Origin of the sequence: Streptomyces sp. NPDC051684 (genome assembly GCF_044453445.1) — a bacterium.
GTDB lineage: Bacteria > Actinomycetota > Actinomycetes > Streptomycetales > Streptomycetaceae > Streptomyces.
This window is the reverse complement of the sequence record NZ_JBITCS010000027.1, coordinates 1-57671: the sequence shown is the minus strand read 5'-3', so window position 1 is coordinate 57671 and position 57671 is coordinate 1. Positions and strand designations below refer to the sequence as shown.

The following is a 57671-nucleotide window of genomic DNA, read 5'->3' as shown; positions in this document are numbered from 1 at the left end:
GAAAGACCACGGTCGCCGCCGCGCTCGCGCTCGCCCTCGCGACCGAGGGCAAGCGCACTCTCCTCGTGGAGGTCGAGGGCAGACAGGGCATCGCACAGCTCTTCGAGACAGAAGCGCTCCCCTACGAGGAGCGCAAGATCGCCGTCGCGCCAGATGGAGGGGAGGTGTTCGCCCTCGCCATCGATCCCGAACTGGCGCTGCTCGACTACCTCCAGATGTTCTACAAGCTGGGCGGCGCGGGCCGCGCCCTGAAGAAGCTGGGCGCGATCGACTTCGCGACCACCATCGCGCCCGGCCTGCGGGACGTGCTCCTGACCGGCAAGGCCTGCGAGGCCGTCCGCCGCAAGGACAAGCAGGGGCGGTACATCTACGACTACGTGGTGATGGACGCCCCGCCCACCGGCCGCATCACCCGGTTCCTGAACGTGAACGACGAGGTGGCCGGGCTCGCCAAGATGGGCCCGATACACAATCAGGCGCAGGCCGTGATGCGGGTCCTCAAGTCCCGCGAGACGGCGGTGCACCTGGTGACCCTCCTGGAGGAGATGCCGGTGCAGGAGACCCTCGACGGGGTCGCCGAACTGCGCGCCGCGAAGCTCCCGGTGGGACGGATCATGGTGAACATGGTGCGACCCGCGCTTCTCGGGGAACCCGCCTTGGCGCTGACCTCCGACGGCGAGGTCCGTCCCGCGGTCACCGAGGCACTGGCGGCCGCCGGGCTCGGCAGCGCCAAGCGGCTCGTCGGCCCGCTGCTCGCGCAGGCCGGGGAGTACGCCGAGCGCTACGCCCTGGAGCGCGCCCAGCGCGACCAGCTCGCCGCGGCGGGCCTGTCGCTGCACGAACTGCCGTTGCTCACCGAGGGCCTCGACCTCTCCGGGCTGTACACGCTCGCCGAGGAACTGCGACAGCAAGGGATTTAGGGGACCGTTTCGATGACGCTGGATCCGCGCGCCTCGCTCGATGTCGACCCGCTGCTCGACGACCCGTCGACCCGCATCGTGGTGTGCTGCGGCAGCGGCGGGGTCGGCAAGACCACGACCGCCGCGGCCCTCGGCCTGCGTGCCGCCGAGCGCGGCCGCAAGGTCGTCGTCCTCACCATCGACCCGGCCCGCAGGCTCGCGCAGTCCATGGGCATCGACTCGCTGGACAACACCCCGCGCCGGGTGAAGGACATCGACAACGGTTCGGGCGGCGAGCTGCACGCGATGATGCTCGACATGAAGCGCACGTTCGACGAGATCGTCGAGGCGCACGCGGACGAGGAGCGCGCGAAGGCGATCCTCTCCAACCCCTTCTACCAGTCACTCTCGGCGGGCTTCGCGGGCACGCAGGAGTACATGGCGATGGAGAAGCTGGGCCAGCTGCGCTCGCGCGACGAGTGGGACCTGATCGTCGTCGACACCCCGCCCTCGCGCTCGGCACTGGACTTCCTGGACGCGCCGACGCGGCTCGGCTCCTTCCTCGACGGGAAGCTGATCCGGCTGCTCATGGCGCCCGCGAAGGTCGGCGGCCGGGCGGGCATGAAGTTCCTGAACGTCGGGATGTCGATGATGACCGGCACGCTCGGCAAGCTGCTCGGCGGTCAACTCCTGCGCGACGTGCAGACGTTCGTGGCCGCGATGGACACGACGTTCGGCGGCTTCCGCACCCGCGCGGACGCCACGTACAAGCTGCTTCAGGCGCCCGGCACCGCGTTCCTCGTGGTCGCCGCACCCGAGCGGGACGCGCTGCGCGAGGCCGCGTACTTCGTGGAGCGCCTGGCCGCCGAGAAGATGCCGCTGGCCGGTCTCGTACTGAACCGGGTGCACGGCAGCGGCGCGGGCCGGCTGTCGGCCGAGCGTGCCCTCGCCGCCGCGGAAAATCTTGACGAGTGCCGCATTGTGGATCAGACGGGCGGGAAGGAAGAGGGTCGTGCCACTCCCGAGGCACTCCCCGAGGCATCCTCCGAAGCGCCCATCGAGGCTTCCCCCGAGACATCAGGGTCCGACTCCACGGCCGGGTCCGACTCCACGGCCGGGTCCGACCCCACGGCCGAGCCCAGCATCGAACAACTGACCGCGGGACTGCTGCGGTTGCACGCGGAGCGCATGCAGGTGGTCGCGCGCGAACAGCGCACGCGTGACCGCTTCACCGCGCTGCATCCCGAGGTCGCCGTGACCGAGGTCGCGGCCCTGCCCGGCGATGTGCACGACCTGGCAGGCCTCAGGGACATCGGAGAACGGCTCGCGGCCGGTGGCACTCCGGCCGGAGCGTGAGCCGTACATCCGTGGTCCGACGGATGGTGGTGGTGCGCGCGCCGGCTATCCGACGGCCGCGTACCTCTCGTACGTCTCGTCGTTCTCCAGCTCCACGGGCAGCAGGCCCGCGCCGCGCTCGTACTCCGTACGCGCCGTCTCGAGCAACCTGCGCCACGAGGTGACCGTCGGACGCCTGCGCAGCAACGCGCGGCGCTCCCGTTCCGTCATGCCACCCCACACGCCGAACTCGACGCGATTGTCCAGCGCGTCCGCCAGGCACTCGGTCCGCACGGGACATCCCGTGCACACCGCCTTCGCCCGGTTCTGCGCTGCTCCTTGAACGAACAGTTCGTCCGGATCGGTAGTGCGGCAGGCCGCCTGCGCACTCCAGTCGACTACCCAGCCCATACCGGCGCCGTCCTCTCCCGAATCGAGGCTCCCCCACGGCGGCAGCGGCATATTCACCGCCGCCAGTTGAGGACGTTACGGAAGGTGGGCACAGCGCAACACCCCCTTCGGGCCCAATCTTGAATGGCCCGAACGGACTATGCGTGAGCGGCAGATCACCCGACGGAGTGACCGAAGGACATGCGTAATAACCCCGGCAAAGCGGGACAGTCCACTTGAGTCACAACGGGCGTCGAGTGACACACAAGGCGGATTCGGACACCCCCTGAGCCCTACGCGAAGCTCCGCGAAAGGGTCCGGGAATGACTACAAGAGGCACTTCATACGTACCGGGAACGATTCGGGGTCGTCCCGCATCTTGATACGAGACCGCACTGCTGTGACAGTTGAGTGCAGCTTAGGCCAAGGCATATACGCCTGTCCGGAGAATCGACACGTAGGCTGCCCCGTATGGGAAAGAAGCGCTCGGGCGGTGGCGGCGGCATGTCGCCGGCCCAACAGGCCGCCAAGTTCCTCGGAGTCAGCGTGCTCGCCGGAGCCGTGCTGGCAGGTATCGCCCTGCCCGCGGCAGGCGCGCTCGGCCTCGCGGCCAAGGGCTCGGTCGAGGGATTCGACGAGATCCCGGCGACGTTGAAGACCCCGCCGCTGAGCCAGCGCACCACGATCCTGGACAACCAGGGCGGGAAGATCGCGACCACGTACTCGCGCGACCGCACCGTCGTGAAGCTCGACGACATCTCGCCGTACATGCAGAAGGCGATCGTCGCGATCGAGGACTCGCGGTTCTACGAGCACGGCGCCGTCGACGCCAAGGGCATCCTGCGCGCGATCAACGCCAACGCGCAGAACGGCGGCGTCTCGCAGGGCGCTTCCACCCTCACGCAGCAGTACGTGAAGAACGTCTTCATGGAAGAGGCGGGCGACGACCCGACCAAGCTGGCGCAGGCGACTCAGCAGACCATCGGCCGCAAGGTCAAGGAGCTGAAGTACGCGATCCAGGTGGAGAACGAGGTCGGCAAGAAGAAGATCCTCAACAACTACCTGAACATCACGTACTTCGGGCAGCAGGCCTACGGCGTCGAGGCCGCGGCCCAGCGCTACTTCTCCAAGCCGGCCAAGGACCTGAACATCCAGGAGTCCGCGATGCTCGCCGGCATCGTGCAGTCGCCGAGCCGCTACGACCCCGTCAACGACGAGGCCGAGGCGAAGAAGCGGCGCAACATCGTGCTCCAGCGGATGGCCGAGACGCACGACATCACGCAGGCCGAGGCCGAGACGGCCAAGAAGACGCCGATCGGCCTCAAGGTCAGCAGGCCGCAGAACGGCTGCATCACCGCGGAGCACGGTGCGGCGTTCTTCTGCGACTACGTCAGGAACGCCTTCCTCAACAACTCGGCCTTCGGCAAGACGCCCGAGGACCGCGCCAAGGTCTGGAACCGCGGCGGCCTGACGGTGAAGACGACGCTCGACCCGCAGGCGCAGGAGTCCGTGCAGGCGGCGATCAAGCGGGGCGTCTACCAGTCGGACAAGGTCGACGCGGCGGGCGCGTTCGTCGAGCCGGGCACCGGCAAGGTCCTCGCCATGGGCCAGTCGAAGCCGTACGGCTCGGACGCCAGCAAGAACGAGTCGGAGATGAACTACTCCGTCAACTACCGGGACGGCGGCTCCAACCTCGGCTTCCCGACCGGTTCGACGTTCAAGCCGTTCGTGGCGGCCGCGGCCCTGGAGAAGGGCACGTCGGTCACGAAGCGGTACCCGGCCCCGTACCAGATGCCGTACCCGAGCCGCGTCCAGACGTGCAGCGGCAAGCCGTGGGTCAACGACGGCGGCTACAAGCTGGAGAACGAGAACGAGTCGGAGGTCGGCCCGTATCGCCTCAAGGAGGCGATGGCCAAGTCCATCAACACGTACTTCGTGCAGATGATCGGCGACATCGGCATGTGCCCGGTCGTGAAGATGACCGACAAGCTGGGCGTGGTCCAGGGCAACGGCAAGAAGGTCGACGAGGTCCCCTCGTCGATGACCCTCGGCTCGACGGGCCTGTCGCCGCTGACGATGGCCTCCGCGTACGCGGCGTTCGCGAACCGCGGCACCTACTGCACGCCCGTCGCCATCGAGTCGATCACCGACCCCAACGGCAAGGCGCTCGACGTGCCGAAGTCGAAGTGCTCGCGCGCGATGTCGGAGTCGACCGCCGACAAGATCAATACGCTGCTCAGCGGCGTGATCGACTCCGGTACGGGCAAGACGGCCGGACTCTCCGGCCGGGACAACGCGGGCAAGACCGGTACCACCGACGGCCGCAAGAACGCCTGGTTCTCCGGCTACACGCCGAACCTGTCCGGCGCCGTCTGGGTCGGCAGCGCCTCGCAGGCCGTCGAGATGACCGACATCACCATCGGCGGCCAGTACCACGACAAGGTCTTCGGCGCCGACACCCCGGGCCCGATCTGGCGCGACGCGATGACCGGCGCGCTGTCCGGCAAGGAAGCGCCCACCTTCAACAAGGTGAACATCCCGGACCCGGACAAGAAGAAGGGCAAGGGCAGGGACAAGGGGCACAAGCCCGAGCCCGGTGACGACGGGGGCAACGGCGACACCGACCCGCTGCCCGACATCTCGATCCCGCCGGACCTGATCGGCGGCAACGGGAACGGGGGCGGCTGGGGCCGCCACTGACCACCCGCCTCGCGAACGACCACGCGAACGACGAAGAGGGCGCACCCTGCGCGGGGTGCGCCCTCTTCGTCGTCTCGTCCTTCGCGGTCGCGGTCAGCCCGCCAGGAGCCGCTTGACCGTGGCGGCCACCCGGCCGCCCTCGGCGCGGTCCGCGACCTCCGGCTTCACGATCTTCATGACCTGGCCCATGGCCTTCGGCCCCTCGGCGCCGGCCGCCTTCGCCTCCTCGACCGCCTGCGCGACGATCTGCTCGAGCTCGGCGTCGGACAGCTGCTGCGGCAGGTACTGGGCGAGCAGCTCGCCCTCCGCCACCTCACGGGTGGCGGACTCGGTGCGGCCCGCCTTCTCGAAGGCCTCGGCCGCCTCGCGGCGCTTCTTGGCCTCCTTGGCGATCACCTTCTGCACCTCGTCGTCCGACAGCTCACGCTTCTCGGTGCCCGCGACTTCCTGGTTGGTGATCGCGGAGAGGGTCAGCCGGAGCGTCGAGGAGCGCAGCTCATCGCGCTCCCTGATGGCGGCATTGAGGTCGTCCTGCAGCTTCGACTTGAGCGTGGTCATGACTTGATTGTCGCAGGTGCCCGAGCGTCAACGCCCGCCGATTTCCGCTGCGGTGCGGGTCTGACACGATGGGACTCATGCGCGCTCGATACGGGAATCCCCTGAAGACCTCCCTGAAGGTGACGGCCGGCATCGCGGCGGCGGGCGCCGCCGGGCTGATCTACTCGGCGGGCTTCGAGGCCCGCTCCTTCCGCCTGCGACGGGTCACGATCCCCGTACTGCCTGCGGGAATGCGCCCCATGCGGGTGCTCCAGGTCTCCGACATCCACATGGTCGGCGGCCAGAACAAGAAGCGCCGCTGGCTGCAGTCCCTCGCGGGCCTGCGCCCCGACTTCGTCATCAACACGGGCGACAACCTCTCCGACACGGAGGGCGTCCCCGAGGTCCTCGACGCGCTCGGCCCGCTGATGGAGTTCCCCGGCGCGTACGTCTTCGGGTCCAACGACTACTACGGCCCCAAGCTCCTCAACCCGGCCCGCTACCTGAAGCAGCAGATCTCGGGCCGGCACGGGCTGAACGGCAACGCCCCCGTCGTCGGCGCCATCCACAACCCGTGGGAGGACCTGCGCGACGGCTTCGACGCGGCGGGCTGGCTGAACCTCACGAACACGCGGGGCTCCCTGAAGGTCGCGGGCGTGGAGATCGGCCTCACCGGCCTGGACGACCCGCACATCAAGCGCGACCGGTACACGGAGGTGGCCGGCGGCCCGCTCTCCGGCCCCGACTTCTCGATGGGCGTCGTGCACGCCCCGTACCTGCGCGCCCTGGACGCCTTCACCGCGGACGGCTACCCGCTGGTCCTCGCCGGCCACACACACGGCGGCCAGCTCTGCATCCCCTTCTACGGCGCCCTGGTCACCAATTGCGACCTGGACACGGACCGCGTGAAGGGCCTGTCCACGCACGAGGCGGCGGGCAACACGTCCTACCTCCACGTCTCGGCGGGCTGCGGCACCAACCGCTACACCCCCGTCCGCTTCGCCTGCCCGCCCGAGGCGACCCTGCTGACGCTGGCTCCGAAGGCGGCCTGAGGGCGCCGCCGAAAACCGGATTTCGTCTCAGGCCGACAGTCCGCTAAAGTAAACGACGTCGCCGCGACCTGCAGAACAGCAGAGACCGGAACAACGACATCGGGGTGTGGCGCAGCTTGGCAGCGCGCTTCGTTCGGGACGAAGAGGTCGTGGGTTCAAATCCCGCCACCCCGACAGCTGAAACACCAGGTCAGGGGCCTGATCCGCGAGAGCGGGTCGGGCCCCTGATTCGTTTTCTGGCTCTCTTGGGAGACATTGGGGAGCCAACATCGGAATCCGGCTCACGGCCGAGCTGCCGACGCTCCGCCAGGTATGCAGCCCCGAGCAGCGGCCACTCCATGCGTCTCGCACCGCGCCAAGGCACACGAGAAGGCTGTCCAGGACAACCCCGTAGCCCAGGACACCCTCGGCGCCCGCACCGAAGTCGCGAGGAACAGCTTCCTGCCCGGCTCCGTCCAGCGCGTCCTGCTGCGCACCGCCGTGGGCAACAACCCACTGCTCAAGGTGCAGGACCGGGACCAGCTCGTCCATGTCGGTCGCCGAACGCACCCGGGAGATCGGCCCGTTGCGGGCCTGGGGAACGCTGCTCCTCGTCTTCCTGCTCTCCCCCACGGTCGGCGCCTCGCGGTCGCGCTCAGCCCGCTGGAGGCCGTCGCGGACGCCTGAGGGGCGTCAGCCCCTGGCCTGTCCCGCGACGCGGTTGCCGTCCGCGTCGCAGGGCGGTTCCGCGTCCCTGTCGTGAGCACGCAGGTCGCGGGTGGCCTGCTTCTCGACGTCGGCGATGGCCGTGGGCTGTACGTCGACGATGCCGCCGAAGGGGCGGTCGACGTCGCGGATGATGCACAGGGTCGCCGTCAGCAGTGCCGTGATGAGGGTGAGCGCGATCAGCTGCCCGCGGTTGTGCTTGCGCGGCAGGCAGATCCCGAGCGAGACCACCGTCACGGCGAGGACGGCCAGCAGGAACCAGAAGATGGCGCTGGGGATGCTGGCGGTCGACTGGGTGAGGCGTTCCGAGCGCTCCTCGGAGCGCTTGGTGTCGGCGCCGACCAGCATGCCGAAGGCCGGTTCGCCCTCCAGGGGGCGGAAGTTGTGGCGCATGTCGGTGGACCACACGCTGGGCGCCTTGGAGCCGCTCCCGTTCCCGTCGGCCATCGCCGGCCATTCCTGGGCGCGGACGGCGCGGGCGTAACAGACGGCGTCGGACTGGATGGCCGCCCGCTGCTTGCCATTGGCGTACTCGGCGATCTCGACGAGCTGGTCCAGGGCGCGCGCCTCACCGCGCGCGGCCACCTCGGCCTTCCCGTACGAGCCGTTGGCCGTGACCAGGACGAAGGCCAGCAGCAGGACGGTCAGGGTGAGCAGTGGGCCCACGAGGTCCTTGACGGCCATCCCGCTGTCGTCGTCCTCGGTCAGCAGCCTCGGCCGCAGGAATTTATTGGCCGCGAGCCCCGCGATCAGGGCGAGCGCGGCGACGACGATGGCGATGGCCACGAGCGAGTACCTCCGGAAGACAGGAAAACGGTGCCCCTGTCGTGGCACACCGTGATCTTGTCCTGACCGTCGCCGCCCTCCGAGTACGGCGGACGGGCCCACTCACCCTCTATCGAGCGACAGGCCTTCCCCCGGAAAGCGGGGGGGCGGTGCAACGCACGGTGCCCGGAACGGCCGAAGCCGTCCCGGGCACCGTTGGTCCGGCGATGCCGGATGCCTAGCCGTTGACGCAGGTGTTGCCGCCCGCCGGGTTGAGCCCGGCGATCAGGTTCAGCGAGTTGCCGCACGCGTTGATCGGGACGTCGATCGGAATCTGGATGACGTTCCCCGACAACACGCCAGGGCTGTTCTGGGCCACGCCGGTGGCACTGGCGCCATCGGGGCCGTCCACGGCGGAGGCCATGGCGGCGGATCCCATGACAGCGGTCCCGGCCAGCACGGCCGCGGCCGCGAAGGTGCGAAGACGCATCGTTGCTCCCTAGAGAGGTGAGGGAATATGACGTGCCAATCACACCGTCGAAATGCCCGAGAACGGGGGAATTGAGCCAACGGGGGCGTGTCCGTCAGCCCATCCGGAACTCCCGCCGGCGGGTCAGGCACGCACGCGCCGGATGGGCAGCAGGCAGTGCGCGGAGGCCAGCAGGGTCTCCTCGGAGCCCACGAACTCCTCCAGCTCCTTCTCGGTGACCGGCGAACCCGGCGTCGCGTCGGGCCACACGCGCGTGGTGAACAGGAAGTACGCGCTCTTACGGGCCTCCGCCGCCGCCAGCCACTCGGGCGGCACGGAGCACTGGGCGTTCAGGAGCGGCATGGTGACGACGGCCTGGCCCGCCTCGACCAGCAGGGACACGGGGAACCGGGGCCGGCCCGCCGCGTCGTGGACGGTGGTGCCCACCGTGAGGCCGTTGGTCTCCAGGAGACCCCGCACGGCCGCTTCCGCGGCCTCGGGTCCCGCCGGGGAATCACCCATGGAATACGCCAGGAGAAAAGGAACGTCGCCATTTCCGTCGGGACCTTCGCCACTCCAGGCGATGACCGCCAGAGTTCCCAGATCGGCTGCTCGAAATGCGGGTCCACTGCTCACTGTTGAAGTCACCCGAGGAGCCTAGCCAGCCGCGCCCGGCGCACCGGCCGCCGTTCACTCGCTTGGGGGAACGCATTCCGTGGATGAAATACCGAAGGCTGATCCGGGAACCAGAAGTCCCGAACCAGCCTTCGACGCATGGCCCGCCGTACGAACCTACTGACCGGCGGGGAGCCCACCGAGCAGGCTGCCGGCGCCCGAGCCGCTCTCGTTCAGCCCGTTGACGGCGCCCGAGACGGTGCTGACGGCGCCCCCGTCGTTCTTCGGGTCGAGAAGGTTGCTGTCCACCGGCGCGACATCGAGCGTCCGCTGGCTGGTGATCGTGTTCACCGCACCGTTCAGGCTCATCGGAGTGAGGTCCGAGGCAAATGCCGGAGCGGCGGCACCGACAATCGCCATGGATCCGGCGACAACGGCAGCGGTCTTCAGAACCTTCATTGTTTATGCCTTCCCTCGACGACCTGCGTCGTCGGTTGGAAAATTCGCTTCTGTTTGTTCAACGAGCGTCTCGACCAGGGGGTGTGCCGCAATCGGGCCAAAAGCAGAAGGGGCCGCACAACGGAACAGCCGCCCCTCGATGAGGGGCGGCTGCGGAAGAGTCGGGCTGTACCCGTCAGTCGTTGGCGCAGGTGTTGCCGAACGCCGGGTTCAGCAGGCCGATGACGTCGACGGTGTTGCCGCAGGCGTTGACCGGCACGTGGACCGGAACCTGGACGTTGTTGCCCGAGACCACGCCGGGGGAGTTGGTGGCAGCGCCCTGCGCGCCGGAGTCGGCGGCGGCGACGCCGGCCGAGCCGGCCATGGCAGCGGCGGCCATTGCGGAAAAGACGACTGCCTTCGCGGTACGCGACATGAAGCATGCTCCTTGGGGGTCGTTCTGTTCGGCCAGCGCGGGTGCCTGGCACGTGGTGCAACGGGACGGCCGCGCACGGGGTTGCGGCTCCGAACGGGTGACTGAACCCCACGACGGCCCCTTTGGGGTGACGTCACGAGCGAACGGGTGAACCGGTTCTTCCAGGGCAGGGGGCCGGTGGTCCACTGGGGGCCGTCATGAGATCGGCCGCGCCGTCTTCCTGTCAGCCGTCGGCTCCACGCCGTTGGGAGGGCGGACCCCGCCCCGGGCGCCCCGTGACTCCTCCGGCCCGGCGCCCCATGACAGAGCTCGGGCCGCCGGCGATGAGGAAAGCCGGCGGCCCGAGCCATGGGTGCGTTCGACCGATCAGCCGTTGTGCACACCGTTGCCGGCGAGCACCGGGATGTCCTCCAGGACGTGCGACAGCGGCTCGTCACCCTTGGCCTGGGTGGAGTTCTCGGTGCACTGCTGGTTCTGCGGCGCCGAGAGGATCGGCACGTCCTGGACGGCGACCGGCACGACACCGACCAGCGAACCGACGTTGCCCTTGACGGGCAGCGCGACGCAGGGCTTGTTCAGGGAGCCCTGAACGAGGCCCAGCTGCGGGCTGAGGTCGCCCTTGGTCGCGGAGTTGCCGTACGTCTGCGACGAGCCGTTGCCGCTCGTCGAGGTCGTGCCCTGGTCGTCGCCGATGGCGAGCGCCGGCGAGGCGGCCGCTGCGGAGACACCGACGACGGAGACGGCGACCGCAGCTGCGGCCATGGCCTTCTTGAGCATGGTTCTGTTTCCTTTTTCTGACGGGCACCGGTTACTGCACTGAGCGCAACTCCAAAAGCCGGAAATGGTTCCGCAAAAACACCCGATCGGACAGGGGTCGAAAATCGCTCGATCACCCGTGCCCCCGCCATGCAGTCCGCCCCGGCGAGATTTTCATTTCATCGAACCCGGGCCGGAAGCGGAATCGATCGGGGCCCCGTCCGAGTGAACGTGAGCAACCGATGGCGAGCTGGGGAGTTGATACAAGTGCTCCCAGACGGAAAAAGAAGGGGAATTTCCTCATGCTGAAGAAGGCCATGGCTGCCGCGGCGGCCACCGCTTCCCTCGTCGGTATCGCGGCCGCCGCCGCCCCGCAGGCCCTGGCCGTCGGCAACGACGGTGGGACCACGTCCGAGAGCGGCAACAACGCCTCGCAGACGTACGGCAACTCGGCCACGTACGGCAACATGAGCCCGCAGATGGCGCTGATCCAGGGCTCCCTGAACAAGCCCTGCATCGGCCTGCCGGCCAAGGCCAACGTCGGCTCCCTCGTGGGCGTCGTGCCGGTCTCCGTCCAGGACATCCCGGTCCTGTCGGCCCCGCAGAACCAGCAGTGCACCGAGAACTCCACCCAGGCCAAGGGTGACGAGCCGCTCTCGCACATCCTCAGCGACATCCCGGTCCTCGCCGGCAACGGCGTCGGCAACAACTGAGGACCCGTTGAGTGATTCGGGCCGCCATGCCGGCGGCCCGGTCCGCTGTTCCGGTCCCGGCCGGGAATTCAGGTAGCTGTACGAGCCTTTTGATCCGCTGCGTCCGGATGTTCGGGAGGTCGCGCACAGTGCCGAATTTCCTGCGATTGGCTCGCGCGGGAATGGTCCGAACGGGTTTCGGTCCGCAACTGCCCGGAATGCAATCCAGTTGACCACACGTAGCTCCGTATCCGGAGCGCGCGTATCGAAAGGGAACCACCCCATGAAGAAGCTCTTCGCAGCCGCCACGATCGCTGCCTCCGTCGCCGGTCTGTCGGCCGTCGCCGCCCCGTCCGCGCTCGCCATCGGCGACGACCAGGGCACGACGTCCACCAGCGGCAACGGCTCGTCGCAGACGTACGGCAACTCCGCCACCGCCGGTGACATGAGCCCGCAGCTCGGTCTCGTCCAGGGCTCGCTCAACAAGCCCTGCGTCGGCCTGCCGGCCAAGGCCAACGTCGGCTCCCTCGTGGGTGTCGTGCCGGTCTCCGTCCAGGACATCCCGGTCCTGTCGGCCCCGCAGAACCAGCAGTGCACCGAGAACTCCACCCAGGCCAAGGGTGACGAGCCGCTCTCGCACATCCTGAGCGACATCCCGGTTCTCGCCGGGAACGGCACCGCGAACCACTGAACGGGCTGAGGGGCGGCCGCCGGGACGTGCGGCCGCCCCTCCCCGTACGGGATTCCGTACGCCAGGCACGACGAAGGCGGTGGACCGGACCGGTCCACCGCCTTCGTGCTGTGCGCTCGCGCTACTGGATCGCGGGGAGCAGGCCGGTGACCGGGGCCACGAGGTCGGTGGCCTGGTGCAGCTCGTTCAGCTTGTTGAGGTCGTTGAGCCCTGAGAGCTGCTCGGCGGTGCTGGGCAGCTCTCCCTGCTGGTCTTCCGGGAGCGCCATCGTGGAGAGCGAGTCGATGGTGCCGGTGGGGGAGATGGGTTCCACGGCCTGGGCCGCGGGGGTGGCGGCTGCGGCGGCGCCGACGGCGAGCAGGACGGTGGTGAGGGCGCGACGAGTTGAGATCATGTCGGGTTAACGGTGGGTGGGTGGGGGCGGATACGGGGGGTGCGGGGCGCCCACCCGTGAGGGCCAATTGTTCGATCGGGCGTCGTTCCGGTGCGGGTGGTCGTTGCCTGCGTCTCGGGGCTCTGCCCCGGACCCCGCGCCTCAATCGCCGGCGGGGCTTCAAAAGATCGGGGCTCTGCCCCGGACCCCGCTGCTCAATCGCCGCAGGGGCTTGGTGTGCTCACCCGACCGGGGGGCCTGAGGTGCGGAGTTGTTCGGCTGTTCGGAGGCCTGCGGGGTAGGGGAGTTCGCGTGCCAGGTGGGTCGCGTGGGTCAGGGTGGGGGCGGCGGCCTCGGGGGATGCCACGTGGGACAGGGATGCCGCTCGGGCCAGGAGGGCTTCGACCTCGGCCAGGCGTTCGCCGGTCCGTTCGGCTCGGGTGGCCTCCGCTGTCGCGAGGTCCAGGGCGAGGCGGGGGCGGCCCGCGGCGAGCTGGGCCCAGGCGGTCAGGGACGGCGCGGCGTCGGGGCAGTCCGCGAGGGCGCGCAGGGCCGCCTCGGGACGGCCGGTGCGCAGGGCGAGTTCGGCGCGGGCGGCGCCGACCTCGTGGCGCGCCTGCCGGTCTCCGAGGTGGTCGGCGGCGGGGGCGGCCCGGTCCAGGAGATCCGCGGCCGCCGAGGTGTCCCCGGTGCGCAGCCGGACCAGCGCCAGCGTCGCGAGCGCGTACGGCAGGCACCAGGCGCCGTCGCCCTCCGCGAGTGTCACGGAGGCCTCGGCGAGGGTGGTGGCCTCGTCGAACTCCTCCAGCAGGAGGTGCAGTTCGGCCAGGTTCAGGCGTTCGAAGGAGGCCGCCGTCGGGTTGCCCGAGCGGTCGGCGAGGTCGAGGGCGCGTTCGCCGCTCTCGACCGCCGCGCGCAGCCGGCCGTGGCGCCGCGCGTTCTCCCGCCGGGTGGACAGGACCGTGCCGAGCAGCGTCGGGTCGCCGTACGCCTCGGCCGGTGCGAGCGCCAGGTCGCCCGCCTCGCGGGCCTCGGTGAGCCGGCCCGACAGGCCCAGGTTGGTGGCCTGGAGGGCGTAGGAGCGGGCGAGCAGGCCCTGGCCGCGCACTCCGGGCACGTGGCGCGCGGCGTCCAGGGCCCCGCGGGCGGCCGCGTACCCGTCGTCGTACGCGCCCCTGACGCTGTGCAGCATGGCGCGGGCCAGGTGGTGCACGGCGAGGGGTTCGGGAGCGGTTTCCGGGGAGGTCCGGTGGGCGCGGAGCGCCTCGGCGGCGGCGTCGAGGGCGCCGGTGCGGACGAGGGACTCGGCGAGCCGGGCCGCCGTGAGCACCGCGTCGTCGTGGGCGCCGCGCCGGACGAACTCGGCGAGGGCCTGGCGCAGCGCTGCGGCCGCCGCCTCGAAGTGGCCCATTCTGGCGAGCACTTGGCTGTGGGCCAGGCGGGCGCGGGCCGCGTCGACGTCGAGGCGGGCGACGAGGTCGCGGTAGTAGCGGTCGGCGGTGTCGTTGGCGTAGAGGGCGGCGGCGCGTTCGGCGGCGCGGCGCAGGTACTCGGCGGCGCGCGGGTCGTCGGCGCGGGCGAAGTGCGAGGCCAGCGCGTCGACCGCGTCGGGGCGGCGGGCGAGGACGGCCTGCGCGAACGCGCCGTGCAGCTGCCTGCGGCGGACCGCGGTCAGCCGCTCGTAGCAGGTGAGCCGGACCAGCGGATGCCGGAAGGCGAGCCCCGGTTCGGGACGCCCGGCGACCACGACCTGCCGCTCCTCCACCAGCGCGGCCCCGATGGCGCGTTCGACCCCGTCGGCGGCCGCGGCGCCGGTCACCGGCGGGTTGAGGCCCCGTTCGGCGACGTCGAGGAGTTCGGACAGGGCCGCCTCTCCCCCGGCCACGGACAGCGCCTCGACCAGGCGCCGCGCGTCGGGGTCGAGGCGTACGAGGCGGTCCGCCACCAGCTCCCGCACGCCCTGGGGTGTCCGCGCGCCCGCCGAGCCCTCGGCGAGGTCGCGGGCGAGTTCGAGGGCGAACAGCGGGTTGCCGAGGGAGAGTTCCCACACGCGCTCGGCCTGCGCGGACCCCGGCTCCGCGCCGCCCCGCCCGGCTCCGCACCGTCCGCCCCCGGCCGGTCCGGGGCCCGCCGCGTCCCGCGCCACCGCGAGGCACGCCTCCCGGTCCAGAGGGCCCAACACCTCCCGCACGGCGAGCCGTCGACGTACCAGGAAGCTCAGGATCGAGCGCCGCGCGTCGTCCTCGGGAAGCTCCTCCTCCCGGTGCGTCACCAGGAACCGCAGCCTGCTCCCGCGGTCCGCGGCCCGCCGGGCCAGGTGGCTCATGAGCTGGTACGAGCCCGTGTCGGCGGTGTGCAGATCGTCGAGGACCACGAGCACCGGCCGTACGGTGGCCAGATCGCCGAGCAGGGCGGCACCGGCCCGGAACAGCCGGTCGCGCTCCTCCTCGGGGCTGCGCTCGCCCGGCATGCGCACCTGACCCAAGGAGGGCAGGAACGCCGCGAGTTCGGGGTACTCGGTGCCGATCCGGGCACGCTGCTCCGCGTCGTGCTCGGCCAGCCATCCGTCCAGCGCCTCGGCGAACGCCCCGTACGGCGTGTGCCCCTCGGCGTCCTGCCCGCGCCCCCACAGCACGACCGTGCCCAGGGCCGCGGCCCGCCGCGCCACCTCGCCCACCAGGCGCGTCTTGCCCACGCCCGCCTCGCCGGCGAGCAGGGTGACCGGGGGCCCCTCCGCGCGCTCCCGGTCGGGCCCCGGCTCCCCGCCCCGGTCGGGCGGGGCGGACCCCGCCGCCGCGAGCAGCCGTTCGAGCACCGCGTCGCGGCCGTGCAGCAGGGTGAGGGGCCGGGTCCTGAGCAGGGAAGGCAACGTTGTCGTGACCGGGACGGGCGCGGGCCGCGCCGCCAGCGCCGCCCGGTGCAGCCGCTCGGTCTCCGGTCCGGGGCGCACCCCCAGTTCGGCGTCGAGGACCTCGCGGCACACGTGGTACTGGTGCACCGCGCGCCGCCGCAGGCCCTGCCGGAGCGAGGCGTCGATGAGGACGCGGTGGGCCAGTTCCTCGGCGGGGCTGGTGGCCAGGACCTCCTCGGCCGCGGCCGCCGCTTCGGCCACCGCGCCCCGCTCCAGGTGGGCCTGCGCGAGGGCGAGCAGCAGCCGCTCCCGCAGCGCCGAGACCCGCCCGCGGCGGTCGTCGGCCCACGGTGCGTAGCGGTCCCCCGGCAGCAGTTCCCCGGTGAACCGGCCCAGCGCGTCGGCCAGTTCGTCGACGTCGTCGGTGGCGAGCGCCGCCTCGGCGACGGCCTCCGCGTCGTCGACGTCGATCCACACCGTGTGCGGGTCGAGGTACAGCAGCGAGCCGTCCGAGACGAGGTAGGAGGAGGCGGCGCGCGGCGCGAGTTCGGGTTCCAGGGCGTGGCGGGCGGCGTGCAGGGCGACGCGCAGACTGCGCAGCGCGGCCTGCGGGTCGGCGTCGGGCCAGCAGACGTCCAGGACCTGTTCCCGGTGGAGGCGGTGTCCGGGGGTGACGGCGAGCAGCTTCACCAGGGTCTGGGCGCTGGGGCGGGGCCAGCGGTCGGCGGGCCCGGGGCCGCCGTCCCGAGTGGCCCGAAACCCTCCAAATAGGCGCAGAAGCAGCCGTGGTGCGGCCGTGTCCGGACCGTCCGAGCGTCGCGCGTTCATGAGGGCGACACTGTAGCCGAGCGCGCCGAGGACCCCCGGGCGCGGCCCGGGGGTCCTCGGCGGTCCGGGTCAGGACAGCTTGTACGTCGTCACCTGGTGGATGCCCCTGTCGGTCAGGTAGTGCCCCCCGCCGAACATGCCGACTTCACGGTTGTAGCCATAGTCGTCGCTGTTGAGCGACAGCACCTCGTCGACACCGTCCCCGTCGAGGTCGCCCGCGAAGTAGTTGCGGGCGCCGTTGAGGGCGGGGATGGAGCCGACGGAATCAGCCCAGGTGTCCTCCGACTCGAAGATGCTCGGGTCCCAGAGGTCCAGGCCGGCCTCCGAGCCGGCGACCAGCAGCGAGCGTCCGCCCGGTCCGGTCAGGAAGCCGCCGCCGTACGACTGCGGATCGACGCCCTGCTGGGTGTCGACACCGTTCGCGGCGAACCGCCGGAACGACGACGTGCCTCCCTCGTACAGCAGTCCGTCCTTCGCGAAGTAGCTGTAGTGCGTCCACAGACCGCCGGAGACCCAGGTGTGCAGCACCTTGCCGGTACGGCCGTCACGGATCTCGAAGAGGTTCTGCGGGCCGGAGATGTCCGGGTTGAAGTCGTACGGTGCCTGGATCGCCCAGGTGTAGATCACCGCGTGACCGTCGGCGTACGGGATCTCCTTGGAGGCGAAGACCCCCTCGGTCGGAACGACCGTACGGATGCCGCCGATGGCGTTGGCCGGGGCCTCCGGGGCGATCGACCAACGGGCCTTGCCGGTCTTGGCGTTCAGCGCGACCGCGTTCGCCGCCGGTGAGTCGATGTCGAAGGAGTGGAGGCTGGAGTACGAGGCGTAGACCTTGCCGTCGTTGGTCGACGGGTCGGCGAAGCGCACGTCGCCCGCGTCCGCGGGGGCGTGGTACGTCCACAGGGCGTGGCCGTCGCCGTAGTACGCGTGCAGTGCGTCGGTCGGGACGAGGATGTCCTGCACGCCGTCGCCGTCGAGGTCGGTCAGCTGGGCCGTGTGGACGTACTGGCCGTCGCCGTCGATCGTGGCGAGCGTCTTGCCGGTCCTGCCGTTGAGGACGACTGTGGCGGTGTCGGCCGCGACGACGATCTCCGGCTTGCCGTCCCCGTTGACGTCACCGAGCTCGATGTCGTGGACCGCTCCGGGCAGGGTGGCCTGCCACAGCTTCTCGGGCTTGGCACCGTCCACGAGGGACGGGCCCGAGTAGGCCCACACGCCGTTGGACTGGCCACCCATGACCAGGTCCTTCTTGCCGTCCTTGTTGAGGTCGGCGCTCTGGGCGAAGGCGATGTCGGCCCGCAGCGGCGTGACGTCCTCCGCCTTGCCGTTCGTGAGCTTGAAGGTGCGGATGTTCTGCGACTGGTCGATCAGACGGATGTGCGTGCCCGCCGCGTCGCTGTAGATGTCCTGGTACATCGGCGCGGCGGCGGCGCCCTTGGACTGCCACGCGATGGTGCCCTTGCCGGAGAACACGGTCAGTGCCCCGAAGCGGCTGCCGCCGACGTTCTCGGCGTCGACCCACTTGTCGTTGTTCTGGGCGGACGTGATCAGCTTGCCGCCGGAGACGTCCATGCCGAAGACGCTGGGCCCGCTGTCGCCGTCGTCGGCGTCCCGCTTCACCGAGTTCGACCACTGGAGCTTGTCCGGGGTGTCGCCGTTCACGACGCGGACGGTGCTGGCGTTGACGAAGAAGTCCTCGTCGAACGAGGACTCGGCGACCGCGTACTCGTCGCCCGCCTTTCCACCGAGGTCACCGACCGTCAGCGAGGTGGGGACCACATTGTCCCGGCCCTGCAGGGTGGTGCGGTGACCGGTCTTCAGATCGTAGGCGGCGACCTCGTAGTGCACCGCGTCCGCGGCGTCCGACTGCTCGATCGCGACGATCCGCTTGCGGCCCGCGTCCAGGCGCATCTTGCGGTTGTACAGGACGCTGTCGGTCGTCCAGGTGACGGAGCCGTCGCCGGAGTCGAGGACCGCGGTGCGGCCGCGCGCGTCGACCCCGTCGGCCTTCTCCAGGTTCCAGGAGACGGCGATCTTTCCCTTGCCGAGGTCCTGGATGTCGCCCCAGTTCGCGTACCGGGCTTCCTTGGTGTCGTACGTCCAGGTCTGCGCCGGGGTCAGCTTGCCGTCCGCACCCGCCGAGAAGCGCATTCCGGTCAGGGTCGCCGTCGCGGCGGCCGGGACCTTCGCGTCGCCGCTCATCCGGGGCGCGTCGGCGATCAGCAGGGTGCCGTCGACGATCTTGACCATGGAGGCGTAGTTGTACAGCTTCGACCAGACAGTGGTGCCGGTTTTGCCGTCGAGGACGGTCACGAACGTGCCGGTGGTGAGGTCCGAGCCCGGGGACGTGAACGCCCGCGGGTACGGAGTGGCGCCGACCTGCGCGGAGAACACCAGGTCGGGGACGCCGTCGCCGGTCAGGTCGCCCGTCGAGTAGCCGGAGTCCGAGTTGGGCGTGAACGGCGAGACCGCGTTGTAGCCCATGAGGATCTGCGGCGGGTACGGCTCGACGCGCCACGGCTGGATCGGCTTGACCTGCCAGTCCGTGTAGTACGAGGTGGCGGTGCGGGCCCAGGTCTCACTGCCGTCGGCGGCATGGCGCTGGACATTGCCCATGCTGCTGACAGAGAAGTAGTCGCCCTTCTTGCCGATGGGCACCGTGGCGCCCATGCCGCGCACGCCTTCCAGCGTGGACTTCGCGGTCATGGTGACCTTGGTGGACGGGTCGACGGCGGAGTCCGACGCGGAAGATCCGTCGTCGGAAGCGCCGGCCTCGCTCTTCTTCGCAGCGGCGTCGTCCTTCTTCGTACCCGTGGTGTCCTCGGCCTTCACGTACGGGTCGAGGGTCACGTGGGCGGCGAGTTTCTTCGCCTCGGCGCTGGTCAGCTTCATCGCCGAGCCGCTGTCGCCGTCGGCGGCCAGGGCCTGCGGGACGGCCGTCAGGCACAGGCCCGCCGCGACCAGACCGGAGGCGAGCGCCAGGGCGCGCCGCGAGTGGTGGGCTCTCATCACTTGGCTCCCTGCGCGAAGCGGACGGCGGTGCCGTCGGCGAGCACGGACTGGTTGTAGGAGTACTGGAGGGCGTCGGTGCCGGACTGGTCGGCGATGCCGACGGTGGCGCCCGCGCCCTTGTCCGCGACGGACTTGTACTGGAGGGTCACGGCGCCGGTGGCCTCGTCGAAGACGACCTCGAAGGTGGCGCGGCCCGACGTGCCGTTCCCGTAGGCCGCGTTGTTCCACACGATGGCGAAGGTGCGGCTGCCCTTGGTGCCGGTCGTGGCCGTCTGCACGGACGACTTCTTGTCCAGGGTCAGGTCGTCCCACAGCGGGGCGACGATGCCCTTGACCCCATTGACGCCGGTGGTCGGCAGCGCGGTGTTGCTGTAGTCACCGACGCGTGCGGACAGGAAGTTGACCAGACCGTCGGTGGTGACCGAGGCGGAGGAGTACGAGACGCCGTACAGCTTCACCGAGAAGGGCAGCGCGACCTTGGCGGAGTCCTCGTCGCCGGACAGGGCGACCTTCTTGGAGCCGGCGATCCACGCGTAGGCGGCCGGGGCGCAGGAGTTGCCGGAGTTGTCCGTGCGGTTCGGGACCTGGACGTTCTTCGTCAGGTCCGCGGAGCCGACGGCGGTGGTGCCGGTGTAGACGCCGTTGCACAGGACGGGGGCGGCGGGCTTCACCGTCAGGCTGTAGGAGCCCTCGGCGACCTTGGCGAAGGAGTACGCGCCCTTGGCGTCGGTGGTGACGGCGTCGAGCGGCGAGCCGTTCATCTCGACCGTCGCGCCCGCCAGCGCCTTGCCGGCGACGTCGTGGACGGTGCCGGAGACCTTGTGCGAGGCGACCGCGGTCAGCGCGACGTCCTGCGTGGCGGCCTGGCCCGCGGCGAGGGTGACACCGGTGACCGAGCCGTTCGCGTAGCCGTAGCCGCTGAAGTCGAAGGAGTACGTGCCCGGGGTCAGCGGCAGCCGGTAGGTGCCGTCGCCGTCGGTCTTGACGGTGCGGACCGAGCCGGCGGCGTCGGTGGCCTTCACGGTGATGTTCGGCAGGGCCGCGCCGGTCGCCTTGTCGGTGGCCTTGCCGGTGACGGTGGCCGCGGTGTGCGGGGACTTGTCGACGGACGCGAGGATGTCGAGCTTGCCCTCGCCCCACACGTTGTTCATGCCAGCGGTGCCGCCGCAGTGCGTGTCGTCGACGTCCCGGGCGCCCTCGTCGAGGAGCTTGCGCGTCGCGTCGATGTCGCCGATCAGCGAGGGGGCCGCCGACCAGAGCAGGGCCACGGCGCCCGCGACGTGCGGCGTCGCCATCGACGTACCGCTGATGGTGTTGTACTGCGAACCCGGCCAGGTGGAGGGCACGTCGACGCCCGGCGCCGCGATGTTCGGCTTCGCCGAGCCGTCGACCGGGGAGGGGCCGAAGCCGGAGAACGGGGCGATCTTGCCGGGCGCGTCGTAGGCGCCGACGCCGTAGGTCGCGGACTGTGCGCCGGGCGCGGCCGTGGTGGAACACGTCGTGCCGTCGCCGTCGTTGCCCGCGGCGAACGCCTCGAAGATGCCCGCGGAGTTCCACGCCTCGACGATGTCCCCGTAGAACGCGGTGTCGCCGCCGCCCCACGAGTTGTTGACGATGTTCGGGGCGAGGTCGGGGCGCGGGTTCTGCCCGTTGTGGTCGGTCGGCGCGAGGATCCACTGCCCGGCCGCGAGGAGGGCGTCGTCCGTGCAGAGCTCGTCGGTCGCGCAGCCCTTGGCGGCGATCCACTTGGCGTTCGGCGCGACACCGAGGCCGTTCTTGGCGACCATCGTGCCCATGGTGTGGGTGCCGTGGCCGGCGTTGTCGCACGGGGTGGTGCTGGTGGCGCACGTACCCGTCGCGTCGTAGAAGTTGTAGTCGTTGGTGAAGGTGCCGTCGCCGTTGTTGCCGCGGTAGTTGGCGACGAGGTCCGGGTGGTCGTACTGCACGCCCGAGTCGACGCCGGCGACGACGATGCCCTCGCCGCGGTCCTTGTACTGGTCCCAGACCTGGTCGGCCTTGATGTCGGTGACGCCCCACTCGGGGGTGGCGTCGCCGTCGGCGGACGAGGCCGACTTCGCCGACGTGGGGCGCGACGCGGTGACGTTCTTGTCGGAGGTCTCGATGTCGTCGAGCTTGAACGTGCGCCGCTTGACGATCGACGCCACGTCCGAGCGCTCGGCCAGCTCGTCGACGAGGGCCTTGTCGCCGGTGACCCGGACCGTGTTGGCGATCCAGAAGTCCTTGTGGCCGACCTTCTTCTTGTCGAGGAAGGAGTTCAGCGACTTCTGGCTGGACGTGGCGTGCGCGCGCAACTCTTTGTAGGCGGCCTTGGCCTGCTTCGCGTGCGTCTTCTGCCGCTTGGCGACGGACAGGTCCGCCCGGCTCTTGAGCACGACGAAGAAGGTGGCGTCCTTGCCGTCCCGCACGGCGCTCGTGAGCGCGGAGTCGACCCTGGCCGACGTGGCCGCGGACGGGGAGCTGTCGGCGAGGGCGGGTATCGGAGCGGTCAGCAGGGCGGTCGCCGCGGTCAGCGACGCCGCCGCCCACACAGCGCGTCTGCGCCTGGGCGGTCGGGGCAGGGGCATCGGGGCACTCCTCCGGGAAGCTACGGGGTGCCCCGACGCTAGGAAGACGCCGTTACTGAGCCATTACTGCGCCGGTGAGCCGTTGTTCGCCCTGCCGTCACACACGGATCCCCCGCGCCCGCAGCCACGGCAGCGGATCGATGCCCGAGCCGAACTGCGGCGTGAGGCGCACCTCGAAGTGCAGGTGCGGCCCGCTGACGTTGCCGGTGGCGCCGGACAGGCCGAGCACCTGCCCCGCCTTCAGCCGGTCCCCGGCCCCGACGCCGATCAGCGACAGATGGGCGTACTGCGTGAAGTAGCCGTCGGCGTGCCGGACGATCACCTGGTTCCCGAAGCCGTCGCCGCAGCCGGTGGACTGCACCGTCCCGGCGCCGACCGCGTGCACCGGCGTCCCCGTGCCGACCGCGAAGTCCTGCCCGGTGTGCTGATGGGCCCAGCGGTTGCCGCCCTGCCCGAACCCGGCCGACAGCGGCGCCGGGTGGACCGGCGCGACCCAGGTACGCCCGTCGGCGTCCGCGTCGCCCTCGCCGTCGACGGCGCCGCGGGCGCAGCCGCCCCGGCTCGACGGCATGGCGCCCGCCGCCGTCGTCGCCCGCGACGCGAGCAGGGCCGCCGCCCGCTCCCGCTCCTGGCGCAGCTCCTCCTGCACCCGGTCCAGCTTGGTCTCGATCTCCTTACGGGCGGCGGCCCTGCGGTCGGCCTGTGCGCGCAGATCGTCGACCAGGCGTTCCGACGCGGCGCGGTCGGCCGCCACCCGGTCGCGGGAGTCACGGACCCGCGTGGCGAGCTGGCCGACCGCCCGGTCCCCGCGCCGGGCTAGGACGGCGGTGTCCAGGGCCTGTTGCGGCGACGGCGCGGTGACCACCCGCACCATGGGCCCGAGCCCCGCTCCGCCGCGGTACTCGCTGCGCGCCTGTGCGCCGAGCGCGGCCCGCAGCCGGTCGAGGCGGTCCTGCTCCGTGGCCTGGTGCCGCTCGATCCGGGCGAGCCGCCGCTCGCCCCGCTGGACGGCGCCGCGCGCCTTCTCGTGCGCGTCGACCGCGCGGGACGCCTCGTGCATCAGGCGCTCGGCGCGGGCCGACAGGGCTCCGGCGGCCGGGCCGTCGTCCGCGGCCGCCGGGTGGACCGCGCCGAGCGCCGTCGCCAGCAGCACCGCGGCGACCGCCGCCGCCCGTCCCGCGCCGGCTCGTCGTACACATCGCATCAAGCGACTGTCGCAACTAAGGGGGGTCGGGCCGGTGTACAGGGCCGTGGCACGGCCCGAGGGTCCATCGAATGCACTATCGGGTGAGGGTGTCCGCGCCAGAGCGAAGCACAACGGCCGTGGGGCCGGTCCCTGTCCGGGACCGGCCCCACGGCCGTCTTCTGTGATGGGTGGACGGTGGTCAGTTGCCGCGGCGCCGCCGGACGGCCATGGTCACCAGCAGGCCGAGGCCGAGGGCGAGGGCGGAGGCGATGCCGAGGTACAGCGCGGTGTCCGAGGATCCGGTGTCCGAGAGGTGGCCATCGTGGCCGTCGGGGTCACCGGGCTTGGCCGGGGGCGTCATGGGCGGGTTGCTGGGATTCTCGGGGTTGCCGGGAGTCGGGGTCGGGGTGGGCTCGGGGCCGCCGGGGGCCGGCGGGACCTTCGCCGTGGTGGTGCAGGCGGTCTCGCAGGTGGAGCCGGGCGGCCCGGTGACGGCGTTGGTCAGGGTGCGGTCGCCCTTGACCGGCTTGTCGACGGTGACGGAGTAGGTGACGGTCGCCCTCTCCCCGGCCGCGAGGTCCCCGTGCCAGGTCAGCTTCGGCTTGTCGTAGGTGACGTCACCGACACTGGCCGCGGCGTCGTCGTTGTACGCGGCGTCGTCCAGGACCTCGCTGAGGTCGTCGGTGAACGTCGCGCCCACGTACTCCTCCGGGCCGCTGCCGGCGACGGTGACCGTGTACGTCACCCTGTCCCCGGGCTTCGGCTCATCGGCCGAGGCGGACTTGGCGATCTCCAGGTGGGTCGGCTCGACGCGGACGCCGTGGTCCTCGACCTCACCGGGGCCGCCGAAGCCGGTCGGCTCGGCATCGCGCACGACGGCACGGGTGCCGGCCCGCTTGGCCGCGGCGACGTCCTCGTCACCGAACAACCGCAGGCGCGCGAACGTGTCGGCCGGCTTCATGGTCTGCAGGCCGTCCCAGGTGAGCGTGGCCTCGGTGGCGTCGTTCGGCACGTCGGCGCGCACCATCTCGTCCCGCTCGAACGACCCGTCCTCGTTGATGTCGATCCAGCCCGCCAGCATGGCGTCCCTGCCGGTGGTGTTGGTGACCGGGACCTTCGCCGTGAAGCGCTCCTGGTGCTGGTAGAGCGTCACGGTCTGCGGGATGCCGTCGTCGTCCTTGGAGTGGCCGGCCTTCGCGTGCGGCACGCCGTCCCGCTCCGCGTCGACCTCGCGGCCGATCCGCAGCCCGTCCACGATCTCGTGGAAGGCACCGCCACTGACCCGGCGCGTCTTGTACGTGTCCGGGGCGTCGCCGAAGTCGTAGTCCGGCGCGGGAAGCACCGTCGTACAGTGCGGGTCGGTGCCGCCCTCGGGGCAGTTGGAACCGGGCGGGCCGACCACGCCGTTGACGAACTTGCCGTCGCCCGCGTCGGTGACGGAGAACGTGTAGGTGACGGTCGCCGTGGCGCTCTTGGCCAGGTCGCCGGTCCAGGTCAGCTTCGGCTCCGCGTAGGAGACGGAGCCGATGTCGGCCTTCGCGTCCTGGTTGTACGTCGCGTCGTCGAGGACCTTGGTGAGGTCGTCGGTGAACGTGGCGTCCTTGTAGGCCGCCGCACCATCGTTGGTGACGGTCACTTTGTAGGTGAGGGTGTCCCCGGCCTTCGGGGACTTCGGGGCGGCCGTCTTCTTGAACTTCAGGGTGGGGATGCCGACGTCGGTGGTGCAGTCCGGGTCGTCGGAACCTTCCTGGCAGTTGGTGCCCGGAACCTGCGAGACGACCGTGTTGGTCAGCTTCTTGTCACCGGCGGGAGGTGTGCCGACGGTCACGGAGTACGTGAGCGTGACGGTCCGCCCGGCGGGCACGTCGCCCTTCCACGTCAGCTTCGGCTTCTCGTAGGACACCGTGCCCGAGGTGGCGGTGGCGTCCTTGTTGTACGTGGCGTCGTCGATCAGGCCCGACAGGTCGTCGGTGAACGCGGCGCCCTCGTAGGCGGAGGTGGCGCTGTTGTTGGTGACGGTGACCCGATAGTCGACCGTGCCGCCCGGCTTGGGGGCCGTGGTGGTGCCGGTCTTCTTGATGGTCAGGGTCGGGATGTCGCCCGTGCTCGTGTCGCACTTCGGGTCGTCCGAGCCCTTGGCGCAGTTGGAGCCGGGCGGCCCGGTGATCCCGTTGTCGAGCGTGCCGTCACCGGTGGACTTCGGGGTGCGGAAGACGTCGACCGAGTAGGTGACGGTGACCTTCTTCCCGGCGGGGACGTTCCCCTTCCACGTCAACTCCGGCTTTTCGTAGGCGACATCACCGGAGGTGGCCTTGGCGTCACCGTTGTACGAGGCGTCGTCGATCACCTTGGTGAGGTCGTCGGTGAACGTGGCGCCGTTGTACGCGGTCTTGCCGGTGTTGGTGACGGTCACCGTGTACGTGACCTTGTCGCCGGGGTGCACCGGCTTCTTGGCGTCCGAGGTCTTCTCGAACTCAAGGGCCGCGACCGGGGTTTCGGTGCCGCAGTCGTCGGCGCAGTGGGAGCCGGGCGGGCCCGTGACCACGTTCTTCAGGTTCTGGTCGCCCTCGGGCGGGGAGTTCACCGTCACCGAGTAGGTGACCGTCGCCCTGGCCCCCGCCTTCAGGTCGCCGGTCCAGGTCAGCTTCGGCTTCTCGTACACCACCTGGCCCGCCGACGCCTTCGCGTCGCCGTTGTACGTGGCGTCGTCGACGACGTCCTTCAGGTCGTCGCTGACGCTCGCGCCCTCGTAGTCGGCCTTTCCTGTGTTCTTGACGGTCACCGTGTACGTGACCTTGTCACCGGGCTTGGCGTCCTTCGTGTCCACGGACTTGGCGATCTTCAGTGCGGCGATCGGGACGTCGCTCGTGCACTTCGGGTCGGTGGAGTCCTTCGCGCAGTTCGAGCCGGGCGGGCCGACGACCGTATTGCGCAGGTCGTGGTCGCCGTCGACGGGGTCGTTCACGGTGACGCTGTAGGTGACGGTGGCCGTGGCCCCGGCCTTCAGGTCGCCGGTCCAGGTCAGCTTCGGCTTCTCGTAGGACACCTTGCCCGCCGACGCCTTCGCGTCGCCGTTGTACGTGGCGTCGTCGAGGACGCCCGTCAGGTCGTCGCCGACGCTCGCGCCCTCGTAGTCGGCGGTACCGACGTTGCGGATGCGGACGGTGTAGTCGACGGTGCCGCCGGGGCGCACGTCGCTCGCCCTGCCCGGCGTCTTGACGATCTCCAGCGCGGCCAGCGGCACGTCGCTCGCGCACTTCGGGTCCGTGGAGCCTTCCGGGCAGTTGGAGTCCGGCGGCCCGGTCACCGTGTTGCCGAGGTCCTTGTTCCCGTCGTCCGACGCCTTCGCGGTGACGGTGTACGTGATCGTCACCTTCGACCCGGCCGGTACGTCGCCGGTCCAGGTCAGCTTCGGCTTCTCGTAGGACACCTCGCCGGCCGACGCCTTCGCGTCGCCGTTGTACGTGGCGTCGTCGACGACGTCCTTCAGGTCGTCGCTGACGGTCACGTCCTTGTGCGTGGTCTTGCCGGGGTTGGTGACGGTCACCGTGTACGTGACCTTGTCGCCGGGCTTGGCGTCCTTCTTGTCCGCGGACTTGGCGATGTCGAGCGGTTCGGGGGCCTGCTCGACGGTGACGGGGTAGTCCTCGATCTCGCCGGCGACGGTCCGCGTGGCGTCCGCGGTGCCGCGCGAACTCGGCTCGTCGACCGTGCCCGCCTGCAGCCACAGGCGCGCGTAGGTGGCGCCGGCCTTCGCCCCGCTGATGCCCGACCAGTTGAGCCGCGCCGAGGTCGCCCCGGCGGGCACGGCCACGGTGGCCAATTCGCCGGTGTCGAAGGTGCCGTCGCCGTCGAAGTCGACCCAGCCGGAGAGGGTGGCCGGGCCGTCGGTGCTGTTGGCGAGGGCGACGGGGACCTGGTACGACCGCGTGGCCGTGGTGATCTTCGGCCAGGTGGCGACGCCGTCGTCGAAGGTGTCGCCGCGGGCGTCGAGGGCCTGGTCGTCGCCGGGGGTGCGCGCCTGCCGCTCGGAGGACACGTTCTTGCCGAGCATCAGGGACTTGTCGATCGCGGCGATCGGCCCCTTGCCCTTGGTGGTGCCGTACGAGTCCGGCGCGTCACCGAAGTCGTAGTCCTTCAGACAGCCGGCCGCGTCGTTGCCCGAGGTCGCGTTGGACTTCGCGGCCCGGTACGCGTCGGGCACGTCGCCCTTGCCGATCGGCGCGGTGGCCGACGACGCGGACAGGTCGATCGCGTAGATGGCTCCGGTGTCGTTGTTGGCCGCGTAGAAGGTGCCGAGGTTGTCGAACCAGGTGCCGCCGTACGCCGCGACGGGCGTCTTGTGCACGCCCAGGTTGGTGGCCTTGCCGGTGGCCGGGTCGAGGCGCCACAGGGTGCCGTTGTCGGCGAGGATGCCGTAGAGGAATCCGTCGGCGGGGTTGACCGCCCAGTCGGGCACGTTGCCGTAGTAGGCGCTGCTGCCGTTCAGGTCGTCCGTCTTGACCGTCTTCACGATCGACGAATAGGTCGGGCTGTCCGGGTCGATGTCGATCGAGTACAGGTTGCCGCTGCCGTAGTCACGGACGTACAGCAGGGAGCCGTCCGTCGAGTTCGCCGCGCTGTTCACCCGAGGGTTGCTGCCGGACCATCCCTTGACGTCGGTCGTCGTGATCTTGTCGGTCCTCGGGTTGTAGCGGCCGAGCTTCCCGTCCGGACCGACGCCGTAGACCGCGCCGTCGTGGACGCTGTAGCCGATCGAGGCGCCGGGCGAGGTGTCGGCCACCTTGGCCTGCTCGCCCGTGGTCAGGTCGACCGAGTACAGGCCGGTCTTCCCGCCGAGGTACTGGGACAGGTACGCGACGTCGGTGCAGTAGCCGCCGCGCGGGGGCTTGTCGACCTCGACCGTCGTCGTGCAGCCCTTCTCGGCGCCGGTGGCGCAGTTCGAGACGCTCGATCCCGTGACGGCGTTCTTCACCGTGCCGTCGCCGGTGGCGGGGTCCTTGAGCGTCACCGAGTAGGTGAGCGTCGCCTTCTCGCCCGCCGCGAGCTCCACGCCCTTCCAGGTCAGCTTCGGCTTGGCGTAGGTGGGGGCGGGTCCGGCACTGGCCTTCGCGTCGTCGTTGTACGTCGCGTCGTCCAGGACCCCGGTCAGGTCGTCGCTGACGGGCGTCGTCACCGGGACTCTGCCGGTGTTCTCCACCGTCACCTTGTACGCGACCTTGTCACCGGGACCGGGCTGCGTGTCGCCGGCCGGGACGGACGTCTTGGTGATCTTGTATTCGGGGCCGGGCGTGAAGGTGACGTCGGCGCACTGCTCGGGAACCTTGACACCGTTCACGTCGGCGATGTTCTCGGGGCAGTTGCTGTACTTCCCGCTCTTGGCCGCGGTGACGTCGACGGTCAGGGTGCAGGACGTCTGCTTGGCCTTCAGATCGCCCTTCAGACCGACCGACGTGCCGCCCGCCGTGGCGGTGACGGCGCCGTTGGTGCAGGTTGTCGACGTGTTCGCGGGGCTCGCGACCGTCATCCCCGCGGGCAGATCGTCGTCGAACGACCAGCCCTCCTTGGCGAGGAGGTCGGAGGTGTTGGTGACGGTGAAGGTGAGCTTGGTGCTCTTGCCCGCCTCGACGTTCTTGTCCGCGAAGGACTTGTCCACGTGCGGCGAGACGTCCACGAGGCGTACGTCGTCGAAGGCGTGGTCGTTGCCCGCGGAGTTGCCGTTGTCGTTGACCATCCGCAGGCCGAGGCTGCCGCCCTCGACCAGCGCGGGCGAGTCGGCGTAGAGCTCGTTGACCAGTGCCCGTCCACCGCCCGGGATCTGGTGGATCTTGTAGTCCTTGTTCTCGCAGACCTCGAAGCCCCGCTTGCTGACGGAGACCTCACGGTCGCCGTCCTTCACGAAAAACTTCATGTCCGCGCTGGAGTTGCCGCAGCCCGTCGCGGCGAGGTTGAGCTTGGCGGTGACGAACCGCTTCGCGGGCTTCACCTCGATCGGCTTGCCCGTCTCCAGCTCCGTCTTGCCCGCCCCCGGGCTGGGGGTCTGGGTGTACGCACCCACCGCGTCGTTCTCGGCCGGGTCGGCGGAGCCGTTCTGCACGCCGAGGCCGTACACCAGTCGCCGGGTGCCGTTCCAGAAGCCCTCGGACCCGCACTCCTTGACGCCCGGCTGGAAGCCCTCGGAATGGGCGTAGTTCATTACCCAGCCGTTGCAGGACTTCAGCCACTCCGGCGCGGCCGTGTACGTCTGACTCCCCGGAGCGGCCCCCGTGTAGTCGGTGAGCCGGACCGGGTCCGCCCCGGCCGTGGTGTTCTCGAAGTCCTCGTGGAACAGCACCGTCGGGTCGGCCGGTTCACCCGGCGCGGCGCTCGCCTCCGCCACCGGCAGCGGTCCCGCCACCATGGCGAGGACGGCGCCGAGCACCACGCCCACCGCGGGCACACGGGACGGCACCCGCCATCGTCGGAACCAGGTTCTCGCGCCGCCCATCGGCCAGCCTCCGTAACGGAAAGTAGTCGGAACGGCACGACGCTCACACAATGCTTATGTGACGAACCGCATATTTAGGGAGGAAGGCGGCGGTTCCACCTGTTCGGGCCAAGAAAAGTGGCGCTGACACCGATCCCCGGCCGCGTGTACCCTTGGCGTGCAAGCGAAGGGGAGTAGCCCCGCGAACCGGTCGTCGACACACTGGAACCCCCGGGTTCCCGGTGGCCGGGCTCGGACCGCCTCGGGCGGGAAGGGTGGGCGAGACCTTCGACCAGGCAGAACACAGCACACGTACGCACCGCTCATACGTGTGTCCGCTGCCGGGTCGAGTGGTCCTCCCTACGCAGCGGGGCGGGGACCGCGCCGATCCGGCCCGCACAGAAAGCGTCCCCATGGATCTCGATCCCCTGGCGATCGTCACCGCCTTCGGGCTGATCTTCCTCGCCGAACTCCCGGACAAGACCATGTTCGCCTCACTGGCCATGGGCACCCGGATGAAGCCCCTCTACGTCTGGTTCGGCACGTCCGCAGCGTTCCTCGTGCACGTCGCCATCGCCGTCGGCGCGGGCTCGCTGCTCGGACTGCTGCCCTCGTGGATCGTGAAGGTCGTCTCCGGCCTGATGTTCCTCTTCGGCGCGTTCATGCTCCTCAAGGGCGGCGACGACGAGGACGACGAGGACTCGGCGGGCCCCAGGACCGTCACCGGTTTCTGGCCGGTCTTCGGCACGGCGTTCATGGCCGTGTTCATCAGCGAGTGGGGCGACCTCACGCAGATCACCACCGCCAACCTCGCCGCCACGAACGGCACGTGGTCGGTCGCCATCGGCTCGTGGGCGGCCCTGATGTCCGTGTCCGCGCTCGCCCTGGTCGCCGGGCGGTTCATCGCCAAGCGGGTGCCGCTCAAGACCGTTCAGCGGGTGGGCGGCTTCTGCATGCTCGCGCTCGCCATCTGGTCGTTCGTCGAGGTGTTCACCGGCTGACGCACCCTGGCGCGCTTGACCGGACCCACTCCGCGCATGCAAAATGCATGCATGGTGGCTCTGCAGATTCGTGACGTCCCGGACGAGGTCCGCGCCATACTGGCCGACCGCGCCCAGCAGCTGGGCCAGTCTCTCCAGGCGTACCTTCTGAACCTCGTCACCGACGAAGCGAAGCGGGCGGACAATCTCGCGCTCCTCCGGGCTTTCGAGGACCGTACGGACGGCAGCGCCGAGCCCATGGCCGACACCGTCGCCGAGATCGAGGCCGCACGCGAGGATCGGCTCCGGTGATCGTCGTCGACGCGTCCGTGCTCACCGAGGCACTGACCGGCGACGGCACGGCGGGCAAGGCCGCACGCGCCCGACTCATGCGCGACAACCACTGGGCCGCGCCCGAGCACCTCATCGTGGAGACCTTCCACGCGGTCCGTGGCCGGCGACTCGGCGGCAAGATCACACAAGGGCGGGCCGACGCCGCGATCGCGGCTCTGGCCCGCATGTCGATCGAGACCATTGCCGTGCAGCGCCTTCTGCCGCGCATGTGGGAGTTGCGCGCCAACGTCTCCGGCTACGACGCCGCGTACATCGCGGCAGCCGAAATCTTCGCGTGCCCCCTGATCACGGGCGACGCACGGCTGAGCCGCTGCAAGGTCGCCCGCTGTGAGGTCGAGGTCATCAGCTGACCGGATTCGACCGCTCTCCCTCTTGCCCTGCCCCCGATCGATGGCAGAACGTGACGTCCTGACGCCGGAACCGCGGCGCACCGCACCGAGGGAGAATCCGTGAGCGCCACCAGTCGCACAAGCCAAGCCGATGTCATCGTCGTGGGAGCGGGCCTCGCCGGGCTCGTCGCGACGTACGAACTCACTCGCGCGGGCAAGCGCGTCGTGCTGGTCGACCAGGAGAACGCGGCGAACCTCGGGGGCCAGGCGTTCTGGTCGCTCGGCGGGCTCTTCCTCGTCGACAGCCCCGAGCAGCGGCGCATGGGGATCAAGGACTCCTACGAGCTGGCCCTCGCCGACTGGCTCGGCTCCGCGGGCTTCGACCGCGAGGACGAGGACCACTGGCCGCGCAAGTGGGCCGAGGCGTATGTGCGGTTCGCGGCCGGGGAGAAGCGGGACTACCTGTACGGGCTCGGCCTCAAGGTGACCCCGAACGTGGGGTGGGCCGAGCGCGGCGCCGGGACCGCGACCGGGCACGGCAACTCCGTGCCGCGCTTCCACCTGACGTGGGGGACGGGACCCGAGGTCGTGCGCGTGTTCCGCGAGCCGGTCCTGGCGGCCGCCGAGCGCGGGCTCGTCGACTTCAAGTACCGGCATCAGGTCGACGAGTTGATCGTCGAGGACGGCGCCGCCGTCGGCGTGCGCGGCTCGCTGCTCGAACCCTCCGACGCGGCGCGCGGCGTCGCCTCGTCCCGGGAGACCGTCGGCGACTTCGAACTGCACGCCAAGGCCGTGATCGTGACCTCGGGCGGCATCGGCGCCAACCACGAACTGGTCAAGAAGAACTGGCCGGTCGAGCGCATGGGGCCGGCCCCCGAGTCCATGGTCACCGGCGTCCCCGCCTACGTCGACGGGCGCATGCTGGAGATCACCGAGGGCGCCGGCGCCTCCCTCGTGAACCGCGACCGCATGTGGCACTACACCGAGGGCCTGAAGAACTGGGACCCGATCTGGCCGGGCCACGGCATCCGGATCATCCCGGGCCCGTCCTCGCTGTGGCTGGACGCGGAGGGCAGGCGGCTGCCCGCGCCGCTCTTCCCCGGCCACGACACCCTCGCCACGCTCAAGCACATCACCGGGACCGGGCACGACCACACGTGGTTCATCCTGACCCGCGCCATCGTGGAGAAGGAGTTCGCGCTCTCCGGCAGCGAGCAGAACCCCGACATCACCGGCAAGGACCTGAAGCTGGTCCTGCAACGCGTGAAGAAGGGCGCGCCAGGGCCGATCCAGGCGTTCCTGGACAAGGGCGAGGACTTCGTCGTGCGGCGGAACCTCAAGGATCTCGTCGCCGGGATGAACGAGCTGACGCCGTCGACCCCCGTCACCTACGAGCAGGTCGAGCGCGAGATCGTCGCCCGCGACCGCGAGGTCGCCAACGGGTACTCCAAGGACCTCCAGATGATGGCGATCCGCAACGCCCGCTCGTACCTCTTCGACCGCATCACCCGCGTCGCCAAGCCGCACCGCCTCCTCGACCCGGCGCAGGGCCCGCTGATCGCCGTACGGCTGCACGTCCTGACCCGCAAGACGCTCGGCGGTCTGGAGACCAACCTCGACTCGCAGGTCGTGCGGCCCGACAAGTCCGTCTTCGAAGGGCTCTACGCGGCCGGGGAGGTCGCCGGGTTCGGCGGGGGCGGCGTGCACGGGTACAACGCGCTCGAAGGGACCTTCCTCGGCGGCTGCATCTTCTCCGGCCGCGCCGCAGGGCGCGCGCTCGCCCGGAGCCTGGCGTGAGTACGCGGGGCACGGCCCTGGTGACGGGGGCCTCGTCGGGCATCGGGGCGGCGGTCGCGGCGGCGCTCCTGAAGCGCGGCTACAAGGTGTACGGGACGAGCCGGGACCCCCGGAAGGTCGTCTCCCCGGTGCCGGGCGTGGAGTATCTGCCGCTCGACCTCGCGGACGAGGAGAGCATCGAGACCCTCGCGCGGTCGGTGGGCGAGGTCGACGTGCTCGTCAACAACGCCGGGGAATCGCAGAGCGGCCCGTTCGAGGAGCTGCCGATGGACGCGGTGCGCCGGCTGTTCCAGCTGAACGTCTTCGGGGCGGTGCGGCTGTCGCAGCTGCTGCTGCCGGGGATGCGGGAGCGGCGGCGCGGCCGGGTGGTGATGGTCGGCTCGATGCTGGCCAGCTTCCCGCTCGCCTACCGGTCCTCGTACGTCGCGTCGAAGGCCGCGATCAAGGGCTTCGCGAACGCGGCGCGGCGCGAGTACGCCCCATACGGTGTCGGGATCACGACGGTCGAGCCGGGCTCCATCGCCACCGGCATCAGCGAGCGGCGCACCCAGTACGTGGCGAAGGACTCGCCCTTCCGCGCCGCCTACGACACGATGCTCGCCGCCCTCAACTCCAATGAGGCGCACGGGATCTCGGCCGAGAAGGTCGCCGCGAAGATCGTCTCCGCGATCGAGGCGGGGCGGCCGAGGCCGCTGTACGCCGTGGGCAGCGGCGCCCCGCTCGTGTTCGCGCTGCGCCGGGCGCTGCCCCGCGCGGCGGCCGAACGGATGGTGGCCAGGAGGCACGGGCTCACGTAGGGGCAGGGGTTTTCGGCGGCCCGGGGCCCTCGGGCACGGCCGCCGAAACCACTCGCACATATATGCGCGAAGGCTGTTCCGGGCCGGGGCGCTCAGGCGTACATTCGCTTCACCGTCGGCGCACGCACGGTGGCGCGGATGAATTGCGTCGGTGCTCTTCATCCCACTCCCGGGCGCTGTCGAAGACGGCGTGCAGGCGCACTACAGCGGGAGCACCTGCGAAGGCCGGCCCGGCCGCTCCCCTCGGAAAGCACCATTCCGGTCGGGCCGCGTCCGCTCCCCGGCGCATTGTCGGCGGGGCCAGGCACACTGGGGCCATGACTGAGAGCAACGGGGTCACGTCGCCTGCCACCGAGTCCATGCCCGACTGGGAGAAGCGGTTCCGGGCACCGCGCGTCTCGCTGCCCGACTGGGCCGAGGACGCGCCGGACCGCTCCCTGTTCGTGTCGAACGCGACGGGGACGTACGAGCTGTACGCCTGGGACCGGGCCACGGGCGAGCAGCGGCGCGCGACGGACCGGGCGAACGGGACGACGGACGGCGTGCTCACGCCCGACGGCGCGTGGATCTGGTGGTTCAACGACACGGACGGGGACGAGTTCGGGAACTGGCTGCGCCAGCCCTTCGCGGGCGGCGAGGACGCCGAGGCGGTTCCCGGCCTCGCGCCGTCCTACCCCGCGGGCCTCGCCCTCGGGCGCGACGGGCACACGGCGGTGATCGGCTGCTCCACGGACGACGACGGCACGACGATCCACGTGGTGCGCCCCGGCTCCGACGAACCCGTCGAGATCTACCGGCATCGCGAGTCGGCGGGCGTCGGCGACCTGTCGCACGACGGGACGCTGATCGCGATCGAGCACACCGAGCACGGCGACGCGATGCACGGGGCGCTGCGCGTGCTCCGGCTCGACGGTTCGACGCTCGCGGAGCTCGACGACTCCAAGGGCGGCACCGAGGACCTCGGCCTCGAAGTGCTCGGCTTCGCGCCCGTGACCGGCGACACCCGGCTGCTCGTCGGGCACCAGCGGCGCGGCCGCTGGGAGCCGATGGTCTGGGACGTCGCCACCGGCGAGGAGACCGACCTGGCGCTCGACCTGCCGGGCGACGTGTCGGCGGAGTGGTACCCGGACGGCTCGGCGCTGCTCGTCGTGCATGAATTCGAGGCCCGCGGCGAGCTGTGGCGCTACGAGTTCGCGACGGGCGCACTGACGAAGGTCGACACCCCGGTCGGCTCGGTCTCGGGCGCCTCCGCGCGGCCCGATGGCAGTGTCGAGTACCTGTGGTCGTCGGCCGCCGAGCCGTCGGTCGTCCGCTCCACCACGGGTGAGGTCGTCCTCGACCCGCCCGGCATGAAGGCCCCGGCCTCCGTGCCCGTCGAGGACGTGTGGGTGGAGGGCCCCGGCGGCCGCATCCACGCCCTCGTACAGAAGCCGGCCGACGCCCCCGCGGGGCCGCTGCCCACCGTCTTCGAGATCCACGGCGGGCCGACCTGGCACGACTCCGACGCGTTCGCGGCGGGCCCGGCGGCCTGGGTCGACCACGGGTACGCGGTGGTCCGGGTCAACTACCGGGGCTCCACCGGGTACGGACGGGAGTGGACGGACGCGCTCAAGCACCGCGTCGGCCTGATCGAGCTGGAGGACATCGCGGCCGTGCGCGAGTGGGCCGTCTCCTCCGGGCTCGCCGACCCGGAGCGCCTCGTCCTCGCGGGCGGCTCCTGGGGCGGCTATCTGACGCTGCTCGGCGTCGGCACGCAGCCCGGTGCGTGGGCCGTGGGCCTCGCCGCGGTGCCGGTCGCGGACTACGTGACGGCGTACGAGGACGAGATGGAGGCGCTCAAGGCGCTGGACCGGACGCTGTTCGGCGGGTCCCCCGAGGAGGTGCCGGAGCGGTTCCGCGTCTCGTCGCCGATCACGTACGTCGACGACGTGAAGGCGCCCGTCTACATCTCGGCGGGGGTCAACGACCCGCGGTGCCCGCTCCAGCAGATCGACAACTACGTGGACCGGCTCGCGGCGCGCGACGCGGTGCACGAGGTGTACCGGTACGACGCGGGGCACGGCTCGCTCGTCGTCGAGGAGCGCATCAAGCAGGTCGCGCTCGAACTGGACTTCGCGAAGCGCCACTTGCCTCTGTCAAGCCCCTGCAAGGGGTACCCCCGGACGGAGTCCGGGGGAGATTGAGCAGCGGGGTCCGGCATCGGTAGGCCGGGGCGGTGGCCAGGTTCTCGCGGCGGAGCCGTACCGTGGGTGTGTGTACCGGTTCCTCCTGACCCCGCGCTGGTGGGGGATCAACATCTTCGTCCTGCTCGCGATCCCCGTGTGCATCTTCATGGGCTCGTGGCAGCTCAGTCGTTTCGAGGGCCGGGTGCAGGACCACCAGTCCGCGGCCAAGCAGTCGCAGGTCAACGAGAAGGCGGCGCCGCAGCCGCTCGACTCGCTGCTGCCCGTGGACCAGAAGACGTCCGGGAAGCGGGCCACGGCGACCGGGCACTACGGCAAGCAGCTCCTGGTGCCCCAGCGGGACCTCGGCGAGCGCGGCGGCTTCTACGTCGTGACGCTCCTCAAGGTCGAGGGCACGGGGAAGGCGCTGCCGGTGGTGCGCGGGTGGCTGCCCGGCAAGGCGTCCGCCGCGAAGGCGCCGGCCGCGCCGAAGGGTGAGGTCAAGGTCGTCGGGGCGCTCCAGGCCTCGGAGTCGCCGACCTCCAGCGGGGTGACCACCGCGGGTGGGCTGCCCGCCGGGCAGGTCGGCGTGATCAGCGCGGCGTCGCTGGTGAACCTGGTGCCGTACGACGTGTACGACGGGTGGGTCACGCTCGACAAGGCGGACTCCGGGATGACCGCGGTGCCGGCCACGGCGCCCGAGGGCAGCGGGCTCGACCTCAAGGCGTTCCAGAACCTCGGGTACACGGGTGAGTGGTTCGTGTTCGCCGGGTTCGTGGTGTTCATGTGGTTCCGCCTGGTGCGCCGCGAGGCGGAGGCCCTCCGGGATGCGGAACTGGGGATCGCGGAACCGGAGCTTTCGGCGGAGACCGGGGCGTCCGTCTAGCCGCGCCACCTGTTGCGCTCGACCGTCCCTACGCCACGGGGCTCCGCCCCGGGCCCCGCGCCTCAATCGCCGGCGGGGCTTGATTTTCTCACCTTGGGCTGAATTATCCGCATTATCAAGCCCCTGCGGCGATTGAGCAGCGGGGTCCGGGGCGGAGCCCCGAGAGCGGCGGATCAGGACGCCGGCAGCAGGCCCGTTCGGTAGAGCGTGCCCTCGCACGCGTTCGAGATCGTGGTCGCCGCGGTCGGGGCGCCCGGTTCCGCCGTGTGGGACACGGCCACGCTGCCCTCCGCCCCCCCGTCCGACCCGAGCTGCGTGGTCGTCTGAGGGTCCGTGCCGGTCGTGGCGTCCCCGCCGTCCGACGCGTCCCCGGTCGGCGTCGGCGACGGGGACGGGTCGCCGCCACCACTGCCCCCGCTGCTCCCGCCCGTCGCGGAGCAGGACGCGGACGGCACCCACGCGAACCGCACCTCGTACGCCTTGCCCGGTCCGAGGATCACCTGGCTCGGCTCGGTCGACGGATCGGGCAGCCCGGACCCGTCGCCGGAGGTGTGGTCGACGACGCTCACCTTGGCCGGATCGGCCGCGCCCTGCGCGACGGTGACCACGGACCCGGCGCTGTCCACCGTGCAGTTGGAGGCCGAGACGTTCGAGACGCGGAACGAGCCGTAGACCTTGCCGGTACCGTCGGGCGCGCCGACGGTGGCCTGCGGCCTGCCCAGCTCGCTCGCCTCGCAGGTCGGCGAGGTGGCGGCCGCCGTGGACGCGGGGTCGGCCCCCGCGGTGGCGCCGCCCGAGGCCTTGCGGCCGTCGCCCTTCTTGTCCTTCTTGGCGCCCTTGCTCTTGTCCTTGGCGTGCGAGGGCTTGCCCGACTCGCTCTGCCCGGCGCCCCCGGACGCCGTGCCCGAGGTCGCCCCGCCGTGCGTGGCGTCGCTGCTGTTGCCCGCGATGGACGGCCGGTCGCCGGCGGAGTCGGGGTTCGTCACGTGCAGCACCGCGGGCACCGCCATCGCCGCGAACACACCCACGGCGATCGCTCCCACGGCGGCCTGCCGCTTGCGCGCCCGGCGGGCGGGCACGGCACGGTGCAGCTCGTCGAGGGCCTGCTCCGAGGGTTCGAGGTCCGCGACGGCCTGCCGCATCATCCGCCGCACCGCGAGTTCGTCGTCACCGAACCCTTCGGCCTCGGCGGAGTCCGGGGAGCGCTCGTCTGCCTCACGCACTTCGTCGGCCGCCCGGCCCGGGCCGCCGTCGAGATGGTGGTTCATGCCGGCTCCTCCATGGCGACGCGCAGCGCCGCGATCCCGCGCGATCCGTACGCCTTGACCGACCCCAGCGATATCCCGAGGGACTCGGCCACCTGCGCCTCCGTCATGTCCGCGAAGTATCGCAGGACGAGGACCTCGCGCTGGCGTCGCTGCAACCCGCGCAGCGCCTTCTTCAGGGCGTCCCGCTCCAGGAGGTCGTACGCGCCCTCCTCCGCGCTCGCCATGTCCGGCATCGGCTTGGTGAGCAGCTTCAGGCCGAGGATGCGGCGGCGCAGCGTGGACCGCGACAGATTGACGACGGTCTGCCGCAGGTACGCGAGCGTCTTGTCGGGGTCGCGGACGCGCTTGCGCGCGGAGTGCACGCGGATGAACGCTTCCTGCACGACGTCCTCGCAGGAGGCGGTGTCGTCGAGAAGCAGCGCCGCGAGCCCCAACAGGGAGCGGTAATGGGCGCGATAGGTCTCGGTGAGATGGTCGACGGAGGTACCGGCCTGCGTCATCGACTCGTCAGCACCCTGTGCCGGAATGCGCGCCGGACGCGCCGCTGGCATGGGGGCGATCACCGGCATGCCGCCGGCCGCCCGGACACGCCGGGTTCCAAGGGGTGCGAGGGGCGGTCGAAGGACGGCCGCGCCCGGCGCCCGTACCGCTGTGAAGTCCAGTACTTCTGCCACGCCTGTTGGACAAGCTTCCCCCCGTCAGGGTTGTACGCGTCCGGCGCCCCGTTTGCGACAGACCTCGTCATCCCCACCGATGACGCCGTCTCGAATGCCGACATGCGCACCACTCTTCCCCTATGCCCCGTATGCCCGATGCCGGTCGACGCCTCCGTAGGGCGACCGCAAAGACGCTCCCCGCCCTGCGCGCGGTTGCAGGACGGGGAGGGAAACGCCTTACACAAAACTCACACAGAATCTTATGGCCGGACGCACGATTGGGAAGAGGATGCCCGCATCGCGGGCACGGAAAGAGCCGCAGCTCACATCGCGGCGAGCTCGGCCGCCACCAGCTCGGCGATCTGCGCGGTGTTCAAAGCCGCACCTTTGCGCAGATTGTCCCCGCACACGAAGAGTTCGAGCCCGGCCGGATCGTCGAGCGAACGCCGCACACGGCCCACCCACGTCGGATCGGTGCCCACCGCGTCGGCCGGCGTGGGGAATTCACCGGCGGCCGGATTGTCGAAGAGCACGACGCCCGGCGCGGTCGCGATGATCTCGCGCGCCCGGTCCACGGTGACCTCGCTCTGGAAGCGGGCGTGGACGGTGAGGGAGTGCGTGGTGACGACGGGCACCTGCACGCACGTGACCGCGACCTTCAGGTCCGGCAGCCCGAGGATCTTGCGGGACTCGTCCCGCACCTTCATCTCCTCCGTCGACCAGCCGTCCTCGCACAGATCGCCCGACCACGGCACGACATTGAGGGCGACGGGCTCCGGGAACGGCCCCGTCCGCTCGCCGACGGCGCGGCGCAGATCGCCGGGCGTCGTACCGAGCTCCGAACCGGCCACGAGGGAGAGCTGCGCGCGCAGCGTCTCGACCCCGGCGCGGCCCGCCCCGCTCACCGCCTGATAGCTGGACGCGACCAGCTCGCGCAGGCCGAACTCGGCGTGCAGCGCCCCGATCGCCACGATCATCGACAGCGTCGTGCAGTTGGGGTTGGCGATGATGCCGCGCGGCCGCACGCGCGCGGCGTGCGGATTCACCTCGGGCACGACGAGCGGTACGTCGGGGTCCATCCGGAAGGCCGGCGAGTTGTCCACCACGACGACGCCCTTGGCGGCGGCGATCGGCGCCCACTGCGCGGCCACCGCGACGGGCACGTCGAACATCGCGACGTCGACCCCGTCGAAGACGGACTCCGTCAGCGCGACGACCTCGACCTCCTCGCCGCGCACGGTGAGCTTGCGCCCCGCCGAACGCTCGGAGGCCACGAGCCGGATCTCGCCCCAGATGTCCGCGTGCTGCGAAAGGATCTGCAGCAGAACGGCGCCGACGCTCCCGGTCGCTCCCACGACCGCGAGCGTCGGACGCCTGGCGGAGACTTCGGCCATCAGCGGCCGGTGCCCCCGTAGACCACGGCCTCGTCGGAGTCCGAGTCGAGACCGAAGGCGGAGTGCACGGCGCGCACCGCCTCGTTCACCTCTTCCTCACGCGTGACGACCGAGATGCGGATCTCGGAGGTCGAGATCAGCTCGATGTTCACGCCCGCGTCGGTGAGCGCCTCGAAGAAGCCGGCCGTGACGCCCGGGTTCGTCTTCATGCCGGCGCCGACGAGGGAGATCTTGGCGATCTGGTCGTCGTAGCGCAGCGACTCGAAGCCGACGCTCGCCTTCTGCTTCTCCAGGGCGTCGATGGCCTTGCGGCCCTCGGCCTTGGGGAGCGTGAAGGAGATGTCGGTCAGCCCGGTGGAGGCGGCCGACACGTTCTGCACGATCATGTCGAGGTTGATCTGGGCGTCCGCGACGGCCCGGAAGATCTTCGCGGCCTCGCCCGGCTTGTCCGGTACCCCGACGACGGTGATCTTCGCCTCGGAGGTGTCGTGCGCGACACCGGAGATGATGGCCTGCTCCACGCCCTTTTCCCCTTGCTGGTTCTTCTCGATCGGCTCGTTGCTGACCCACGTGCCCTGCAGCCCACTGAAGCTGGAGCGGACATGGATCGGGATGTTGTACCGACGGGCGTACTCCACGCAGCGGTGGAGCAGCACCTTCGACCCGGAGCTGGCGAGCTCCAGCATGTCCTCGAAGGAGATCCAGTCGATCTTCCGCGCCTTCTTCACGACGCGCGGGTCGGCGGTGAACACGCCGTCGACGTCCGTGTAGATCTCGCAGACCTCGGCGTCGAGCGCGGCGGCGAGGGCGACAGCGGTGGTGTCGGACCCACCACGACCCAGGGTCGTGATGTTCTTGCCCTCCTGGCTGACGCCCTGGAACCCGGCGACGATGGCGATGTTGCCCTCGTCGATCGAGGTCCGGATGCGCCCCGGGGTGACGTCGATGATCCGTGCTTTGTTGTGGACCGAGTCGGTGATGACACCGGCCTGACTGCCCGTGAACGACTGGGCCTCGTGACCCAGGTTTTTGATCGCCATCGCCAGCAAGGCCATGGAGATCCGCTCTCCGGCGGTCAGCAGCATGTCGAATTCGCGCCCGGCAGGAATCGGAGATACCTGTCCGGCGAGATCGATCAACTCATCCGTCGTGTCGCCCATCGCGGACACCACAACGACAACCTGGTTGCCGTTCTTCTTGGCGTCGACGATTCGCTTGGCGACCCGCTTGATGCCCTCGGCATCTGCAACGGAGGAGCCTCCGTACTTCTGCACGACAAGGCCCACGTGCGCTCCTCGCTCAGTCCGTCTGTCACCACATGTACGTATGCGTACTGCGGTCGGCTCAGTTTAACGAGCGGCCGAAATCCGCCCCGGCTATATCACATCGTGAGATGTCCCGCCCACGACCTGATCACCAGGTTTCCGTTTGCCGACGTCCGGCCGCTCCGGACAAGCGCATTCCCGGCTTCCGCCGGAGCAACCGGGAAAGTGGGGCGGGTCACATCCGTGTCACTTCACCGGACGGAGCCCCAGGGGGCCCGCGATCTCCTCCGCCATGACCTGGCCCGCCTCCTCCTCGAGCGTGCCCTCGGCCGCCGAGAGGTCCTCGTCCGTGTCGAGGCCGTCGAGGTCCTCGAGCGGCTGGTTGAGGCGGACGTGGGCCACCAGGGACTGCAGGGCGCGAAGCGTCGCCGAGGCCGTCGAGCCCCAGTTGGAGAAGTACGAGAACTGCCACCACCACAGCGCCTCGGTGATCCGGCCCGCGCGGTAGTGCGCCATGCCGTGCCGCAGATCGGAGACGACGTCCGCCAGGTCGTCCGAGATCCGCGCGGCGACCGGCGCCTTGCGCGGCTCGTACGGGTCGAAGACCTCCGAGTACACGTCGACCGGGTCGAGCATCGCGGCGAGCCGCTCGCGCAGGTCGTCCATGTCCGGCTCGGCACCCAGGTCCGGCTCGTAGCGCTCGTCCGGGAGGATGTCCTCGTGCGCACCCAACCGGCCGCCCGCGAGCAGCAGTTGGGATACCTCGAGCAGCAGGAAGGGCACCGCCGAGTCCGGCTCGTCGCCCTTGGCGATCTCGGTCACGGCCACGACGAACGACTCGATCTGATCCGAGATCTGAACGGCGAAGTCGTCGGGGTCCTGGGTCGTGGAGTGCAGCGTGACCGCGTCGGGCGTCGACGGCTGCTGGGCCGCCGGCGCCTTCGTCGTCGTCTGCTGTGGCGTCTTAGACATCTAGGAGTCTTCTCCCCTCGAAGGCGCGGCCGAGGGTCACCTCGTCCGCGTACTCCAGGTCGCCCCCGACGGGGAGGCCGCTGGCCAGGCGGGTGACCTTCAGGCCCATGGGCTTGATCATGCGGGCGAGGTACGTCGCCGTGGCCTCGCCCTCCAGGTTCGGGTCGGTGGCCAGGATCAGCTCCGTGACCGTCCCGTCTGCCAACCGCGCGAGAAGTTCCCGTATCCGCAGATCGTCCGGGCCCACGCCCTCGATCGGGCTGATCGCGCCGCCGAGCACGTGGTACCGCCCGCGGAACTCACGGGTGCGCTCGATGGCCACGACGTCCTTGGGCTCCTCCACGACACAGATCACGGAACCGTCCCGCCGCTGGTCGCGGCAGATGTTGCACAGCTCCTCCTGCGCGACGTTGCCGCACGTCGCGCAGAAGCGGACCTTCGCCTTGACCTCCATCAGCGCCTGCGCGAGCCGCCGTACGTCGGTGGGCTCCGCCTGCAGCACGTGGAAGGCGATCCGCTGCGCGCTCTTGGGACCGACGCCGGGCAGCCTGCCCAGCTCGTCGATGAGGTCCTGGACCACGCCTTCGTACACGGATTGCCTTCCTGCTGCTTACGGTTGTCGCTTGGTACGTACGGTAGTTGGCGGCGGGGTCAGAAGGGGAGACCCGGAATGCCACCACCGCCACCGAGTCCCTGGGCGAGCGGGCCGAGCTTCTGCTGCTGGAGGTTCTGCGCGTTCTCGTTCGCCGCCTGCACCGCCGCGACCACCAGGTCGGCGAGGGTCTCGGTGTCCTCCGGGTCGACCGCCTTCGGGTCGATCACGAGATTGCGCAGCTCACCGCCACCGGTCACCGTCGCCTTGACCAGACCGCCGCCGGCCTGGCCCTCGACCTCGGTCTGCGCCAGCTCCTCCTGAGCCTGCGCGAGGTCCTGCTGCATCTTCTGGGCCTGCTGGAGCAGCTGCTGCATATTGGGCTGGCCACCACCGGGGATCACGATCAGCTCCTGTTCCGGTCCGTTGCACGTCGTCGGGGCGGGGCGTATGTCTGCGGTTGTCCGCCGGTGCCCCTGGATCCGAGCCTACGTGGTCGGGGGGCCGCCCGCCCCGGTGACCTGAAGCCTCCCGGGGCATGCGGGGCCGCATTTCCGCTCTGCACTCTTTCGAGTGAGATGGGTTGCTTTCTATACCTGATGCGGAACCACTTCCGGGCGGAGATCCGGTGAAACCTGGGGTTCGGCCACCCATTGGGCGGTAGGAAGATGCTGCACATCAGGCACCGACGACCCGTGCGGGGCCTGGCCCCAGCCGTGATCTGTCGAGGGAGTTCCGGGTGAGTCAGCCGGAGATGCAGCCCGAAGGTGCACCCCAGGAGGGGGCGGGCGCGGGCGAGAACGGCGACCGGGGCAGCCGCGGCAAGCAGGTTCCCCGGCAGGGCGATCTCACCGGCCGCGCGCTCCCGCTCGGCGACTGGGGCGAACCGGCCGAGCGGCTCGACGAGCTGTACCGCTGGGTCGAGAAGGGCGCCCTGACCACGGCGGACTGGTACCTCTCCGACCGCGTGTGGAAGCGGCGGGCCGCGCGGGCGCTGCGCGCGGGCACGGTGCTCGGCGCGGTCTGCGGCGGAGTGCTCCCCCTGCTCGACCTGACGGGCGTCCTCGGCGGCGCGGCCCCTTGGGGGTATCTCTCACTGCTGCTGGCGGTGGCGTGCGTCGCGTGCGACCGCTACTTCGGACTGACGTCCGGCTGGATACGGGACGTGGCCACGGCGCAGGCCGTACAGCGGCGCCTTCAGGTCCTTCAGTTCGACTGGGCCTCGGAGAACGTACGCGAGGTCCTCGGCCCCACCGAGGGGACGGCCAGCGAGGCGGCGGAGCGGTGCCTCGGGGTGCTGCGGCGGTTCTCGGACGACGTGACGGAGCTGGTGCGGGCGGAGACGGCGGACTGGATGGTGGAGTTCAAGTCCGGCCCCGCACCGCTGACCATGCAGTCCACCGTCCCGGCGTCCCGCCCCGCGGACCAGCCCAGCAGCCGCTTCCCGCTGCCGCCGGGCACCAGGCCTAACATGCCGCGACAACGCCCGCCGGAGCCGCGGTAGGCCCTCGCTCCGGGGGCAGATCAAGCCTCGCCGGCGATTGAGGCGCGGGGTCCGGGGCGGAGCCCCGAGGCCGGGGGACGGCCGACCGCAACAGGTCCGGTCAGCTGAAGATGAGCATGGAGCTCTGGGCCAGACTCCGGGTGGCCGCCTGATGAAGGCCGAGCCACACGTGCCGCTCCCGGGCGAACGGATTGTCGTCCAGCGGCCCGGCCGCCGCCGGTTCCTCCAGCGACGTCGGCGCGACAGGCGGAGCCGGTGGCTGCGGCGGATTGGCCGGATCGATGCCGATCGCAGGGGCCACGAACTCCAGCTCCCGCAACAGCGTATGGGACGAGCCCAACGGGCCGCCCCCCGCCAGGAGTTCGTCGTTGGACAACGGTTCGGCGAAGTCCACGGGGACGTACGCGCCCGCGTGGTCGTAGTGCCAGACCAGATGGGAACTCTGGGCCGTCGACTCGAACATCTCCAGCAACTGCTCGTAGTCACCGCCCAGTTCGTCGACCGGTGTCACGGCGAGGCCGCAGATCTGCAGCAGGTACGCCCGGCGCAGGAAGTGCAGCGCGTCGTAGTCGAATCCCGCGATCGGGGCCACGTCCCCGGACAGGCCCGGCATGTACGCGTGCACCGGCACCGGTGGCAGTCCTGCCTCGTTCAACGCTTTGTCGTAGAGCGCGAGTTCCTCGGCGAACGGATTGTCGGGGCTGTGGCACAGCACGTCGACCAGGGGGACGAGCCACAGGTCACAGGCCAAGGGGGCTCCTCAGTGCTCCGGAGTGCTCCGGCGCGGTGGACGGTATCGGCGTCGTCTTCAGGGTAGTGCGCCGCGGGTCAGGGTTGACCTGTCTTGCGACGACCCGTTGTCCTCGCTGTACCCGCTCACGCGCCTGTCAGAGCCTCGATCAAGGAGAGCGAGTCGTCGTTGTACGAGTCGACGAGCGCCTGCGCGGCATCGGGGTCGCGGTCCACGAGCGCGTCGACGAGTTCGCAGTGGCCCGACCACAGCCGGCCCCGGAGGTCGCCAGCGGCGCGCAAGTGCGGGACCGCGCACATCCAGGACTGGACGCGCAGGCGGTGGAAGAAGTCGGAGAGGTACGGGTTGCCGAAGAGGGCGGACAGCTCTCGCCAGAAACGCAGGTCGTAGCCGATGAGGACGTTCAGGTCGCCGCCCCGGGCGGCACGGGCCGCCTCCTCGCCGCGGCGGCGGACGCCGGAGAGGTCCTCGGCGGTCTGCGGGGCGCGGGACGGGTCGGCGGACAGGCCGCGGAAGATACCGTCCGCGACGAGGCTGCGGGCCTCGATCATCGCCCGGTAGTCCGGGAGCGAGTACTCGTGGACGCGGAAGCCGCGGTGCTGCGCGGAGTCGAGCAGGCCCTGGGCGGACAGGTCGACGAGGGCCTCACGGACGGGGGTGGCCGACACCCCGTATCCCTCGGCGATCTCCTTGACGGTGAACTCCTGGCCGGGGCTGAGGCGTCCCGCCAGGATCTCGTCGCGCAGCGCGTCCGCGATCTGCTGGCGCAGGGTGGAACGGGTGACGGCGGGGCCGTCTTGAGCGGGCACGGGTCGGGTCCCCCGGTTCGGCTGGCGTGGTCGTGCGGTCTGGTGTGGCTGGTCAGATTACGCCTGCGGGGCCCTGCCGGGGGTGGGGCGGGGGCGGGGTCGGGGTCGTCGGTGGGTGCGGGGCGGGGCCCGTCGGCACGGTGCGCGGGGCCGGGGTCCTGGGAGCTGCGCCGGGGCGGCGCCCGACGGTACTGATACGCGAGGCCGGGGGCCTGGGGCTGAGCCGGGGCGGCGCCCGACGGTACTGATACGCGAGGCCGGGGGCCTGGGGCTGCGCCGGGGCGGCGCCCGACGGTACTGATACGCGAGGCCGGGGGCCTGGGGCTGCGCCGGGGCGGCGCCCATCTCCCACCCACCCGCCCCCTCCGAGGGCTCCAGCCCGAGGCGGGGTAGTGCCTATTGCGCCGCACCGAGGCCCGGGGTTTCCCCGAGGCCGACGCCCCTGGTGACGGCCACTCCGCACCGGGGCTTTGCAGGCTCGTCGGGGTCGACGCCTGTCGAGGTCGATGCGCGGCGTCGGGGTTCCAGGGCAGCGCCTATGGCACCGGTTCGCGGCACCGTGCCTCGCCAGCTGCGCCGCTCCCCGCTCAGCTCCCACCACCCGCCCCCTCCGGGGGCTCCAGCCCCGAGCGGGGCAGGGCCCGTTGCGCCGCACCGGGGTTTCGTCGAGGTCGATGCTCATCGTGATGGCCACTCGGCACCGGGGCTCCGCAAGGTTGCCGCGCGGCGGCGTGATCGCCCAGGTGAGCTGTAGGCCGTCGGAAGCCTTACGTAGACGTGCCGGCAGGCACGAGCCTGGCGGCGACAGAAGGTTGAGGGCACAGCCCTCAGGGATCAAGCCTGGCACCGATCGCGGTGGCGGGAGCCGGGCGGGGGCTCCTGACCGGAGCCCCCGGAGGGGGCGGGTGGGTGGGAGAGGGGCGGGGGAACCGGCCGAGCCCCGGGCAGGCGGCCACACACGGCCAACCCTGGAACACACCCGGCCCCCGGTCACCCGATCCCACCCTGGCCCCGGACCACCCGGACCGGGGCCACCCGGACCCGGCACCCGGCACCCGGCGGTTCCGGTCGCCCGGATCCGCCACCCGATCCGGGCCACCCGGACCCCGGTCACCCGGTCCCCGTGGGATCACGCCACGTGGTGGTCCGCCTCAGCCAGCGCAGCGTCCAGCGCGGAGAGGCCCTCCTTGGCCTCGGCCTCCGTGATGTTGAGGGCCGGGACCACGTGGGTGCGGTTCATGTTGATGAAGGGCCAGAGGCCGTTCGCCTTGGCGGCGGCGCCGAACGCGGCCATCGGGGCATTCGCCTCACCGGCCGCGTTGTACGGCACCAGCGGCTCCCGCGTGGAGCGGTCACGTACGAGCTCCAGGGCCCAGAACATGCCGACGCCGCGCACCTCGCCCACCGACGGGTGCCGCTCGGCGAGGTCGCGGAGGGCCGGCTCGATGACCTCGGAGCCGAGCTTCGCGGCGTGCTCGACGATGCCCTCCTCCTCCATCACGTTGATGGTGGCGACGGCCGCCGCGCAGGCCAGCGGGTGGCCGGAGTACGTGAGGCCGCCCGGGTAGGGGCGCTTCGCGAACGTCTCCGCGATGGCGGAGGAGATCGCGACGCCGCCCAGCGGGACGTACCCCGAGTTCACGCCCTTCGCGAAGGTCATGAGGTCCGGCGTCACGTCGTACAGGTCGGCCGCGAACCACTTTCCCGTACGGCCGAAGCCCGCCATGACCTCGTCCAGGATGAAGACGATGCCGTAGCGGTCGCAGAGCTCGCGGACGCCCGCGAGGTAGCCCTTCGGCGGCAGCATGATGCCCGCCGTGCCCGGGACCGTCTCCAGGATGATCGCGGCGATCGTCGACGGGCCCTCGAACTGGATCGTGGATTCCAGGTGCTCAAGGGCGCGCTCGCACTCCTGCTCCTCCGTCTCCGCGTAGAAACGGGAGCGGTACAGGAACGGCGCCCAGAAGCGGGTCACACCGGCGGTGCCGGTGTCGCTGGCCCAGCGGCGCGGGTCACCGGTGACGTTGATGGCCTGCTGGGTGCCGCCGTGGTACGAGCGGTACGCGGAGAGCACCTTCGGGCGGCCCGTGTGCAGGCGGGCCATCCGCAGGGCGTGCTCGACGGCGTCGGCGCCGCCGTTGGTGAAGAAGATCTTGTCGAGGTCGCCGGGGGTGCGCTCGGCGATGAGGCGTGCGGCCTCGGAGCGCGACTCAATGGCGAAGGCGGGGGCGAAGGTCGTCATCTTCCCGGCCTGCTCCTGGATCGCCGCGACGACCTTCGGGTGCTGGTACCCGATGTTCGTGTAGACGAGGCCGGAGGTGAAGTCGAGGTAGCGGTTTCCTTCGTAGTCCCAGAAGTAGGAGCCTTCGGCGCCGGCGACGGCCAGCGGGTCGATCAGCTCCTGTGCGGACCAGGAGTGGAAGACGTGCTTGCGGTCCGCGGCCTTCACGGCGGCGCCGACCTGGGGATTCGGCTGAGGGGTCATGGGGCCGAGGGTAAAGGGGCGCCGTACCGGCACACCATCGGCGTCCTGTCTGTGGGACGCCGTCGAACCCGACAGTCTGTCGCCCCGTCCCGGCCCGCCCCCGTCGTGCCCGTTCCGGGACCCCTCCTGAGCTGCTTTTAGCGTGGCGTTAGGAAACCGTCGGGCAGGCTGGTCCGCATGAGAAAGCCGAACGCGCACCGTTGGCGCAACGTCGCCGTGACCGCGGCGTGGGTCGCCGTGGGAACCACCGCGGGCGCCCTCGGCGCCTGGCAGTTGGCGGGCTCCGACGCGAACGCCGAGACCGGCACGCACGGCCATCCGCTCGACGACGCCGCGGTGCACCGCGCCCTGGCGTCCGCGCAGGCCACGACGCCCCGCGCCGGCTCCTCCTCCGCCGCCCCGGCCCCCGCCGACCAGCGCCGCACGCTCCGCTTCACGGGCGGCTCCGCGACGGTCGAGTGCGGGACGGACGGCAGCGTGTACCTGGTGGCGTGGAGCCCGGCCGACGGCTACGAGATCGATGACGACGTCGTACGCGGCCCGGGACGGGTGGCCCGGATCGAGGCGGAGCCCTCCGACGACGACAGCCCGGACCGGCACTACGAGATCCGGTGCGACGGAGCCTCCGGCACTCCTCGGGTCACACGGACCGCGGAACCTGACGACGAGGACGACTGACAGCCGCAGCACCTCGGCGTTGCGCTCCCGGGGCTCTGCCCGGACCCCGCCGCCTCTCGTCCAACTGCGGGCTTGATTAAGTGATCAAATGCCACATCTCCTGGTCGTCGAAGACGATCCCGCCCTGCGGAACGCCCTGGTCCGTGCCCTGCGCGACCGGGGTCACGCCGTCGCCACCGCGGCCACCGGCATGGCCGGCCTCGACGCCGCCGTCACCGACCGGCCCGATCTGGTCGTGCTCGACCTGGGCCTGCCCGATGTGGACGGCGCCCAAGTACTGCGGATGCTGCGCGCGGTGAGCGACGTACCGGTGATCGTGGCGACGGCCCGCGACGAGGAGGGGGAGATGGTCGCGGTGCTCGGGGACGGGGCCGACGACTACATCGTGAAGCCGTTCGGCGCGGCCCAGTTGGACGCCCGGATCAAGGCGGTGCTGCGCCGCCTCGGGCTGCCCGGCGACGTCGACGAGCCGCTCACGGTCGGCGGGCTCGTGATCGCGCCCGCGTCCCGCGAGATCACGCTGGACGGGCAGCCGCTCGACCTGACGCCGCGCGAGTTCGACCTGCTCGCCTACCTCGCCCACCGCCCCGGCCAGGTCGTCTCGCGCCGCGAGCTGCTCGCCGAGGTGTGGCAGCAGCCGCTGGGCGGCGCCGACAAGACCGTCGACGTCCATCTGTCCTGGCTGAGACGGAAGTTGGGCGAGTCGGCGCAGTCGCCGCGCTATCTGCACACCGTACGCACGGTGGGTGTGAAGCTGATGGCTCCCGACGACCGGGCGGCGTCGTAGTGCGCCGCACCCTGCTGCTGCTCACCGCGGCCACCACCGCCCTCGTCCTCACCGCGCTGCTCGTCCCGCTGACCCTGCTCACCCGCAGCCACGCCGCGGACCGGACGACCGCCGAGGCGACCGCACGCGCCCAGTGGGTGGCCGCCGCGATGGGCCCCACGCTGCACAGCCCGGACGAGCGGGCGGCCGCGGAACAGGCCGTGGAGAGCGTCAACTCCGGCTCCCAGCCGGACACTTCGCTGATTTTCGCCGACGGGAAGGTGATCGGCGCCCCCGCCGCCGCCACCGACGCGGTGCGCCTCGCGCGGGCGGGCCGCGCGTTCACGTACGAGCCGCCGGGCGGGGGCCGTCAGGTCCTGGTGCCGGTGCAGGGGGCGGAGGGCGGCACGGCCGTCGTCCAGGTGAGCCTGACCGGTCGGCAGCTGTACGACGGGATGCTCTCGTCGTGGCTGACGCTGGCCGGGATCGGGCTGGGGCTCGTGCTCATCGGGCTGCTGCTCGCCGACCGGCTCGGGGCGCGGCTCGTCGGGGCGACGCGTGCGCTGGCCGGGACGGCGGACCGGCTCGCGGGCGGCGATCTGACCGCCCGCGCCGAGCCCCAGGGGCCGCCGGAGCTGCGTTCCGTGGCCGCCGAGCTGAACCATCTCGCGGCCCGGATCGACGAGCTGCTCACCGCCGAGCGGGAGAACGCGGCGGACCTCGCGCACCGGTTGCGCACCCCCGTCGCCGCGCTGCGCCTGGACGCGGAGGGGCTGCGGGACGCAGAGGAGGCGGAGCGGATCGCGGCGGGGGTCGCGGCGCTCGAACTGGGCGTGGACGACGTCATCCGCAAGGCCCGCAAGCCGCTCCGCGGGGTGGCGGGGGCGGACCTCGCGGCGGTCGCACGGGAGCGCGCGGACTTCTGGGAGCCGCTCGCCACGGATCAGGGGCGGGACGTGGAGGTGTCGGTGCCGGAGGTCGCGGTGGCGGTTCCGGTGCCGGAGGACGAGCTGGTGGCGGCGCTCGACGCGTTGATCGGGAACGTGCTGGACCACACGCCGCAGGGGATCGGCTTCCGGATCGTCGTACGGGGGGACGGCGGTGCCGGGGCGGAGCTGGTCGTCGCGGACGACGGGCCCGGTCTCCCGGCGGAGGCCGAGACCCGTGGCTCCAGCGGGGGCGGGTCCACGGGGCTCGGCCTCTCGATCGTGCGGCGCACGGCCGAGGAGACCGGGGGCACGGTCTCCTTCGCCTCGTCGGCGAGCGGAGCGGTGGTCACGCTTCGGTGGCCTTGACCTGCACCGGCGTTAGCGCCTCGGGGCTCCGCCCCGGACCTCGCGCCTCAATCGCCGGCGGGGCCTGATTTGCCCACCCGCCGCAGGGGCTTGGTTTTTCAAGCCCCTGCGGCGATTGAGCAGCGGGGTCCGGGGCGGAGCCCCGAGGCCGTCACGCCGGTGCCGTGTGCCGAAGGCTCAGGCGTAGGCACTGGGAAACGCGGAGCGCACCGCTCGCGACCACCGGTTCACGCCCAACTCGGGACGCAGCGCGGCGAATCCGCCGCAATACTTCGTGAACTCGGCCGTGCGCACGCCGAACCGGTGGAGGAGGCGGTCCGCCTCGGTCAGGGAGCCGCGCGTCTTGGTCTCGACGAGGACAAGCCCCCCGTCCGCCCGCACCGTCCGCCCATCGGAGAGATCCCGCACCACGAGCCCCGCGTCACACGTGATCCGCTGCCCGTCGGCGACGAACGTGGCGCGCTGGTAGTCCGTGACCAGCGAGGGTTCGAGGGCCTCCGGCGCCTCGATGCCGTACGCCCCGCCGAGCACACCGGCGAGAAAGCCCTGCTGCGCGGCGTCGAGCGGCCGCTCCTCGCTCTCCAGGCGGCGACGGTGCTTGACGGTCTCGCCCCGCCCGTTCTTGAGCTTGATCTCGAACTGCCGCTCCCCCGTGTCCTGGTAGAGCCGCTCCCGGATCTTGTAGCGGAGTCGGCGGCCCTGCCGGTGGTCGTGATAGGTGCGCAGGTCGGCGGTGTCGTAATAGGTCGATCTGTACGAGAACCAGCGCCGGCCGTTCACCGACAGCGAGCGGAACGGGCCCTCGGGACGGCGCGGGTCGGTCAGCAGCGCCGCGAAGTCCTCGAAGACCTCGACCGGCACCAGATAGCTGTTGTCGTAGCGGGCCAACAGCTCTGCCCTGTTGTTCAGTTCATCGAGCGACAACGGCTTGGCGGCGAGTGCGGCGCGCCCGATGGCGCGTACGGCGGGGATCACACGGTCTCCTGGTGATAGGCGGCTGCGGTCTTCGTCGTACTGCGAGTCTCATGACGGTCATGAGCTCCCCTGTGGGTACGAGAGGTACGTATGGGCGCCTCCGATCGTTCCCCGGTCTCCGGCTGGCGGAATCGGACTTCCACGACCATCAAGTCGCGTACGTAGTCGATCTCCTGCACGGTCCAACCATGCGGCCGCCCCACGCGCCTCGCCAGTTCGGCCCGCAGCGCGTCCTCGTCGACGTGCACGGCGTCAAGGGTGACGACGGCCCGGCGGTCACGGGCGTACAGGCGCGGATGGTCGGCCACATGGACGACCACGACGAGCAGCGCGGCGAGCGCGGTGGTGACGCCGAGGCCGAGTGCGCGCAGCCCGCACAACAGCCCGAGGACCAGCGTCACGAAGTAGTACGCGACTTCCTGGTGCCGCAGCGCGTCCGAGCGCAGCCGCACGATCGACAACACTCCGAACAGGCCGAAGCCCAGGGCGAGCCCGCCGCCCTTGCCGACGTCGCCGAGCGCGGCGACGACCGCGAACAGGGCGACGTTCAGCGCGAGATAAGCGGGCACGAGCTCGCGCCTGCGGTGCCGCGGGTAGAAGATGCCGAAGGTCAGCAGGGTCACGGCGAGCAGGTCGAGGCCGAGATGGGCGCCGAGCTCCGCCGCGGGTGGGAGGTTGTCCATGGCCCTGACGCTACGAACGGCCGGGTTAACGCCGCGCTTGGCGACGGTTAACGATCGGCGGCACGCTCTCCGCGCCACCGTTCGTCAACGTACGTCGACGAACGGAACCGCTCGGCCCGCGGGGGCCCTCTCTGTCGTATGTCCGCATTATTCTCAGTTCGTTGCACACATACCGGGGGAGGGTGGCGCGACATGGAGGGTATGCAGAGCATCGGCGCGTACCGGCTGCTCGGCCGGCTCGGCGCGGGCGGCATGGGCGAGGTGTATCTCGCGCGCTCGGAGCGCGGTCGCACGGTCGCGGTGAAGGTGGTCCGCGAAGAGCTCGCGGAGCAGGAGGAGTTCAGGAACCGGTTCCGGCAGGAGGTGGCGGCCGCGCGGCGGGTCGGCGGCGCGTGGACGGCTCCGGTGCTCGACGCGGACACGGACGCGGAGATCCCCTGGGTGGCGACCGGTTACGTCGCCGGGCCCAGCCTCCAGCAGGTGGTCTCGCACGACTACGGCGCGCTGCCCGAGCGTTCGGTGCGCATCCTCGCGGGCGGCCTCGCGCACGCGCTCAAGGACATCCACGCGGCGGGCATCGTCCACCGCGACCTCAAGCCGTCGAACGTACTGATCACCATTGACGGGCCGCGCGTCATCGACTTCGGCATAGCGCGCGCCCTGGAGACCGTGACCGACGGCGGGCTGACCCGCACCGGGGCGCTGGTCGGCTCGCCCGGGTTCATGGCGCCCGAGCAGGTGCGCGGCGATCCGATCACCCCGGCGTGCGACGTGTTCTGCCTGGGGTCCGTGCTCGCCTACGCGGCGTCGGGGCAGCTGCCGTTCCGTACGACCAACAGCGGGGTGCACGCCCTGATGTTCCGGATCGCGGAGGAGCCGCCGGAGCTGGGGGATCTTCCGGAGGGCTTGCAGGACCTGGTCCGCGACTGTCTGCACAAGCAGCCCGGCGACCGTCCCACGCTCGACGAGTTACTCGAACGGACCGGCGCGGACGACGCGCTTGGCGACGAAGGACGCACCCGCGACCCGTGGCTGCCGGGCGCCCTGGTCGCCCAACTGGCCCGGCACGCCGTGAAGTTGCTGGACACGGAGAACCCGGAGCGCACCGCCCCGACCCCGGCGCCCGCCGCGCAGGCCGCGTCGACCGGCCCCGCGCCCCCGCCGCCCGGCACACCCGGCGCGGCCTCGCTGAACCACCTGCCGACCGTGGTCTCCCACGAGGCACCGGCGGCCCCGCCGACCGCACCCTCCCCCGCGCCCGCGCCCGCGCCGCAGTACGGCCACCCGCACCCCTCTCCGCCCCAGCCGCAGACGCCCGCCTACGGCCCTGCGAACGGCGGTTGGGGCCGGACCCCGCCGTACGGTCCGCCGCCTCCCGGACCGCCGTCGCGCCGCAATCGCTCCACACCGGCGCTCATCGTGGTCGCGGTGATCGTGGCGCTGGGAGCGGGCGGTTCGGTGTACGCGTTGATGAACGGCGAGGACGAGCCGGCGGGCCGGGCCGACGACAAGGTCTCCCCCACGGCCGTCACCTCCGCCCCGGTCTCGTCGGCGCCGAGTTCGCCGAGTTCGCCGAGCCAGGAGGCGTCCGCGTCCCAGGAGGAGTCGCCGCAGTCCGCCGCGGGAGACATACCGACCGGGTTCCTCGGCAGGTGGGAGGGCGCGATCGACAACGCCAACGGCCACCATCCGCGCAGCATCACACTCCAGCAGGGCGCGTCCGGCGACCCGGTCTTCTCCCTGACGGCGGACGGCTACCAGAAGAACGGCGAGCCCTACCACTGCGTCTTCCAGGGCCGCCTCGAGTCGGCGACGTCCTCCACGATCCGCATCGGCCCCACCGAGCCGACGACGGCCCAGCCGGCCTCCGCCTGCAATCCGGGCGATCCGAGCACGATCACCCTCACGACGACCGGCCGGCTGACGCGCGTCATGTCGGGGGGCGAGGCGCCGGTCACGTACGAAAGGTCGGGGTGAGGGAGCGGGCGCCGCGAGGCGCCGGCGGACAGGCGAACGCCCCGGCCCGCCGAAGCGGACCGGGGCGCACGAGCCGGTGAAGGCCTACAGGAACGAGTTGACCTGGATCGTCTCGTCGCGGCCGGGGCCGACGCCGATCGCCGAGATCGGGGCGCCGGACATCTCCTCCAGCGCCTTCACGTACGCCTGCGCGTTCTTCGGGAGGTCCGCGAAGGTCTTGGCCTTCGTGATGTCCTCCGACCAGCCCGGCAGGTACTCGTAGACCGGCTTCGCGTGGTGGAAGTCGGTCTGCGAGTACGGCAGCTCCTCGACCCGCTTGCCGTCGATCTCGTACGCGACGCAGACCGGGATCTGCTCCCAACCGGTGAGCACGTCGAGCTTCGTCAGGAAGAAGTCGGTCAGGCCGTTGACGCGCGTCGCGTACCGGGCGATCACCGCGTCGAACCAGCCGCAGCGACGGTCACGGCCGGTGGTGACACCGCGCTCGCCGCCGATGCGGCGCAGGTCCTCGCCGTCCTGGTCGAACAGCTCGGTCGGGAACGGGCCCGCGCCGACCCGGGTCGTGTAGGCCTTGAGGATGCCGATGACGCGGCTGATCTTCGTCGGGCCGACGCCCGCACCCGTGCAGGCGCCGCCCGCGGTCGGGTTCGAGGAGGTGACGAAGGGGTACGTGCCGTGGTCGATGTCGAGGAGCGTGCCCTGGCCGCCCTCGAACAGCACGACCTTGTCCTCGTCGAGCGCGTCGTTGATCACCAGGGTGGTGTCGGCGACGTAGCCCTTGATCTTGTCGGCGTAGCCGAGCAGCTCCTCGACCACCTGCTGCGCCTCTATGGCGCGGCGGTTGTAGAGCTTCGTCAGGAGCTGGTTCTTGACCTCGAGGGCCGCCTCGACCTTCTGGGTGAGGATCGACTCGTCGTAGAGGTCCTGGACGCGGATGCCGACGCGGTTGATCTTGTCCGCGTAGGTCGGGCCGATGCCGCGTCCGGTGGTGCCGATCTTCCGCTTCCCGAGGAAGCGTTCCGTCACCTTGTCCACCGTCACGTTGTAGGGCGTGATGATGTGCGCGTTACCGCTGAGCAGGAGCTTCGACGTGTCGACGCCGCGCTCGTTCAGACCGCTCAGCTCGGAGAGCAGGACCGACGGGTCGACGACGACACCGTTTCCAATGACCGGCGTGCACTCCGGCGAGAGGATTCCGGAAGGGAGGAGATGCAGCGCGTACTTCTGGTCGCCCACGACGACCGTGTGGCCGGCGTTGTTGCCGCCCTGGTAGCGCACTACATAGTCCACGGATCCACCGAGCAGGTCGGTGGCCTTTCCCTTGCCTTCGTCACCCCACTGAGCACCGAGCAGCACAAGTGCGGGCACAGGCGTACACCCCTTCCGGGCGGGGCATGTCCAAGGTCAGGGGCCGTGGCCGCTCCTTTGCGGCGTGCCTTCGTAAGCCTTGGGGTGCCCCGGAATAGACCAAGCCCCTGGCGCAATAGCGCAAGGGGCTCTTGCACAAAGATGCTACCCGAGGAAGCGAGGCAAGGCCGAGGTGGCGGCTTTGGACCATCCATCTGACCGTACGGACGACGCGAGCGAGGGGCTGTCGCGGCAGCTTCTGGTGATCGTCGATCCGCTCGCGATGCGCGCCGACGGGGAGTCCGTGCGCATCGCCAAGGACGTGTTGTGCGCGGGTTCGACGGCGAAGGTGTGCCTGCCGCAGAGCCCCGCTGATTTTGCGAAAGCGCTGGCCAAGCGGGGTGTGAGACGGCCCGTCGTGGTCGGCGACGACCGGGCGCTGCTGCGCGCGGTGTCGCTCCTTCACCGGGAGCGGGAGCTGGCGGACGCGGTGTTCTCGATGGTGCCGGTGGGGGCTGCGGTGTCGCTCTCCCGCTCGCTCGGAGTACCCGGGGGCACGGTCGAGGCGGCGCGGGCCGCGCTGGACGGGGCGCCGCGGCGGCTCGATCTGCTGGTGGACGACAGCGACGGGGTGGTGCTCGGGGACCTGCGGATCCCACCGGTTTCGGCCACCGGGACCGACCCCGAGGACGGCGGCCCGCCCTGGCTCCGAGCCTGCCGCTCGCTGGTGCGCGGCCTCGCGGCGCGGCCCTCGGGACCGGCGGGCGCCGAGGCCGGGCCGCCCGCCCGACTGCGGATCGAGGCGGACGGGGCGACGCTCGTCGACCTCGACCAGCCGGTCCGGGGCGTCTGCGTGACGCCCTCCGCCGGGGACGGGCTCGCGCGCGTGGAGGTGCGGGACGCCGAGGGCGCGGCGGTCTCCGTGCGGGCGCACACGGTCACCGTGACCGGGGAGGACTTCCGGTACCGGGCGGATCAGGTGCGGATCGGGGGGCCGGTGCGGAGACGGACGTGGTCGGTGCGGGCGGGGGCGTGGCGGCTGGCGCTGCCCTGAGCGGCGCCGGGGCAGCGCGGACAGGCCCTAGGTCGTGTCCGCAAAGTGGTTGGCGCGTTGGTGTTTTCGTGGTGCGTCGTCATGAGCTGACTGATCAGGCCTGGGTGGTCGTTG

Annotated in this window: 47 protein-coding genes and 1 tRNA gene (1 of these 48 running past the window's edge); 21 read left to right on the top strand and 27 right to left on the bottom strand. The window is 71.0% G+C overall.

Going from position 1 to position 57671, the window contains the following annotated elements:
• Together ACIA8D_RS28970 and ACIA8D_RS28965 are read left to right on the top strand one after the other, a co-directional pair.
• Window positions 1–920, top strand: the 3' portion of a protein-coding gene (locus ACIA8D_RS28970) for an ArsA-related P-loop ATPase (RefSeq protein WP_399236829.1). Its footprint begins 40 nt before the window's first position; only the last 920 of its 960 coding nucleotides appear in the window; its start codon lies off the left edge, out of view; the stop codon is at window positions 918–920.
• A gap of 12 nt (window positions 921–932) precedes the next feature.
• Complete coding sequence (locus tag ACIA8D_RS28965; protein ID WP_399236828.1) at window positions 933–2255, top strand: ArsA family ATPase; 1323 nt, start codon at window positions 933–935, stop codon at window positions 2253–2255.
• A 45-nt stretch (window positions 2256–2300) separates the two neighbouring features.
• On the opposite strand, the gene ACIA8D_RS28960 is transcribed toward ACIA8D_RS28965, so the two are convergent.
• A complete protein-coding gene (locus ACIA8D_RS28960) occupies window positions 2301–2645 on the bottom strand; it encodes a WhiB family transcriptional regulator (RefSeq protein WP_356387178.1) in 345 nt (114 codons plus the stop codon).
• Window positions 2646–3095: 450 nt separating this feature from the next.
• Here ACIA8D_RS28960 and ACIA8D_RS28955 point away from each other — a divergent pair, with 450 nt between their 5' ends.
• Window positions 3096–5324 carry a transglycosylase domain-containing protein gene (locus tag ACIA8D_RS28955; RefSeq protein WP_399236826.1) on the top strand — a complete coding sequence of 743 codons (2229 nt, stop codon included), beginning with the start codon at window positions 3096–3098 and terminating at the stop codon, window positions 5322–5324.
• Window positions 5325–5417: 93 nt separating this feature from the next.
• Here ACIA8D_RS28955 and ACIA8D_RS28950 read toward each other — a convergent pair whose 3' ends face one another.
• The gene (locus tag ACIA8D_RS28950; protein WP_399236824.1) at window positions 5418–5882 is read right to left on the bottom strand and encodes a GatB/YqeY domain-containing protein; all 465 of its coding nucleotides are present in this window, start codon (window positions 5880–5882) and stop codon (window positions 5418–5420) included.
• Window positions 5883–5959: 77 nt separating this feature from the next.
• On the opposite strand from ACIA8D_RS28950, the gene ACIA8D_RS28945 reads away from it, so the two are divergent.
• From ACIA8D_RS28945 to ACIA8D_RS28935, 3 genes are all read left to right on the top strand, one after another.
• Window positions 5960–6913, top strand: a complete 954-nt coding sequence (locus ACIA8D_RS28945) for a metallophosphoesterase (RefSeq protein ID WP_399236822.1) — start codon at window positions 5960–5962, stop codon at window positions 6911–6913.
• A 100-nt stretch (window positions 6914–7013) separates the two neighbouring features.
• Window positions 7014–7087: transfer RNA gene (locus ACIA8D_RS28940), tRNA-Pro, on the top strand.
• Window positions 7088–7225: 138 nt separating this feature from the next.
• A complete protein-coding gene (locus tag ACIA8D_RS28935; RefSeq protein WP_399236820.1) occupies window positions 7226–7579 on the top strand; it encodes a hypothetical protein in 354 nt (117 codons plus the stop codon).
• Between the two features lie 6 nt (window positions 7580–7585).
• On the opposite strand, the gene ACIA8D_RS28930 is transcribed toward ACIA8D_RS28935, so the two are convergent.
• From ACIA8D_RS28930 to ACIA8D_RS28905, 6 genes are all read right to left on the bottom strand, one after another.
• Window positions 7586–8404 (bottom strand): hypothetical protein, encoded by an 819-nt coding sequence (locus ACIA8D_RS28930; RefSeq protein WP_399236818.1) that lies wholly within the window; start codon window positions 8402–8404, stop codon window positions 7586–7588.
• Window positions 8405–8621: 217 nt separating this feature from the next.
• The gene (locus ACIA8D_RS28925; RefSeq protein ID WP_399236816.1) at window positions 8622–8873 is read right to left on the bottom strand and encodes a chaplin; all 252 of its coding nucleotides are present in this window, start codon (window positions 8871–8873) and stop codon (window positions 8622–8624) included.
• A 123-nt stretch (window positions 8874–8996) separates the two neighbouring features.
• Window positions 8997–9500: a DUF5949 family protein gene (locus ACIA8D_RS28920; RefSeq protein WP_399236814.1), complete on the bottom strand. Its 504-nt coding sequence runs from the start codon at window positions 9498–9500 to the stop codon at window positions 8997–8999.
• Between the two features lie 144 nt (window positions 9501–9644).
• Entirely contained in the window at window positions 9645–9926 is a 282-nt protein-coding gene (locus ACIA8D_RS28915; protein ID WP_399236812.1) for a hypothetical protein, read from the bottom strand.
• Between the two features lie 175 nt (window positions 9927–10101).
• A complete protein-coding gene (locus ACIA8D_RS28910; RefSeq protein WP_399236810.1) occupies window positions 10102–10341 on the bottom strand; it encodes a chaplin in 240 nt (79 codons plus the stop codon).
• A gap of 366 nt (window positions 10342–10707) precedes the next feature.
• Window positions 10708–11118 (bottom strand): rodlin, encoded by a 411-nt coding sequence (locus ACIA8D_RS28905; protein WP_399236808.1) that lies wholly within the window; start codon window positions 11116–11118, stop codon window positions 10708–10710.
• Window positions 11119–11399: 281 nt separating this feature from the next.
• Here ACIA8D_RS28905 and ACIA8D_RS28900 point away from each other — a divergent pair, with 281 nt between their 5' ends.
• On the top strand, window positions 11400–11810 hold the full coding sequence (locus tag ACIA8D_RS28900) for a rodlin (protein WP_399236807.1): 411 nt from the start codon (window positions 11400–11402) through the stop codon (window positions 11808–11810).
• 262 nt (window positions 11811–12072) lie between these two features.
• On the top strand, window positions 12073–12480 hold the full coding sequence (locus ACIA8D_RS28895; RefSeq protein ID WP_399236806.1) for a rodlin: 408 nt from the start codon (window positions 12073–12075) through the stop codon (window positions 12478–12480).
• A gap of 121 nt (window positions 12481–12601) precedes the next feature.
• On the opposite strand, the gene ACIA8D_RS28890 is transcribed toward ACIA8D_RS28895, so the two are convergent.
• From ACIA8D_RS28890 to ACIA8D_RS28865, 6 genes are all read right to left on the bottom strand, one after another.
• The gene (locus ACIA8D_RS28890; protein ID WP_399236804.1) at window positions 12602–12874 is read right to left on the bottom strand and encodes a hypothetical protein; all 273 of its coding nucleotides are present in this window, start codon (window positions 12872–12874) and stop codon (window positions 12602–12604) included.
• A 220-nt stretch (window positions 12875–13094) separates the two neighbouring features.
• Window positions 13095–16532, bottom strand: a complete 3438-nt coding sequence (locus ACIA8D_RS28885) for an ATP-binding protein (RefSeq protein ID WP_399236803.1) — start codon at window positions 16530–16532, stop codon at window positions 13095–13097.
• Between the two features lie 69 nt (window positions 16533–16601).
• Window positions 16602–19541 (bottom strand): FG-GAP-like repeat-containing protein, encoded by a 2940-nt coding sequence (locus tag ACIA8D_RS28880; RefSeq protein WP_399236801.1) that lies wholly within the window; start codon window positions 19539–19541, stop codon window positions 16602–16604.
• Entirely contained in the window at window positions 19541–22129 is a 2589-nt protein-coding gene (locus ACIA8D_RS28875) for a S8 family serine peptidase (protein WP_399236800.1), read from the bottom strand. The genes ACIA8D_RS28880 and ACIA8D_RS28875 overlap by 1 nt, the downstream gene beginning before the upstream one ends.
• A 97-nt stretch (window positions 22130–22226) precedes the next feature.
• On the bottom strand, window positions 22227–23333 hold the full coding sequence (locus ACIA8D_RS28870; RefSeq protein WP_399236798.1) for a peptidoglycan DD-metalloendopeptidase family protein: 1107 nt from the start codon (window positions 23331–23333) through the stop codon (window positions 22227–22229).
• A 181-nt stretch (window positions 23334–23514) separates the two neighbouring features.
• Window positions 23515–29802, bottom strand: coding sequence for a DUF6923 family protein (locus ACIA8D_RS28865; protein ID WP_399236796.1), 6288 nt, complete (start codon window positions 29800–29802; stop codon window positions 23515–23517).
• 392 nt (window positions 29803–30194) lie between these two features.
• On the opposite strand from ACIA8D_RS28865, the gene ACIA8D_RS28860 reads away from it, so the two are divergent.
• From ACIA8D_RS28860 to ACIA8D_RS28830, 7 genes are all read left to right on the top strand, one after another.
• The gene (locus ACIA8D_RS28860) at window positions 30195–30782 is read left to right on the top strand and encodes a TMEM165/GDT1 family protein (protein ID WP_399236794.1); all 588 of its coding nucleotides are present in this window, start codon (window positions 30195–30197) and stop codon (window positions 30780–30782) included.
• Window positions 30783–30833: 51 nt separating this feature from the next.
• Window positions 30834–31073, top strand: a complete 240-nt coding sequence (locus tag ACIA8D_RS28855) for a hypothetical protein (protein WP_399236793.1) — start codon at window positions 30834–30836, stop codon at window positions 31071–31073.
• Window positions 31070–31465, top strand: coding sequence for a type II toxin-antitoxin system VapC family toxin (locus ACIA8D_RS28850; RefSeq protein WP_399236791.1), 396 nt, complete (start codon window positions 31070–31072; stop codon window positions 31463–31465). Before ACIA8D_RS28855 ends, ACIA8D_RS28850 begins: the two co-directional genes overlap by 4 nt.
• Before the next feature lie 99 nt (window positions 31466–31564).
• The gene (locus ACIA8D_RS28845) at window positions 31565–33241 is read left to right on the top strand and encodes an FAD-binding dehydrogenase (protein WP_399236789.1); all 1677 of its coding nucleotides are present in this window, start codon (window positions 31565–31567) and stop codon (window positions 33239–33241) included.
• Window positions 33238–34038 (top strand): SDR family oxidoreductase, encoded by an 801-nt coding sequence (locus ACIA8D_RS28840; protein ID WP_399236788.1) that lies wholly within the window; start codon window positions 33238–33240, stop codon window positions 34036–34038. The genes ACIA8D_RS28845 and ACIA8D_RS28840 overlap by 4 nt, the downstream gene beginning before the upstream one ends.
• Before the next feature lie 317 nt (window positions 34039–34355).
• Entirely contained in the window at window positions 34356–36221 is a 1866-nt protein-coding gene (locus tag ACIA8D_RS28835) for a prolyl oligopeptidase family serine peptidase (protein WP_399236786.1), read from the top strand.
• Between the two features lie 70 nt (window positions 36222–36291).
• Window positions 36292–37086, top strand: a complete 795-nt coding sequence (locus ACIA8D_RS28830) for an SURF1 family protein (RefSeq protein ID WP_399236784.1) — start codon at window positions 36292–36294, stop codon at window positions 37084–37086.
• A gap of 173 nt (window positions 37087–37259) precedes the next feature.
• Here ACIA8D_RS28830 and ACIA8D_RS28825 read toward each other — a convergent pair whose 3' ends face one another.
• The 7 genes from ACIA8D_RS28825 to ACIA8D_RS28795 form a co-directional block, all read right to left on the bottom strand.
• Entirely contained in the window at window positions 37260–38354 is a 1095-nt protein-coding gene (locus tag ACIA8D_RS28825; RefSeq protein ID WP_399236782.1) for a hypothetical protein, read from the bottom strand.
• A complete protein-coding gene (locus ACIA8D_RS28820; protein WP_399236780.1) occupies window positions 38351–39028 on the bottom strand; it encodes a SigE family RNA polymerase sigma factor in 678 nt (225 codons plus the stop codon). Before ACIA8D_RS28820 ends, ACIA8D_RS28825 begins: the two co-directional genes overlap by 4 nt.
• 305 nt (window positions 39029–39333) lie before the next feature.
• Entirely contained in the window at window positions 39334–40404 is a 1071-nt protein-coding gene (locus tag ACIA8D_RS28815) for an aspartate-semialdehyde dehydrogenase (protein WP_399236778.1), read from the bottom strand.
• A complete protein-coding gene (locus tag ACIA8D_RS28810; RefSeq protein WP_399236776.1) occupies window positions 40404–41690 on the bottom strand; it encodes an aspartate kinase in 1287 nt (428 codons plus the stop codon). Before ACIA8D_RS28810 ends, ACIA8D_RS28815 begins: the two co-directional genes overlap by 1 nt.
• Window positions 41691–41915: 225 nt before the next feature.
• Complete coding sequence (locus ACIA8D_RS28805; protein WP_399236774.1) at window positions 41916–42641, bottom strand: DUF5063 domain-containing protein; 726 nt, start codon at window positions 42639–42641, stop codon at window positions 41916–41918.
• The gene (gene recR, locus ACIA8D_RS28800; protein ID WP_306318459.1) at window positions 42634–43233 is read right to left on the bottom strand and encodes a recombination mediator RecR; all 600 of its coding nucleotides are present in this window, start codon (window positions 43231–43233) and stop codon (window positions 42634–42636) included. The genes ACIA8D_RS28805 and recR overlap by 8 nt, the downstream gene beginning before the upstream one ends.
• Before the next feature lie 59 nt (window positions 43234–43292).
• Entirely contained in the window at window positions 43293–43637 is a 345-nt protein-coding gene (locus ACIA8D_RS28795) for a YbaB/EbfC family nucleoid-associated protein (protein ID WP_385763239.1), read from the bottom strand.
• Window positions 43638–43972: 335 nt separating this feature from the next.
• On the opposite strand from ACIA8D_RS28795, the gene ACIA8D_RS28790 reads away from it, so the two are divergent.
• Window positions 43973–44737 (top strand): SLATT domain-containing protein, encoded by a 765-nt coding sequence (locus tag ACIA8D_RS28790; protein WP_399236771.1) that lies wholly within the window; start codon window positions 43973–43975, stop codon window positions 44735–44737.
• Window positions 44738–44837: 100 nt separating this feature from the next.
• On the opposite strand, the gene ACIA8D_RS28785 is transcribed toward ACIA8D_RS28790, so the two are convergent.
• From ACIA8D_RS28785 to ACIA8D_RS28775, 3 genes are all read right to left on the bottom strand, one after another.
• Complete coding sequence (locus ACIA8D_RS28785; RefSeq protein WP_399236769.1) at window positions 44838–45488, bottom strand: hypothetical protein; 651 nt, start codon at window positions 45486–45488, stop codon at window positions 44838–44840.
• 125 nt (window positions 45489–45613) lie between these two features.
• Window positions 45614–46297, bottom strand: coding sequence for a GntR family transcriptional regulator (locus ACIA8D_RS28780; protein ID WP_399236767.1), 684 nt, complete (start codon window positions 46295–46297; stop codon window positions 45614–45616).
• A gap of 1129 nt (window positions 46298–47426) precedes the next feature.
• The gene (locus ACIA8D_RS28775; protein WP_399236765.1) at window positions 47427–48782 is read right to left on the bottom strand and encodes an aspartate aminotransferase family protein; all 1356 of its coding nucleotides are present in this window, start codon (window positions 48780–48782) and stop codon (window positions 47427–47429) included.
• Between the two features lie 177 nt (window positions 48783–48959).
• Between ACIA8D_RS28775 and ACIA8D_RS28770 the strand changes: the two genes are divergently transcribed.
• The 3 genes from ACIA8D_RS28770 to ACIA8D_RS28760 all read left to right on the top strand — a co-directional run bounded on the left by ACIA8D_RS28770 (window position 48960) and on the right by ACIA8D_RS28760 (window position 51521).
• Window positions 48960–49460, top strand: coding sequence for a hypothetical protein (locus ACIA8D_RS28770; protein WP_399236764.1), 501 nt, complete (start codon window positions 48960–48962; stop codon window positions 49458–49460).
• A gap of 88 nt (window positions 49461–49548) precedes the next feature.
• Window positions 49549–50247, top strand: a complete 699-nt coding sequence (locus ACIA8D_RS28765; protein WP_399236762.1) for a response regulator transcription factor — start codon at window positions 49549–49551, stop codon at window positions 50245–50247.
• Window positions 50247–51521: a sensor histidine kinase gene (locus ACIA8D_RS28760; RefSeq protein ID WP_399236761.1), complete on the top strand. Its 1275-nt coding sequence runs from the start codon at window positions 50247–50249 to the stop codon at window positions 51519–51521. Before ACIA8D_RS28765 ends, ACIA8D_RS28760 begins: the two co-directional genes overlap by 1 nt.
• Window positions 51522–51698: 177 nt before the next feature.
• On the opposite strand, the gene ACIA8D_RS28755 is transcribed toward ACIA8D_RS28760, so the two are convergent.
• Window positions 51699–52496 (bottom strand): polyphosphate polymerase domain-containing protein, encoded by a 798-nt coding sequence (locus ACIA8D_RS28755; RefSeq protein ID WP_399236760.1) that lies wholly within the window; start codon window positions 52494–52496, stop codon window positions 51699–51701.
• The gene (locus ACIA8D_RS28750) at window positions 52493–53179 is read right to left on the bottom strand and encodes a DUF4956 domain-containing protein (protein ID WP_399236758.1); all 687 of its coding nucleotides are present in this window, start codon (window positions 53177–53179) and stop codon (window positions 52493–52495) included. Before ACIA8D_RS28750 ends, ACIA8D_RS28755 begins: the two co-directional genes overlap by 4 nt.
• A gap of 201 nt (window positions 53180–53380) precedes the next feature.
• On the opposite strand from ACIA8D_RS28750, the gene ACIA8D_RS28745 reads away from it, so the two are divergent.
• Entirely contained in the window at window positions 53381–55156 is a 1776-nt protein-coding gene (locus ACIA8D_RS28745) for a protein kinase (protein WP_399236922.1), read from the top strand.
• 84 nt (window positions 55157–55240) lie between these two features.
• Here ACIA8D_RS28745 and ACIA8D_RS28740 read toward each other — a convergent pair whose 3' ends face one another.
• Window positions 55241–56524, bottom strand: a complete 1284-nt coding sequence (locus tag ACIA8D_RS28740) for an adenylosuccinate synthase (RefSeq protein WP_266711597.1) — start codon at window positions 56522–56524, stop codon at window positions 55241–55243.
• A gap of 262 nt (window positions 56525–56786) precedes the next feature.
• Here ACIA8D_RS28740 and ACIA8D_RS28735 point away from each other — a divergent pair, with 262 nt between their 5' ends.
• Entirely contained in the window at window positions 56787–57557 is a 771-nt protein-coding gene (locus tag ACIA8D_RS28735) for a diacylglycerol kinase (protein WP_399236920.1), read from the top strand.
• Window positions 57558–57671: the final 114 nt, after the last annotated feature.

Coding starts and splice junctions, on each gene's coding strand:
- ACIA8D_RS28815 (WP_399236778.1), bottom strand. CDS start 40,404: ATGGCCGAAGTCTCCGCCAGGCGTCCGACGCTCGCGGTCGTGGGAGCG.
- ACIA8D_RS28915 (WP_399236812.1), bottom strand. CDS start 9,926: ATGAAGGTTCTGAAGACCGCTGCCGTTGTCGCCGGATCCATGGCGATT.
- ACIA8D_RS28890 (WP_399236804.1), bottom strand. CDS start 12,874: ATGATCTCAACTCGTCGCGCCCTCACCACCGTCCTGCTCGCCGTCGGC.
- ACIA8D_RS28925 (WP_399236816.1), bottom strand. CDS start 8,873: ATGCGTCTTCGCACCTTCGCGGCCGCGGCCGTGCTGGCCGGGACCGCT.
- ACIA8D_RS28935 (WP_399236820.1), top strand. CDS start 7,226: ATGCAGCCCCGAGCAGCGGCCACTCCATGCGTCTCGCACCGCGCCAAG.
- ACIA8D_RS28965 (WP_399236828.1), top strand. CDS start 933: ATGACGCTGGATCCGCGCGCCTCGCTCGATGTCGACCCGCTGCTCGAC.
- ACIA8D_RS28905 (WP_399236808.1), bottom strand. CDS start 11,118: ATGCTCAAGAAGGCCATGGCCGCAGCTGCGGTCGCCGTCTCCGTCGTC.
- ACIA8D_RS28960 (WP_356387178.1), bottom strand. CDS start 2,645: ATGGGCTGGGTAGTCGACTGGAGTGCGCAGGCGGCCTGCCGCACTACC.
- ACIA8D_RS28750 (WP_399236758.1), bottom strand. CDS start 53,179: ATGGACAACCTCCCACCCGCGGCGGAGCTCGGCGCCCATCTCGGCCTC.
- ACIA8D_RS28775 (WP_399236765.1), bottom strand. CDS start 48,782: ATGACCCCTCAGCCGAATCCCCAGGTCGGCGCCGCCGTGAAGGCCGCG.
- ACIA8D_RS28895 (WP_399236806.1), top strand. CDS start 12,073: ATGAAGAAGCTCTTCGCAGCCGCCACGATCGCTGCCTCCGTCGCCGGT.
- ACIA8D_RS28805 (WP_399236774.1), bottom strand. CDS start 42,641: ATGTCTAAGACGCCACAGCAGACGACGACGAAGGCGCCGGCGGCCCAG.
- ACIA8D_RS28885 (WP_399236803.1), bottom strand. CDS start 16,532: ATGAACGCGCGACGCTCGGACGGTCCGGACACGGCCGCACCACGGCTG.
- ACIA8D_RS28765 (WP_399236762.1), top strand. CDS start 49,549: ATGCCACATCTCCTGGTCGTCGAAGACGATCCCGCCCTGCGGAACGCC.
- ACIA8D_RS28745 (WP_399236922.1), top strand. CDS start 53,381: ATGCAGAGCATCGGCGCGTACCGGCTGCTCGGCCGGCTCGGCGCGGGC.
- ACIA8D_RS28865 (WP_399236796.1), bottom strand. CDS start 29,802: ATGGGCGGCGCGAGAACCTGGTTCCGACGATGGCGGGTGCCGTCCCGT.
- ACIA8D_RS28835 (WP_399236786.1), top strand. CDS start 34,356: ATGACTGAGAGCAACGGGGTCACGTCGCCTGCCACCGAGTCCATGCCC.
- ACIA8D_RS28770 (WP_399236764.1), top strand. CDS start 48,960: ATGAGAAAGCCGAACGCGCACCGTTGGCGCAACGTCGCCGTGACCGCG.
- ACIA8D_RS28955 (WP_399236826.1), top strand. CDS start 3,096: ATGGGAAAGAAGCGCTCGGGCGGTGGCGGCGGCATGTCGCCGGCCCAA.
- ACIA8D_RS28860 (WP_399236794.1), top strand. CDS start 30,195: ATGGATCTCGATCCCCTGGCGATCGTCACCGCCTTCGGGCTGATCTTC.
- ACIA8D_RS28855 (WP_399236793.1), top strand. CDS start 30,834: ATGGTGGCTCTGCAGATTCGTGACGTCCCGGACGAGGTCCGCGCCATA.
- ACIA8D_RS28950 (WP_399236824.1), bottom strand. CDS start 5,882: ATGACCACGCTCAAGTCGAAGCTGCAGGACGACCTCAATGCCGCCATC.
- ACIA8D_RS28900 (WP_399236807.1), top strand. CDS start 11,400: ATGCTGAAGAAGGCCATGGCTGCCGCGGCGGCCACCGCTTCCCTCGTC.
- ACIA8D_RS28870 (WP_399236798.1), bottom strand. CDS start 23,333: ATGCGATGTGTACGACGAGCCGGCGCGGGACGGGCGGCGGCGGTCGCC.
- ACIA8D_RS28910 (WP_399236810.1), bottom strand. CDS start 10,341: ATGTCGCGTACCGCGAAGGCAGTCGTCTTTTCCGCAATGGCCGCCGCT.
- ACIA8D_RS28880 (WP_399236801.1), bottom strand. CDS start 19,541: ATGAGAGCCCACCACTCGCGGCGCGCCCTGGCGCTCGCCTCCGGTCTG.
- ACIA8D_RS28825 (WP_399236782.1), bottom strand. CDS start 38,354: ATGAACCACCATCTCGACGGCGGCCCGGGCCGGGCGGCCGACGAAGTG.
- ACIA8D_RS28735 (WP_399236920.1), top strand. CDS start 56,787: ATGCGCGCCGACGGGGAGTCCGTGCGCATCGCCAAGGACGTGTTGTGC.
- ACIA8D_RS28945 (WP_399236822.1), top strand. CDS start 5,960: ATGCGCGCTCGATACGGGAATCCCCTGAAGACCTCCCTGAAGGTGACG.
- ACIA8D_RS28875 (WP_399236800.1), bottom strand. CDS start 22,129: ATGCCCCTGCCCCGACCGCCCAGGCGCAGACGCGCTGTGTGGGCGGCG.